Here is a 57671-nt window from a genome sequence, read left to right as displayed (position 1 = left end):
TGCCTTGGTGCCCTTCACGATCCAGTCGGTCTCCAAACCGTTCGTGTATGCCCTGGCGCTGCAGGATCTCGGTTTGGAACAGGTCCTGGCTCGGGTCGGAGTGGAGCCGACCGGCGAGGCCTTCAACGACGTACGGCTGGAACCGGGGACCGGCCGGCCGCTCAATCCGATGGTGAACGCCGGGGCGATCCTGACGACCTCCCTGGTGGCTGCCGAGACGACGTCGCAACGGCACGAACGCATCAGAGCGGCGCTGTCGGCCTTCGCCGGTCGTGAGCTGGTACGTCATGAGTCGACGTACGAGTCCGAATTGGCCACCGGGGACCGCAACCGTGCGCTGGCCTATCTCATGCACAACGCGGGCGCGCTGACCGCCGATGTCACCGAGACGCTGGACTGCTATGTCGCGCAGTGCTCCCTGCTGGTGACCACGGTCGATCTCGCGGTGATGGCGGCGACGCTCGCCAACGGTGGCGTCAACCCGGTCACCGGGGTCCGCGCCGTCGACGAGGAGAGCGCGGGCCACGTCCTGACGGTGATGGCGACGTGCGGGATGTACACCTACGCCGGTGAGTGGCTGCTGCGCGCCGGACTGCCCGCCAAGAGCGGGGTGGCCGGCGGGTTGCTCGCGGCCAGCCCGGCGCAGTTCGGCGTCGGCGCCTACAGTCCGCGACTGGACGCCCAGGGCAACAGTGTCCGCGCCGTGCTTGCGGTGCAGCGGCTCTCGTCACAGTTGGGCCTGGACCTCATGCGCCATCCCGGGCTGACGGCACCGGTGGTCACGCATGACGCCATGGCCGCAGGCGGCTCCGTCGCCGTCATCGGGCTGCAGGGCGACCTCGACTTCGCCGCGATCGAGGCCGCGCTGGGCGTGCTCGCCGCAGTCGGCGGTCCCGACCGGCCCGGCGTCCGCGCGCTCGCACTGGACCTCAGCGCGGTCACCCGGCTGCATCCGGTCGCGAAGGCGGCGCTGGGCGTGGTGCTGTCCGGCCTGCGCAGCGAGGACATCCAGGTCGTGGTCGCCGACGACCGCGGCCGGGGACTGCTGGGGTCGGGCGTTCGCGAGACTCCGTCACTGGCAGAAGCCATCTCAGCCGGCGCGACACTGCGCGGATCAGAGCCGCTGGCTGCGAAGCCGCAGCGCGTTGCCGATCACCGAGACGGACGAGAGGGCCATCGCCGCCGCAGCGATGATCGGTGACAGGAGAACGCCGAACAGCGGGTAGAGCACCCCTGCGGCGACCGGAATGCCGATCATGTTGTAGCCGAAGGCGAATGCCAGGTTGCTCCGGATGTTGCGCATCGTCGCTCTGGACAGCGAGCGGGCGTGCGCGATGCCGTTCAGGTCGCCGCGCAGCAGCGTGACACCGGCGGACTCGATGGCCACATCGGTGCCCGACGACATCGCCAGGCCGACGTCCGCAGCTGCCAGCGCCGGGGAGTCGTTGACGCCGTCGCCGGCGAACGCGACCACCTTGCCCTGGGCGCGTAGCTGCGCGACGAGTTCGCTCTTGCGGTCCGGCATCACCTCGGCCTCGACGTGCTGGATGCCGAGCCTGGCCGCGACCGCCTGGGCAGTCGTGGCGTTGTCGCCGGTCAGCATGACCACGTCGATGCCCTCGTCGCGCAGCCGGCGCAATGCCTGCGGGGTCGTGTCCTTCACCGCGTCCGCGACCGCGATCACGGCAGCCACGACATCGTCGACGGCGACGAACACCGCGGTCGCGCCCTGCCCGCGCAGGTGTTCGGCGGCCGCGTCGAGCGACGCCGGGTCGAGGCCCTCGTCTCGCAGGAACGCGGCGGTCCCGACGCGCACCAGGTGGCCCTCGACCGCACCGACGACGCCCCGGCCGGCCGGGGCGTCGAAGTCGGCCACGCCGGGCAGCCGGGCGTTGCTGCCCTCGGGCCGAGCGGCGGCGACGATCGCCCGCGCCAGCGGGTGCTCGGACGCCTGTTCCACAGCCCCGGCGAACCGCAGAACTGCCGCCCGGTCGTGTCCGGCGGACCTGGAGGCGTCCGCGAGGACGACGTCGGTGACCGTCGGCTTCCCCTCGGTCAGGGTGCCGGTCTTGTCGACCACGACGGTGTCGACCTTCTCCATCAGCTCCAGCGCTTCGGCGTCCTTGATGAGGACGCCGAGCCCGGCGCCACGACCGACGCCGACCATGATCGACATGGGCGTGGCGAGGCCCAGCGCACACGGGCAGGCGATGATGAGGACGGCGACCGCAACGACCAGGGCGTTCGCCAGCTTCGGGTCGGGGCCGAAGAGCGCCCAGCTGACGAACGCCAACGCCGCGACACCGATGACAGCGGGGACGAACACCGCGGATACCCGGTCGACCGTGCGTTGGATGGGTGCGCGGGAGCGCTGCGCGTCGGCCACCAGTTGGACGATGCGCGCGAGCATGGTGTCGCGGCCGACCTTGTCGGCACGAACCACCAGCGAACCGGACTGGTTCACGGTTCCACCGATCACGGTGTCGCCGGCGCGCTTGGTCACCGGCATCGACTCCCCGGTCACCATCGATTCGTCGACGGTGGAGCGACCGTCCGTCACGACGGCGTCGACCGGGACCTTCTCGCCGGGCCGGACCCGGAGCCGGTCGCCGACGGCGAGGTCGTCGAGTGCGACGTCCTCCTCGGTGGCGTGACCGTCCGGGCCGTCGATGAGGCGGTGCGCAGTGGCCGGGGTGAGATCGAGCAGGGCCTTGATGGCACCCGAGGTCTGCTCCCGGGCCCGCAGTTCGAGGACCTGACCGAGGAGCACCAGGGTGGTGATGACCGCGGCCGCCTCGTAGTACACGTCGACGGTGCCGTCCATGCCGCGGAACGAATCCGGAAACACCCCAGGCAGGAACGTCGCCACGACCGAGAACGCCCAGGCGACGCCGGTGCCCATCGCGATCAGGGTGAACATGTTGAGGCTCTTGTTGCCGACCGACTGGACGCCGCGAACGAAGAACGGCCAGCCCGCCCACAGCACGACCGGCGTCGCGAGCGCGAACTGCCAATAGATGGCGGCCTGTTCCCCGCCGACCGCTCCGCGGATGGCGGGGAAGAAGTGCCCGCCCATCTCCAGCAGTACCACCGGGAGGGACAGCGCTACGGCGACCCAGAAGCGGCGGGTCATGTCGCGCAGCTCCGGGCTCGGTCCGTCGTCGACGGTCGCCATCACCGGTTCGAGCGCCATGCCGCAGATGGGGCACGGACCCGGGCCGGGGCGGCGGATCTGCGGGTGCATCGGGCACGTCCACTCCGCGACCGGACCCTCGGCCCTCCCGACGGTGGCAGGCGAGCCGTGGCCCGAATGGTCGTGCCCGGCATGGTCGTGCCCGGCATGGTCGTGCCCGGCATGGTCGTGCCCGGCATGGTCGTGCCCGGCATGGTCGTGCCCGGCATGGGCGTGATCGGTGTGGCCGTCGGCCGGCGCGGCCACGTGGCGGCTGGGGTCGGCCTCGAACGTGGCCCGGCACGAGGCCGAGCAGAAGTACGTCGTATGCCCGTCGTACGTCACGTGCTCGCGCGCGGTGGCCGGGTCGACCTGCATCCCGCACACCGGGTCGGTCACTGACGGCAGTTGCGTACCCATGGCCGCGACCATACCCCCCTGGGGTATACGGGGCAAGAGTACGAAAGGCACTGATCACCAACGAAAGACGGCGACCCGCGGCGTGGTCGCCGCTGGTCGCCGTCGTCCGGTGCCGGCATCGGCGGCAGGTGTGCCGCGATGCGGAGTAGGTGCTACTTGCCGAGCGCCTGCTTGTACGGGCCCATGTCGACCCGCGCGGCGTACGACCAGTTCGGGTCGTTCGCCTGGACGTAGGGGTACGCCGACTGGTTCAAGAAGACGACGTCCTGCGCCCAGGCGGCCTCGGAGATGAAGCCGTCCTCGGGTGCGAAGCCGAACATCTGCTCCTTGATCAGCATCGCCAGCTGATCCTTCGTGTAGCCCTTCCACACGCTGTCTTGCAGCAGGAGGGTCGCCAGCTGGTCGGGGGTGTCGCTCTTCATCTTCTTCAGGCCCTTGTCCATGCCCTTGATGAAGGCGACGAGCTCGGCCTGCTTGTTCTTGAGGTTGTCACGCAGGCCCCAGACCGCCGTGTCGGCGAAGTTCAGCGGCTGCAGCTTGGCCGGCAGCGACGAGACGTTGCGGGGATCGACGATGACCGTCGCCTTGCCCGCGGCGACCGCGGGGTAGATCGTGCCGAATGTCGTGATACCGCAGTCGTTGGTGCCGGCGGCCACGCTGTTGGAAATGGCCGAGGCATCGCCCTGCGGCACGATCTGGTATTTCAGGTCGAGCGCCTTCTGGTAGGCGACCGCCCAGCCGTACGGCGACGTCGCCTGGGGCACAGTAATGATCGTCTTGCAGTCTTCGATCTTGGTGATGCCGGTCTTGCCGATGACGAAGCCGGCCGCCTTGTTGCCCAGACCCCAGTAGACGATCGAGGTCGCCTTCCCCTGGTTCTGCACCGACGCCGGCGCTCCCGCGCCGCCGAAGGCCACGTCCACCTGGCCGGAGGACACCGACGTCACGGTGTTCGGCCCGGGAAGCGAGATCTGGACGTCGAGGCCGAACTCCCTGAAGTAGCCCGCCTGCTGCGCGATGAAGACCTGCGATTGCGAGGGGTCCGGGATGGAGACGGCGACCTTCAAGGTCAGCGGCGCCGCCGATCCGGAGGCGGACGGGCCGGCGTCGCTCCCACAAGCGGCGATCGCTGGCACCAGCACGGCTGCCGCCGCGCCGATCATCGCCAGCCGTGCCGGCCTCATCCGAGGTGTTGACCTATCCACGAGTTCTGTCTCCTCAACGACGTGACGGGGGCATAGCAAACGGAACGGACATGGCAGACGGAGCGCCAGAAGAATCGGTGAGCGACCTCAGGTCGCGGCAGACGCCCCGTTGGTGCCGCATTATAGAGTACGCACAGTAGCCGAGTCAAGATCGTGACATTGTCGCTCAACCACTATCGCCGGCCTGGCACTATCGCCGGTCTGGCCGGAGCGTCGCCGACGCGACCCGAGCCTGCGACTCGGCCGGTTCCAGGACCTGTGACGGCGCCGGCCGGACGCCGGCAGCTCGGCACGACCAGGCAGCCAGCGGGCACGCCGCGCTCGACCGGACGCGTGTGGCGCGCGACGATGAGGTCGGCCTGCAGAGGAGCATCATGACAACCGAGCCCGTATCCCGAACGGGGGCGATGCTGCCGTCGACGGTCCCGGCCGTCGCGGTGCCCGATGCCGACCAGCTCGCGCAGGTTGTCCGGGTCGCCTTCGGCGCGGCGGCAGTGGCCGCCGACCTCGTCGCTCGCTCGCTGTCGGAGTCCTCCGTCGGTCACGCCACCGACGGCCGGTCGGCGCGACCGATCGCGGCCGGGGCGGAGCTCGCCCTCGCCGTGGGCTGGAGCGCGACCGGGCTCGCGGCGCGAGCGCTTCGACGCGGCAGCCAGGTCATGCGACCGGTCGTCGGCTTCGCGCTGGCACCGCCCGGCGTGCCCGAGCGCTTCACTGCCGCCGCCGCGCTGCAACGTCTGGCCAGCCGCTGGGAGCGCGAACGGGACGGGTCGGTCCAGGCGCTGGCAACCTGGACTGCATCGGCCGCTCCCGCCGTGGCGACGACGGCAGTGAGCCTGGTCGGCCCGGAACGAGTGGTCGCCGCCGTTGTCGACCGGGTGGACGTGACCGCTGTCGCCGTCGGCGTTCTGGAACGACTGGACCTGGACCGATTGCTGGCCACCGCGGTGCAGCGGACCGACCTCGACCAGCTCGCTGCGGCGGTGATCGCCCAGCTCGATACCGCGGCACTCGTCGACGCCGTCCTCGCCCGGGTGGACCTGACGCGCGTCGTGGTCGACCACGTCGAGCTGGGTCCGATCGTCACCGATGCCCTGAACACCCTCGACCTCACCGAGGTGGTCCGGCAGCGGGTCGATCTGGTCGGGCTGGCCGACTACCTGGTCGAGGAGATCGACCTCGCCGAGATCATTCGGGTGTCCACCGGCTCGATCGCCTCGGAGGCCGTCCAGGGTGTCCGGCTGCAGGGGATCCAGGCCGACGAGGCACTCGGGCGCGCCGTGGACCGCATCCTCTTCCGTGGCCGGCGCGGCCGGACCGCCGGTAGCACCCCGACAGAGCCGAGCCACCCGACAGAATCTGTTGCGGCAGCCCAGGAGCCACTGCAGTGACCGAACCGCCCGACGTCCGGGTGGTCCGACGTCAACAGCGCCAGATCCCGAAGAATGCTCGTGCCTTTCAGAAGCTGCCCGCCGGTTTCGCCAGCCGGCTGCTCGCCAACGTCGTCGATGCGGGGATCGTCGTGGCGATCGCGGCGGCCGCCTGGTTGGGCTGGGCCGCTGTGCAGTTTCTCTCGCAGCCGGTGTCGTTCTCGTGGCCTTCGGTGAGGTATCCGGTGGCCATCGCCTGTTGCCTGGTGCTGACCGTCGGCTACTTCACGGCGTCGTGGGTGACGACGGGCCGGACGTACGGCGACCATCTGCTGGGTCTGCGGGTCGTCAGCGGCCGCGGCCGCCGACTGGGTTGGGCCACAGCGTTTCTGCGAGCCGCGGTTTGCGTGCTGTTTCCGCTGGGCCTCCTGTGGTGCGTCGTGAGTCCGCGCCGCCGGTCGGTGGCGGACGTCCTGCTGCGGACGCAGGTCCGGTACGACTGGATCGAAGAACCCGGCGCCTAGCGCAGAGTTCCTGTCAGGCCATGGGTTCGGAAGGCGCGGTACACCTATCCTCTCGGCATGGATACCGCAGCGACCCCGGCCGCCGGCACTGGCACGGACTCGATCGATCTCAACCAACTCGGCAACGACCTGCGCATCGTGGTCGGCCGGATCGTGCGCCGGTTCCGGCTCGGCGACCTCGGCGGCGAGGTGACGGCGTCGGACCTGTCCGTGCTGGCCCGCCTCGAACGGCACGGTGCGCTGCCGCCGACGGCGCTGGCCGAGCAGGAGCGGATCAGCCCGCAGGCGATCAGCGCCATCGTCGGCAAGCTGGAGGACCGCGGCCTGATCGCGCGCGGCATGGACGCCGAGGACGGCCGGCGATCGACGCTGTGGGCGACCCCGGCCGGCCGCCGACTCCTGGCGGGCCGACGCTCCCGTAACGCCCAGCACGTCGCCCGCGCGCTCGGCGCGGAGCTCAGCCCCGAGGAGCAGCAGCAACTCTTGGCGGCCTTGCCGCTGCTGGAACGGTTGGCCGACCGGTTGTGACGGTTCAGCGCTCGCGTCGCGATCACCCAGTGGTGCAGGCGCTACGCCGGGTGGAGCACCCGGGGCGGTAGCACAGGTCTGCTCGCGGTATGGTACGTACTACTTCATCGGCCTGAACTACCGTGGAGCTGCCGCGGCCCGCTGTGGCGGAACCCCCGGCGCGGCGCAGATGAGGACGAGCCGACAGAACGAGCCGACGGGGACGAGGAGGACACGATGAGCCAGACGACGGTGCGGACGGAGCTTGAGGTCCGGCCCATGACCAGCTTGATCGGTGCCGAGGTGTTCGGCGTCGACCTGCGTGAGCCGCTGCATGCCGACGTGGTCGCGGAGATCCGCAGCCTGCTGCTCAAGTGGCGAGTGATCTTCTTCCGCGACCAGCACATCACGCCCGAGCAGCAGATCAGCTTCGGCGCGCAGTTCGGCAAGGTCACTCCGGCCCACCCGGCTCGGGAAGGCGTCGCCGGACATCCGGAGCTCTACGCGCTGGACGTCCAGGAGGTCAAGGAGTACCTCGACGGCAGCCACCGGTTGGCGGCCCCGCCGGCCATCGAGTTGCAGGTCCACACGGACAACACCTACGTCGTCAACCCGCCGCTGGGTTCGATCCTGCACGGCATCGTGATCCCGCCGGCCGGCGGAGACACCCTGTGGTTCAACCTCGTTGAGGCCTACCGGACGCTGTCGCAGCCGCTCAAGGACATGATCGATGGGCTGCAGGCGGTCCACAAGGGCGTCGACTACTCCGAGTTCGCCAACGCGAAGGCCGGCGTGCAGACCCCCGTCGCGGTCCACCCGGTGGTGCGGGTGCACCCGGAGACGGGCGAGAAGCTGCTGTTCGTGAACCCGCAGTACACCTCGTACATCTGCGGCATGAGCGCACTGGAGAGCAAGCGGCTGCTGGGCCTGCTGTGCGAGCACCTGTCGCGCGTGGAGTTCTCGGTGCGGTTCCGTTGGCAGGCCGACAGTGTCGCGTTCTGGGACAACCGGTCGACGGCACACCTGGGTCCGGTCGACATCGGCGACGCCGACATGGCCCGCAAGATGCAGCGGATCACCGTTGCCGGCGACGTCCCGGTCGGCGCGGACGGCTTCCGTTCGCAGGCGATCGTCGGCGAGCCGTTCGGCGGCTGACCACCCGGTCGGACACCGTCATACATCGACGTCGGAGCGGAGCGACCATCGGATGGGGACAGCAGACGCGGGCCTGGCGGTCCTGCGAGTCGGGACCGGGTTGACCGTTGCCGCCCATGGCGCGCAGAAGTTGTTCGGCTGGTTCGGTGGCGGGGGCCGTGAAGGCACCACCGGCATGATGGGCCGGCTCGGCTTCGAGCCGGCCGAACGCTCGGCGCTGGCGGCCGGCATCGGGGAGTTCGGCGGCGGCCTGCTGCTGGCGGCCGGGGCCGGCACCCCCATCGGGTCGACGATGGTGACCGGCACCATGATCGTGGCGGCGAGCACCCAGTTGCCGAAGGGCTTCTTCGTCATCAAGGGCGGCATCGAGTATCCGGCGATGCTCGCCTTGGTGGCGGCCTCGCTGGCACTCACCGGCCCCGGCTCAGCGTCGGTCGACAACGCGCTGCGCTGGCGTCCCGGGCTGGGGCTGCGGCTGGCCGGCGTCGGCGCGGCCGTGACGATGGCCTCGGTGGTCATCTCGCGTCGGCGGAGCGTCGTGCGGTCCCGGGAGGCCGCCGCCGCCGCGAGCGCATGAGCCTGGTCGACCCGGCACTCCAGCTGGGTCCGCCGGTCCCCGACCTCGGCGAGCTGTTCCACTTCGGGGTGGTCGTCGACGACGTCGAGGCCGCCGTGGACGTGCTCGGGACGACGCTCAGCGTCCGTTTCAGCGCGCCGCAGACCGTCGACCAACTGCTGTGGACCCCTGCCGACGGCATGCACTACCGACGGCGTCGCGCCGCCTTCAGCTGCGTGCATCCCTTCATCGAGTTGATGGAGGCGATCCCCGGGACCAACTGGGGCGACCCGGGTCCGCACCATGTCGCGTACTGGGTCGACGACATGACCGCGGCGGCCGGTCAGCTGACCGCTGCCGGCTTCGAGCACGTTGCTGGTTCGTACACCGAGGGTGTCGACGGTGGGCAGCCGGTGGCGATCAACGGCCAGTACCGGCGTCCGGGCGAGCAGTCCCGCGTCGAGATCGTCAGTACGGCGATCGAGGGCAACATCGCCGCGATGCTCGGGCTGGGCCCGCCCAACTGAGGTACTAGGGCACCGACCGCCGCGCACGGCTTACGCTGTGCTTGAAAGCGGCATCGCCGCTCGTCCGGAAGACCTCGCGTCCAGCAGGTCGACCACGACGCTTGTCAGGAGGACACATTGTCAGCAAAGGTCACCGGGCTGGGCCACATCGGAATCTTTGTCCAGGACCTGGATGCCATGACGGAGTTCTACCGGGACTTCATCGGCATGACTGTGACGAAGAAGAGCGCGTCAGGGTCGTTCCTGAGCGCCGACCCGGCCGCCGTCGATCATGAGATCGCCCTGGTCAAGGGCCGCCCCTCGGCCGAGGATCCGCACCTGATCCAGCAGATCTCCATGCGGGTCGAAACGCTTGCCGACCTCAAGGACTTCTACGAGCGGGTGAGGAAGGCCGGCTACAAGCTGGACCGGGTCGTCTCGCACGCCAGCGCGATCGGCTGCTACTTCCGCGACCCGGAAGGCAACCCGACCGAGGTCTTCTGGCTCACCGGGTACGAGTCGTGGGGCATCGTGTCGATTCCGATCGACCTCGACCTTCCCGACGACGAGATCCTGGCTCAGGTACGCGGCAACTGGGAGCAGGTGCGCCACCTCAAGATGGGCGAGCAGCCCGACGAGGCGTTGGCCGCCACCATGTTCCGCAAGTAGGAGTTCCGCGCACGCCGGATTCCACCAGGAATCCGCCAAGGGGGAATCAGGACGACGGTGCGCCGCGGCGCCGGTCAGCCATGATCGGCGCCGCGGGACACCGCTTCCCAGCTCTGCCAGGTGCGGAGCCGTTCGGCGTACACCGACTGGACCTCGTCGTACCCGCCGCTGGACAGCACCAGGCGCAGCGGCGGATCGTCCGAGTCGACCAGCGCGAACATGGCCGCGACGGTGGCGGTCGGCTCGGGCCGGTCCGGGATCGCTGCGGTCCGCTCGAGTGCCCGCTTCCGGCGGGCCGGCTCGTGGACGGGGTCCTGCACCGAGCGTCCGGCCTGGGCGCCGTCCATGCCCGTGTTGTAGCCGGCCGGCTCGACCAGCGACACCTTGATCCCCAGGTCCGCGATCTCGCGTGACAACGCCTCGGTCAGACCTTCCAGTGCCCATTTCGAGGCGCAGTACATGCCGATCTCGGCGTACCCGGTGAGTCCGCCCATGCTGGAGATCTGCACCAGATGGCCGTGGCCCTGCGCCCGCAACAGCGGCAATGCTGCCTGCGTCACCCACAGCGCACCGAAGAAGTTGGTGTCCAACTGGGCGCGTGCCTCGGACTCGGTGACTTCCTCCACGAAGCCGTAGTGCACGTAGCCGGCGTTGTTCACCACCACGTCGAGCCGGCCGAACCGGGCGTGAGCCGTCTGCACCGCATCGAAGGCCGCGGTTCGCGACGTGACATCCAGGGTCTGCGGCAGAACGGCGTCGCCGTAGTCGTCGACCAGGGACTGCAGCGACTTGGCGTCGCGCGCCGTGGCGGCCACCTGGTCGCCGCGCTCCAGCGCTGCCCGCGCCCAGGTCGCTCCCAGGCCCCGGGACGCCCCGGTGATGAACCAGACCTTCGTCAAGGCGACCTCCTCGTCGTCGCCGGCGAAGATACCTGCCGCCTGCTGTGCAGCGCCCATCGCGCCGCTACGCTCACGCCGTGATCGACGACGGCGAGCAGGCAGTTGACCTCAATCAGCTCGGCAACGACCTGCGAATCGTGGTCGGGCGGATTGTGCGGCGTTTCCGGTTGGGCGAGCACACCGGCGACGTGACGCTGTCGGAAATGTCCGTGCTGGCCCGCCTGGACCGGGAAGGGCCGCTGCCGGCCTCGACGCTGTCCGACCAGGAACGCATCAGCCCGCAGGCCATCAGCGTCATCGTCGGCATCCTGGAGTCGCGGGCCCTCATCGCCCGCGCGCCCGACGCCGCGGACGCGCGGCGGTTCCTGCTCACCGTGACGGCGGCCGGCCGGCGGCTGCTGGTCGGCCGGCGCTCGCGCAACGCCCGCGGTGTCGCCGTTGCACTGGCGGCCGAGTTCACCCCCGCCGAGCAGGAGCAGTTGGCCAAGGCTCTGCCCCTGCTGGAGCGCCTCGCCGACCGGATCTGACGGAGTCGGCGCCCACTGTCACCGGACCGGCCGCACTGCCAGACGAGGCTGCCACGACGAGGCTGCTGCGGCAATGCTGTTCGGCAGGGTTTAGCATCGCAACGTCGTGTGCTTGTCGATCCGGTTGACCATCGAGCCGGCCGACGTTCGAACGGGCCGACGATCCGACGAATAGACGATTGAGCGGCGCAGCGATCGAATGGGCCGACGGTCGACCAGGTTTGACGATCGAACAGGTTTGACGATCGAACAGGTTTGACGATCGAACGTGATGTCAGCCGGACGGAGGCGCGGCGGTGACCCGGGCAGACACGCCGTGGACGACGCCTCGGCTGCTGCTGTTCGTCGGTGGTCTCACGCTCGGGCCACTCACCTACGCCGTCCTGACGACCTCGGTCATCCCCTTGGTGCCCAAGCTCAGTGCGCACTACGGAGTCTCGCAGGCGTCGGCCAGCCTGATCGTCATCGTGGCCCTGGTCGCCGGGACCGTCGCCACACCGCTGCTGGGCCGCCTCGGCGACCTGTACGGCAAGCGCCGGATGCTGTTGGTGGTGCTGTCGCTGCTGTTCTCCGGCTGCCTGCTCGCCGCGGTCACCGACAGTTTCGCGCTACTGCTGGTGGCTCGGCTGCTGCAGGGTCCCGGCTGTGCCGCCGTCCCGCTCGGGTTCGCGGTGATCGCCGACACGGTGCCGGGCGCGCGGCTGAATTTCAGCCTGGGATTGCTCAGTGCCAGTACGTCGATCGGCGCCGGGCTCGGATTCTTCTTCGGCGGCGCGGTGGGCGCGCTGACCGACAGCACGCAGGTCATGTTCGGCATCCTCGCCGCGGTGGCGGCGCTGGCCCTGCTGGTGACGCGGCGGATCGTGGCCAGCGCCCCGCCCGCCGGGACGGGCCGGATCGACCTGGTGGGCAGTGGCCTGCTCGTGGTGGGCCTGACCGGCTGCCTGGTGGCGCTGTCGGAGGGCGGCAGCTGGGGGTGGAGTTCCGGTACGACGCTGCTGGTCGCCGGAATCGGGCTCGGCAGCCTCGGCGCGTGGGCGATTCACGGCTGGTTCGCGCGGAATCCGCTGGTGGACACCAAGGTCTTCTTCAGTCGCAGCATCTGTGTCGGCAGTGTCCCGATGCTGGCTCTCGGCCTCGGCCAGTACACGGTCCTGCTGGTGGTCGTCGTCATCGGGCAGACCGACCCAGCCGTCGCCGGCTACGGCCTCGGGCTGAGCACCTTCGCCGCGTCGACGTTGCTGTTGCCCTGCATCGTCGTGCAGGCAGCGACGTCGACGTCGATGACGTTGCTGGCCCGGCGTATCGGACTGCTGGCCACCTTGGTGCTCGGCGCGTTGATCGCCACCGGCGGCTTCGTGCTGTTGTCGGTCTGGAACAACGTGGCGCTCGCGTTGGCCATCGGCGCCTCGGTGGTGTCGCTGGGATTCGGACTGCTGGTGTCGGCGTCACCGGCGTACGTCGTGCGCACCGTGGCGCTCTCAGAGCGGGGGGTGGCGGCGGGAATGAACTTCATCTGCCGGACCGCCGGGCAGGCGCTGGGCACCGCGACGGTCGCCGCCGCCGTCACGATGGCGACTCCCGCGGGTACGGCGATTCCGGGCTTGGGCGGTTACGCCGTGGCCTTGCGGATCGCCGCCGGTGCCAGCCTGACCGCCGCCGTGGTGCTGTTGTCCCTGCGGCCGGCGGCCCGGCGGCGGGCCGGGGAATCGCAGCCCGGCCCGGCGACGTCCGCGACGGTGGCCGGCACGCCCGCGTCGTCCGAGACGACGGCTGGCACGCCCGCGTCGCGCGGTCAGGAACTGAACACGCGGGCGTAGATGTCGTCGCCGTGGCTGGTCGGCTGCGGCTGCCCGGGCACCAGGCGATACGTCCGGACTCCGGCGGCGTCGCGTTCGGCCCGTAGCGACAGCGCCGGGGGCCCGTCGGCCAGCAGGTCGCGGGCCAGGCTGTACAGATGGGTCACCAGGACCACCTGGTGACCGGCGTCGCACAACGCCCGGACGATGTCGCTGCCGAGCTGGGCGCCTTCGCGTTCGTCGGTCGTCGCGAACGACTCGTTGCACAACACCACGTCGTGGCGGCCGAGCGTGGCGACGACGTCGCTCATCCGGCGGAGTTCCTCGTCGAGCTTGCCGTGCTGCATCGAGGTGTCCTCCTCCCGGGGGAAGTGGGTGACGACACCGTCGAACACGTCGCACGTGAACGAGTCTGCCGCGACGAACATGCCGGCGTGCATCATCAGGACTGCCGCACCGTAACTGCGCAGGAACGTCGACTTGCCCCCGGAGTTCGCCCCGGTCACGACCACCAGCTGTCTGCCGTCGGCGTCCAGGTCGTTGCCGACGGCAAGGGTGTCCGGTTGCAGGGCGACGGCGATGTCGCGCAGTCCGCGCGCGGTGCAGACCACCGATCCGTTGGGCTGCACCGGGTCCGGCAGACAGGTCGGTGTACCCACCCGGCGCAGGGCGTCGGACAGATTCACGCATCCGACGTAGAAGCCCAACTCGGCGCGCAACGACTGCAGGAAGCCCAGGATGTGCTCGGTCGCAGTGGCGAGCGTCGCGGCGACGTCCCGCAGTGCGTCGCCGCGCAGTTTGGCCAGCTCTCGCAGGCCGACCTCGTCGTAGTTGGCCACCTCGAACGCCGCAGCCCGCCGCGCCGCGCCCAGCCGGGGCAGCCACGGCCGCCGCCGCGACAACGGATCGTGCACCACGTATCCGGTCCCCCGGTTGCCTTCGCCGAGCCGGGCACTGGCCAGTACTCCGTCGCGGAACCGCAGCCGCTGCAGGTGGTCGGTGACCGTGTCGAGGTAGGACTCGTCGAGCCCGGTGGTCAACTCGGTCATCAGGTCGCGCAGGCCGTCGGAGCGGAAGGCGGCGCCGTGATCAGCGGCGAGCGCGCGGAGCCTCCGCAGCGTGGCGACGAACTGGTCGAGCACGCCGGCCGCGGTCCGTACGACGCCTTCCGGGCTGCGGTTGGTGCGGCCGACGACCGCGCGTCGCTCGGCCCGGATCGACTCCGCGGTGACGGCGTAGAACTCACGCAGCACCGTGGGGTTGCGCAGACAGTCGGCCAGCACGTGCTGGCGGTAGCGGATCGCGTCGACCGTGCGCAGGCCGGTCAGCAGGCCGTGGTGGGCGATCTCGCGCAGGACAGGGTCGCGCTGTGCCATCGCGTCGAGAATGACGTCGAGTTCAAGGTCGCGTCGAAGATCGGACTCGTGCGCCGGCAGCGCCAGCTCCGGCAGCAGTGACCGATCCGGTGGTCGCGGCTCGCCGGAGGCCGGTGCCGCCGGCGGGTGAAGCAACGCCACTCTCATCGGGCCAGCCGTTCGGTGAGCTGCGAGTAGGTGAGACCGTGTCGGGCGGCGAGCGCTGTCGCGTACGCCCGAGGGTCCGGGGTGGCACGCACGATCCGGTAGGTACGGTCGGCGGGTCGGTCCGGGACGAGTTCGCTGACCATGGTCACCGTGGTGGGCGAACCGGCTCCCAGGTCGGGAATGAAACTCACGCAGATGCACAGTGCGCCGGACCCCACGACACGATCGAGTACCCGCTGGGCGAGCAGCGCGGCGTCCTCGGTCGTGGTGGAGCTGAACGGTTCGTTCAGCACCAGGACACTGTCGGACGTCGCGTCACGCAGCGTGTCGGCCAATCGGACCAACTCGTCCTCGAGCCGCCCGCCGGCACGGCGGAGGTCCTCTGCCTGCTCGAAATGGGTGAAGATCCGGTCCGGCAGCCGAAGCGTGGCTGAGCGCCCCGGTACCGGCAGGCCGAGGCCGGCGAGGAGGAACACCTGACCGACCGCGCGAGCGAAGGTCGTCTTGCCGCCCTGATTGGGTCCGGTGACGACGATGACGCGTTCGGCACCGGCCAGCTGGACGTCGTTGCACACCACCGTGTTTCCGGCCAGCACCTGCCGGCGGGCGAGGGCGAGATCGAACGACGAGGTGACGGCGAGCGTGGCCGCGGAGTCCACCAAGGCGGGCAGGCAGAACGGCAGGCCGGCATCGCGCATCGGGGCGAGGTAGTCCAGGTAGCGCAGGAAGAAGCGGACCTGCCGGTCCAACTCGACCACGGCGGCTGCCGGGAACTGCTCGGACTGCCCGGCGTAGAACTGCTCGAGCTGACCGAACGCCGCCGGGTGCAGGTCGGCGACCCGGTCGAGGATCTCGGTCTCCACACCGTTGATCGCGACCCGGGCGGTCTCGGTGGTGACCAACGGCGGGCGGTCGCCCGGGTCGAATCGCGCGAACGTGGCCGCCAGTTCGGCGGTGTAGTCCGGTTGCCCGTCGTAGCCGGAGACCGTGACTCTGTTGCCGTCGAGCTGGACGCAGTACTCGACGCCCGACAACAGCTGCCGCAGCTCTGCCGCCGCGGCCGACAACCGGCCAAACTCGGCCGACTCGGTGTAGTCGACGAGGTAGTCGCGGTAGCCGATCAGGCCGGCCGAGCCGACCGGTGCCGCGCGCAGCCCCGCGACGAGTTCCAGGACGCTGCCGCAGTAGGTCTCAGCTGCTTCCAGACACCAGGCGGGGGTCTGGTGCCGGGTGTACGGCGAATGCAGCAGCCGCAGCTGGTCGCGCAGCCGCGACATGCGGGCGACGAAGGTGCGCAGCACGGCCTGGTTGGCAGGCTGGGCCAGGTCGGTCAGCACGGCGTGACGGTGTTCGACGGTGGCACGGTCGGCCGGTCCGGCGGCGTACAGGGAGACCAGGTCCTCGTCGTCGCCGGTGGTGAGGTCGGCGACGATCTGGTCGACGTTGAGGTCCCGGCGTTGCACGGCTGGGTCTGCCGGGGCCGAGGCTGCGGTCGGATCGCCGAACAGCAGACTCGGTGGCATCAGGTCACCCACGATCCCCCCTCCGGCGGAGTGCCACGGTACCCAGCCGCACCGGATCAGCTCGGGTGGCCGGCGCCGTAGGGTTCGATCACGGTACGCGCGTACCGCTCGATGAACCGCTGGTAGTCGTCCGCGCCCGGCCGGCTGCCGTGCGCCACCGGCGGGCGACTGGCGATCCGCGTGACGCCGATCTCGGCGTGGGCCTGGACTGCGGCCGGGTCGAACGACGCCGGCATCCGGCTGGTGATCTCGAACGGGCCACCGCGCCCGGCCGCCGCGCGATGCCCCAGCACGATGTCGATCCGGCCGGCCAGGTCGGTCAGGTCCTTGCTGCCGCTTTCCAGCCAGCCGTCGCCCACGGTTCCCGCACGCCGCATCGCTGCCGCGGACATCCCGCCGATCTCGATCGGAATCCCCTCGGGCCGAGCCGGTTTGGGCTCGAACCGCATGGGTGGCCACGAGAACGAGTCACCGGAGTGGGCCACGACGTCCTCGGCGAACAGCCGGCGCAGCACCGCGATCATCTCGTCGGTGCGTCGGCCACGACTGCCGAAGGACGCCCCCAGCGCCGCGAACTCGTCTTCCAGCCAGCCGACGCCGACGCCGAGCGTCACTCGGCCGCCGGACAGTGCGTCGACGGTGACCAGCATGCGGGCGACGTGCAGCGGATGCCGCAGCGGCAGCAGGTAGACACCGGTGCCCAGCCGGATCGAGGTGGTGGCGGTGGCGACCGCACCCAGGACCACCAGCGGGTCGAACAGCGGCACGGTCGGCAGGACGGGCGGCACACCGTCGGCGGTGTGCGGATACGTCGCCGGCAGTTGCGGCGGGAACACGACGTGGTCGGCGACGAAGACGGATTCGAACCCGGCGTCCTCGGCCAGTGCGGCGATCCCGGCGTACTGGTCCGGCGGCGGCCCGCCGAGCATCAGGGCGAACTTCACCGCGCGCGCCGACCTGTCGCGCTCACCAGGCGAAGTCCTCCGGCGACGGTCCGGGACCCGGGAAGATCTCGTCGATGCGCTGCAGGGTCGCCGCGTCGAGGGTGACGTCGAGCGCGGCGGCCATGCCGGCCAGTTGCTCGGAAGTCCGCGGCCCGACGATGGGTGCGGTCACCGCCGGCCGGGTCAGCAACCAGGCGATAGCGACGTGGCTCGGTTCGTGTCCGAGCTCGTCGCACAGCGCCTCCCACTGGACCAGTTGCGCCCGGTGCGGCTCGAGATCACGCTCGGCCCGTCCTTCGTAGCGGCGGCGCCCTTCGGCCTGCTTGCGCAGGATTCCGCCGAGCAGGCCGCTGTCCAGCGGCGACCACGGGATGACGCCGATCCCGTACGCCTCGCACGCCGGGAGGACCTCGCGCTCGGCCGAGCGGTTGATCAGGTTGTAGATGCACTGCTCGCTGGACAGGCCCAGGGTGTCCAGGCGGGTCGCGGTCTCCTGGCCCTGCGCGATGTGCCAGCCCGCGAAGTTCGAGGTGCCGACGTACGTCACCTTGCCCTGCGTCCGCAGGATGTCCATCGCGGTCCAGATCTCTTCCCATGGAGTCTGCCGGTCCACGTGGTGCATCTGATACAGGTCGATGTGGTCGGTCTGCAGCCGCCGCAGCGACTCGTCGCAGGCGCGGCGGATATGCGTCGCCGACAGCCTCGACTCGTTGGGCCAGTCACCCATCTTGTTGAAGACCTTGGTCGCCAGCACGGTTCGCTCGCGCCGGCCGTTGCCCTGGGCGAGCCAGTTTCCGACGATGGTCTCCGTCGCGCCGCGGCCGAGCTCGCCGCCGTACACGTTGGCGGTGTCGAACACGTTGAGGCCCAGCTCATGAGCCTCGTCCATGATCCGGAACGAGTCGGGTTCTGTCGTAGCGGGGCCGAAATTCATGGTGCCGAGGACGAGTCTGCTGACAGTGAGTCCGGTGCGGCCGAGTTGGGTGTACTCCATGGCGCGATCATGCCACGGGCCCCGCCGACGTCAGCGGGTCCGGTACCGGTGCATCGACAGCGGCCCGAAACTCGCGACGATCGCCGCCGCGACGACCAGCACGACGGTGAGGTCCGATCCCGGCAGCTGTCCGGCCATGAGGTCGCGAACCGCAGTGACCAGGTAGCTGATCGGGTTGTACTCGACCACCGTCTGCAGCCACCCGGGCATCGTGGCGGGATCCACGAAGATGTTGCTGGCGAAGGTCAGCGGGAACAGGATCATCATGCTGATCCCCATGACCGAGTTCGGGCTCCGGACATACAGCCCCACCAGGATCCAGATCCAGGACACCGCCCAGCAGAACACCAGGACGAGCGCGATGGCCAGCAGAACACCGGTCGGACCGCCCACCGGACGGAAGCCGAGGATCAGTCCCAGCACGATGACCATTGCGCAGGCTGTGGCGAACCGGGCGAGATCTCCGAGCATCGCTCCGACGACCGGTGCCGGTTGCCAGATCGGCAGCGACCGGAATCGGTCGAACATGCCCTTGTCGATGTCGGTGGCCATGTTCAGGCCCGTGTACATCGTGATGAAGACCGTGGTCTGCACGAGGATCCCGGGAAGCAGGAACTGCACGTACTCCGACGGGGAGCCGGCCAGCGCGCCACCGAACAGGAACGTGAACATGAGCGTGAACATGATCGGAAACAGCGTGACGTCGATGAGTTGTTCGGGCACGTGTTTGATCCGGAGCAGGGCACGCCAGCCGTAGGTGAGCGAGTTCGTGACCGCCCCGGGTGCCGGCGGGCGGCTGCCGGTCGCCAGGACGCCCCGCAGCCCGTCGCCGGCCACAGCGGTGTCCGGTGCGGCCTGGGCCGTCGGCGTACTCATGCCACCTCCTCGTCCGTCGTTTCGGCGTGGTGGCCGGTGAGCGCCAGGAACACTTCGTCGAGGCTCGGCTGCCCGACCGCGTAGCCGACGATGTCGACCCCGTCGTCGGCGAGCCGGGCCAGCACGGCGGCGACCCGCCCGGGATCGGCGACCTGCGCGGTCAGCACCGCCGGGTCGCCGTCGGCGACCACCGGAAGTCCGAGCAGTGCAGCGAGGCGGTCCTTCACCTGGTCGCGCAGCGCGGGCTGCGCGAGTCGAAGCTGCAGTGAGCCGGCACCGGCGCGGGACTTCAGCTCACTGCTGGTGCCCTCGGCGATGACGCGGCCGTGATCGATCACGGCGATCCGGTCGGCGAGCTGGTCGGCCTCGTCGAGGTACTGCGTGGTGAGCAGGACGGTCGTCCCGCAGTCGACCATCAGCCGGACGACGTCCCACACCTGGTTGCGGCTACGAGGGTCCAGCCCGGTCGTCGGCTCGTCGAGGAACAGCAGCTGCGGAGTGACCACGATGCTGGCGGCGATGTCGATGCGCCGCCGCATCCCGCCGGAGTACGACTTGACCTGCCGGCCCGCGGCGTCGGCGATGCCGAACGCAGCCAGCAGTTCCGCCGCGCGCCGGCGAGCCGCCCCCCTGCGGTAGCCGTACAGGCGGGCGAGCAGGACGAGGTTCTCGGTACCGGTCAGTTCCTCGTCGACAGACGCGAACTGGCCGGTGAGACTGACCGCCTTGCGGACCTGCCGAGCCTCGGAGACCACGTCGTGACCCATGACCCGGGCGGTCCCGCCGTCCGGCTGCAGCAAGGTGGCGAGCATCCGGATGGTGGTCGTCTTGCCGGCACCGTTGGGTCCGAGGACGCCGTAGACCGTGCCACCGGGGACGGCGAGATCGACGCCGTCCACGGCCCGGTTGTCGCCGAAGATCTTGACGAGCCCGGTGGCTTCGATCGCCAGGTCCGTCATCGTCGTCTCCCTCCGCCGACCGTGCCGCGATCCACGCGAGGCTACCGGCCGGGAGCGCGATCCCGGCCGGGCATTCCGGGCGGACTGGGTGGCGGATGGGGGTCGACCGCGCGCCGGGATCCCGTCGGGTCTACCGTGCGGGTGCGGTAGTACACCGCGATTGACATCCGGCTTCGGCGCACGACAGAGGGGTGAGCGCGTACGACCTCGAGCAGGACCTGGCGCGATCGAGCGCTCGTCCCGACGTTGGTGGCCTTGGCGGTCAACGTCTCGGTGGTGTCCAGTCTCGGTGCTCCGCTGATCCCCACGATCGCCCGCGACAACGGTGTCCCGCTGGGTACCGCGCAGTGGATCCTCACCGCAGCCCTGCTGTCCGGCGCGGTCGCCTCGCCGATCCTGGGCCGCCTCGCCGACGGCCCCCGGCAGCGGCTGATCGCCATCGTGGGGTTGTGCGTGGTGCTGGGTGGCTGCGTCGTGGCAGCACTGCCCGTGAGCTTCCCGGTCCTCATCGCCGCCCGGACCGCGCAGGGAGTCGGCCTCGGCCTGGTGCCGGTCGCCATCGCCATCGCGCGGATCCGGTTGCCCCGCAAGCGGTTGGCCCAGACTGTCGCCACGCTGTCGATCACGTCCACGGTGGGCGCCGCGGTGGGATTCCCGTTGACCGGCCTGGTGGTGCAGTTCGCGGACTACCGCGCCGCCTTCTGGCTGGGCGCGATCACCACCGGTATCGGCCTGGTGCTGGCGTGCACGGTGCTGCCCGGCCGGGTCCCGCTCGTCGCCCGACGATTCGACCTGCTCGGCGCGGTGACCCTCAGCGTGGGGGTCGTCGCCGCCTCGATCTGGTTGAGCGAGAGCGGCAGCTGGGGCTGGACGTCCGCACGCAGCGTCGGCGTTGCTGCCGGCAGCGTCGTGTTCCTGGCCGTCTGGGTATGGCACCAGCTGCGTTGTGAGGATCCGCTGGTCGACCTCCGACAGGTACGGCACCGTCTCGTGCTCACCGCCGACGTCGCGGTGTTCCTGATCTGCGTCGCCTCGTACCTCTACATGCCGATCATCGTCGAACTGATGCAGGTGCCGACCTCGACCGGTTTCGGTTTCGGCGCCTCGGTGGCGCTATCCGGGCTCATTCTCGTCCCGGTGTCCATCGGGACGGTGATCGTCAGCCGGCTCCTGGGCGTGTACGAACGCCGATTCGGTACCCGGTCGATGATCCCCGTCGGCGCCCTGCTGTTCGCGGTCGCGAGCGTCTTCTTCGCGCTGGAGCACAGGTCGTTGTGGGTGACGTTCGGTGTCGTCTTCATCTCCGGCGTCGGTGTCGGCTTCACCTTCGCCGCGATGCCCGGCCTGATCGTGCGGGCGGTCCCACCGGAGGAGACCGGAAGCGCCACCGGGTTCTACCAGGTGCTGCGGAATCTGGGTCAGACCGCGGGCAGTGCGCTGGGAGCCCTTGTGCTGTACGCGTTTACCGCCCCGGGTGACACCTATCCGGCTGAGGGTGGCTTCACTGTCAGCCTCCTGCTCGCCGGGTGCTTCAGTGTCCTGACCGCGATCACCGCCTACCTGCTCGCCGGCCCGAACCGGCGTGGCAGCGCCAGCGCACCGACGGTGGTGCCGGTGAACGCCGGCGATGCAGCAGCACCGAGTGATGCAGCGTCACCGTCGGCTCCCCGACGTGCTTGACCTTCCGTCCCTAGCCTTTTCAGGATCCGAGCCGGCGCGCTACGGTCCCGGCCATGACGAACTCCGAGGCCGAACCGAGCGCCGCGGGCGCTGCCGACGTCCACCCGTTCGCGCCGTTCACCGACTTCCGCTCGGGTGATCCGTTGGCGCAGTACAACGCCGATGTGCTGATCGAGGGTGTCTGGCAGCGCCCCGGTCTGAGCCGGCGTGACCGGCGCCTGATCACGCTGGCGATCCTCGCCACCCGCGGCGCGATCGCGGAGGCCGGGGTGCACATCGATGCCGCGCTCTACCAAGGGGAGATGACCGTCGAACAGCTGCAGGAGATGGCGGTCCAGGTCGCCTTCTACGCGGGCTGGCCGATGGGCAACCGACTGCAGCGAGAGATCACGGACAGGGCGGCGGCGCGCGACCTCTAGGGCATCGGCGCCCGGCTCCTGCAGGGCGCTTGGTATGGACACGGGGCGAGCTTCGACAAGCGTTCTTGACATCCGCAGAACGCCGTTCCACTGCTGCGTCAGGCGACGACCGGCCCGCTCAGGGTTGACGGGAATCGAGGGGACGTCGCCTCGCCTATTGTTCCTGTCGGTTGATTCATGTCGGGGGCTTCCTTGCCGTCGAGCTGTCAGCCGCTGATGATGCGAGGAAGTGTGATGGTGGATCGACGTAGGACCACTCCGTCAGCTCGACCGCTCGTCCGGCGCCGCCGGGCCGTTGCACTCGCGGCGGGGTTGGCCGGCGGGGCGATGCTGTTCGCGGCGTGCGGCAGCAGCTCACCGGACGCGAGCAGCTCGGGCTCCGGCCCGCTGCCGAAGCTACGGGTCGTCGTGGCGACAACCGACCCGTCGTCGACACCGGTCTTCGTCGCCAAGCAGGCGGGGCTGTTCGCCGCCGAGGGCGTCGACGTCGACCTCACGGTAGCGGGTGCCAACACGGTGACGTCGGTGACGTCCGGCCAGGCCGACATCGCGCAAGGCGGTGCGCTCGCGCCGATCACGGTGGCCAAGCAGGGCAAGGACACCGCGATCCTGTTCTGGGCGCTGGGCAACAAGGCGGCCGGCTTCGTGGTGGGCAAGCCCGGTATCACCTCGCTCGACCAGTGCAAGACCGTGATCACCTCGACGGAGGCAACCTCGCCCTTCGGGTGGGTCACGGCCTACAAGCGGGCGCTGGGTCTGGACTACCGGATCATCGCGTCGCAGGACGTGCCGGCCATTTCGGCCACCGTCGCGGCCGGGACCAACGACTGCGGCGGCAGCACCTACGGACAGTTCACCAGCGGTATCGCTGCGGGGAAGATGTCGCTGATCATCGACCCGCGGGACCCGAGCAAGTTGCCGGCAGCGGTGCGCGATCTGAACTTCATCGACAGCGGATTCTGGGGGATGAAGGCCAACCTCCCGCCGCTGAAGGACCAGCTGGTCCGTTTCGTGCGCGGCATGGAGAAGGCGATGACGTACATCAAGGACCACACGGGCACGCAGCTCGCCGAGCTGCTGTACCAGCGCGAGGACTGGAAGGCGATCCCCAAGGCCGACCTGGCGCAGCTCATCGACAGCCAGCGTTTCGCCTGGCTGCCGGACGGCGGCCGGATCACCGAGCAGGCGTGGGCCGGGGTCACCACGTTCGTGCAGAACATGGGTCTGACCTACGTCACGACGTCGGACCCGACCTGGTCGTACGCGAGCCGGGTCGACATGTCCTACCTGGACGCGGCCACGCGCTGAACCTGATCAGGCAGGCGGGGAGCCGGTTCGTCCGAACCGGCTCCCCGCGCCGGGATCGGAACGGGGACGTTCGCTCACAGCCGGGTATGTGCTGGTACGGCACGGATCGCCGGCACCAGATCCTGCCCCAGCCGGTCGATGACCTCGATCGTCTCGTCGGCACTCATGCCGGGCCATTGCGGCCGGACGATGAGCGGGTCGATGGGTAGTTGTTCGACCAGGGCGACCAGCCGCGGTACGACGGTGTCCGCCGTCCCGAGCACGGCGTGGGACTGGACGGACCGGATGAACTCCTCGCCGGAAGGCCGGCCGCCCAACGGATCCGCCCCCCGGGACGCGTAGTTGGCGTACGTCGCCTCGGCCACCCGCCGGTATTCGGCGTTCGCCTGCTCCTGGCTGTCGGCGATCACGACGTTGCGCCGGAACGGTTGCGGGCCGAACTGTTTGCCCCGCGCCTCGAGCCCGGCCCGCAAGACCTTCCAGCGGTCGATGGCCAGTTCCGGGGTCGTCTCCTGCGGGGCCACCCACGCATCCGCACAGCGGGCTGCCCGTTGGATCGCCGCGTCGCTCGTGCCGCCCACCCAGATCGGCACGTGCGGCTGCTGCACCGGGCGCAGGTGGGTACGCACGTGCTGCAGTCGCAGGTGGCGGCCGGTGAAGTCGACGACGTCGCGGGTCCACAGCAGCGGGAGGACTTCGAGGATGTCGTCGAACCGGGCGGCGCGTTCGGCGAACGGGACGCCCAGGCTCGCGAACTCGTCGGGCCGGTAGCCCAGGCCGGCACCGAAGATCAGCCGGCCGTCGGTGACGATGTCGAGCGTCGCCAACTCCTCGGCGAGCAACACCGGGGGATACAAGGGCGCGATGGCGATGTGTGTCAGCAGGCGGACACTCGGACCGACCTCGGCTGCCAACCGGGCCAGCAGCGGGATCGGCTGCAGCCACCGGCTGTCGCCTTCGACGAAATGCTGACCGACCGCGATATAGCTGAATCCGTTGCGGTCGGCGGCCCGCGCGATGCGGACGAGGTCCTGGAACTGCTGGGCCGCCGGAACTGTCAGTGGGACATCGCTGAGCAGGACTCCCATGGCAACCATGTGCTGGTCCCTTCGTCGTTGCCCACCCGGACAGCCCGCCGGGCGGCCAGCCAGACAGCAGACTCGCCGGACCGCCAGCCAGACAGCAGAACGGGTAGCCGGCACCCTAGTAGCCACCGGCGATGGGGCGAGTGACGCGGTCGAGTTCATCGTCCGCGCATCGGTACTCTGTGGCGTCCCGCAGGCGAACCCATCGGAGGACCGGCCCATGAAACACCTCACCACCGAGGCCGATATTCGCGCCGCAGCCGGGACGCACCTCGGCGTCAGCGACTGGCTGGACATCACGCAGGAGATGGTCGACACGTTCGCCGAGGTCACCGGTGACCGGCAGTGGATTCACGTCGATGTCGCTCGCGCCGCCCAGGGACCTTTCGGCGGCACGATCGCCCACGGCTTCCTGACCCTCTCGCTGCTGCCGGCGCTCACCGCTGGTGCGTTCGTGTACGACGGCACCCGGATGAATATCAACTACGGGCTCAACAAGGTCCGGTTCATCACCCCGGTCGTCGTCGGCTCGCGGGTCAGGTCCAGCACCGACCTGCTCGAGGTGACCGAGGTCGACGGCGGCCTGCAGGTCGTCATGCGCACCACGATCGAGATCGAGGGCGGTTCGCGCCCGGCAGCAGTCGCCGAACACGTGCAGCGCGCGTACTTCTGAGCCGCCGCGCGACACCGATGGTTCGCCGGCGTCGCGACACGGTGTCGCGCTAGCTCTCGCCGGCGGCCAGGACCGCCAGGCCACCGTGGACCAGCTCGGGAACGACGCCGGCCGCGGCGGCGAACTGCTCGCCCACCGTCAGGCCCTGGTCGTGGCGCGCGGCGATCGTCTGGGCGATCGCGGCGAGCTTGAAATGGCCGAAGGCGACGTACGGTGAGATCGGCCCCAGGGACCGGCCGCAGGCGTCCTCGTACATGCGCAGCAACGTCGCGGTGTCGGGGAACCCGGGGTTGGCGTCCATGGCGTGGCCACCGCCGGTGAGCGGCTCGGTGACCGGATCCCAGTACGTCGCGAAGACGCCCAGGTCGGCCAGCGGATCGCCCAGCGTGGCCATCTCCCAGTCGATCACCGCGGCCACCCGGCCGGGGTCGTCAGCGGCCAGGATGGTGTTGTCGAGCCGGTAGTCGCCGTGCACCAGACCGGTCGAGGCGGTGGGCGGCAACGACTCGAGCACCCCGGCCCCCAGCCGTTCCATCGGCAGCCCGGTCTCGACGCCACCGGAGGCACGCCACTGCTCCAGCCAGCGCTTCACCTGCCGCGCCATGAAACCGGCGGGCCGGCCGAGGTCGGCCAGGCCGATCGCGTCGAGGTCGACGGTGTGGATCGCGACGAGTTGCTCGACCAGGCTCACCGAGGCGCGCCTGGCCTGATCCGGGGTGAGTTCCCGGGCAGCCGCGGCGTTGCTGACCACGCTGCCGGCGACCCGCGCCATCACGAAGTACGGCCACCCCAACGGGTTGTCCGCCCCGGCCGCAGCGATCGGTTCCGGGACCCGGACCGCCGTGCCGTACAGCGCGGAAATGACCCGGTACTCCCGGCCCATGTCATGAGCGGACGGCAGGACGTGGCCCAGCGGCGGCCGCCGCAACACCAGGTCCCGCCCGCCGGCTGACATCAGGTAGGTGAGGTTCGACCGCCCGCCGGCGATCAGCGAGAAACTGATACTCGACGGATCGCAGCCCAGCACCGCGCCGAAATGGGCCTGCGCGGCAGGAAGGTCGATCCCCGGAACCGCCGTCACCGTCGTACGCCCGCAGTCGCCGGAGCCCCCGTCGCCGCAGTGCCGGAACGGATGGGGAAACTCATCCGGCTGACTCCTGCTGCCGGGTGGCGCGGCGTACCGCCCGGCGGGCCAGCGCCCACCGGTGGGTCTCGGAGGACCCGTCGTAGATGCGGAAGGCCCGGGCGTCCCGCAGGTACCGGGCGACCAGGATGTCCTCCGAGGCGCCCAGCGCACCGCACAACTGCAACGACCGGTCCACGACCCGGTTCACCGCCTCGGACACGAATACCTTCGCAATCGACGACAGCCGTGCCGATTCCGCGCTGTTGGAGTCCTGGTCGAGCTCCCAGGCGCACCGCATGACCATGGCGCGCGAGGTCTCCAGGTCGATCTCGTTGTCGGCCAGGTGCTGTTGCGCCATACCGAGATCCGCCAGTCGCGAACCGAACGCGCGACGGTTGGTCGCGTGCCGCATGGCCAGGTCGTGCGCGTGGCTGGCCGCACCGAGCCACCGCATGCAGTGGGTGAGCCGGGCAGGGGCCAGCCGGACCTGGGCGTACTCGAATCCCTTGTCCACCTCGCCGAGGATGCAGTCGTCCGGAACGAAGGCGCCGTCGAACCTCAGTTCGCTGTGTCCGGCGAAGATCCCCTGGTCCATCGTGTCGATGTCGCGGACGTAGGTCACGCCGGGCGTGTCCATGTCCAGCAGGAACATCGTGGCGCCGCCGGCATCGCCCGGGGAACCGGAGGTACGGGCCATGCAGATGCTGAACGCCGCGCCGCGCGCGCCACTGATGAACCACTTGTGCCCGGTGATGCTCCACCCGCCCGGGACCTTGGTCGCGGTGGTGGCCAGGGCCCGGGGGTCCGAACCCGCGCCCGGCGCGGGCTCGGTCATCGCGAAGCACGACCGGACCCGGCCCTCGGCCAGCGGGCGCAGGAAGCGCTCGCGCTGCATGTCGTCGGCCACGACCTCGAGCAGGTGCATGTTGCCCTCGTCCGGGGCCGCGCAGTTCATCGCCAGCGGTCCGAGCAGCGCGTAGCCGGCCTGCTCGAAGACGAGCGCCTGACCCCGGGCGTCCAGCCCGTGCCCGCCGTAGCTGGGCGACACCTGCGGGCTGAGCAGGCCCGCCTCACGGGCGGCGTCCTGCAGCTCCTGGCGGACCGGCCCGCCGGAATGGACGATTCCCCCGACCCGCTGTTCGACGGGCAACACCACCGTCCTGACGAACTCAGCGGTGCGGGCGGCCAGTTCAGCGACCGCAGGATCGGGAGTCAGGTCAACAGTCACACGGTGCTCCGGCAGCAGCAGTCCTGCCCACTGTCGACGACGCGACGGTGAGCTGTGGGGTGGGTGGGCATTGGCGATGCCTAACGGCCGGTCGTTGCCGCTGTCAAGTTCAGCGAGATTGATCCCACGGCGGTGACGACCGGCCGGCGTCGGCGGCCGGCGGGGCGGCGCTGGTCGCTGCCGACTCGTCTCGCCGGCGGCGCAGGAATCGCTGTTCCACGGCATTGTCCGTGCGGCGCAGGGCGTCGTCGTACGCCGACACCGCCTCGTCGTGACGGCCCAGCCGGGCGAGCGCATCGGCACGTGCGGCGTGCCACAGGTAGTAGCCGGTCAGGTCGAGGCGGTCCAGGCTCGCCAGCGCCGCGGCCGGACCGTCGAGTTCGGCGATCGCGACGGCCCGGTTCGTGGCGACCACGCCGCTGCCGGTCAGCGCCAGCAGGTGGTCGTACAGCAGCACGATCTGTGCCCAGTCGGTGTCGGCTGCGGTCGCCGCGTCGGCGTGGACCGCGGCGATCGCCGCCTGTAGCTGGTACGGCCCAGGCGTATTGCGCCGCAGGCAGGCCCGGACCAGCTCGTGGCCCTCGGCTATCGCGACGGCGTCCCAGTCGCGGCGGTCCTGCTCGGCGAGCCGGACCAGGCCGCCGTCGGCGGCGGCGCGGGCGCCGCGACGGGCATGGGTCAGCAGCAGCAGCGCCAGCAGGCCGGTGACCTCCGGTTCGTCCGGCATGAGGTCGTGCACGAGCCGCGCGAGCCGGATCGCCTCCTCGCACAGCGATTCGCGGACCAGCCGGTCACCGGCGCTGGCGACGTAGCCCTCGTTGAAGACCAGGTAGATCACCTGCAGTACCGGGGGCAGCCGGTCGGGAAGCTCCGCGTCGCCGGGCACGCGGTACGGGATCCGCGCGGCCTTGATCTTCGCCTTCGCCCGGACCAGCCGCTGCGCCATGGTCGGCTCCGGGACGAGGAACGCCCGGGCGATCTCGGCGGTCTGCAGTCCCGCCACCAGCCGCAGCGTCAAGGCGACCTGGGTCGCCCGCGCCAGCGACGGGTGGCAGCAGGTGAAGACCAGCCGCAGCCGGTCGTCGGCCACCCCGCTCACCTCCTGGTCGGCGCCGTCGGCGCTACCGGCTGCGTCGGGGTCGCGCATCAGCTCGGCTTGGGCGTGCTTGTCGTGGCGCAGCGAGTCACGGCGGAACCGGTCGATCGCGCGACGGCGCGCGGTGGTGAGGATCCAGCCGGCCGGGTTCGGCGGTACGCCGGTGCGCGGCCAGTGGTGCAGTGCCGCGACGTACGCCTCCTGGACGCACTCCTCGGCCACGCCGAGGTCACCGACCAGCCGGGTCAGCGTCGCCACCGCCCGGCCGGAGTCCCGGCGGAAGACGCGTTCGACCGTCGCGTCGACCGCCGGGACCTGCGGTTCGATGGGCAAGGCCGGCCTACATGTCCTGGAACGGCCGGACCTCGACCTTGCCCTGGCAGGCGAAACTGCCGTCGCGGGCCCACGCCAACGCCGCGTCGAGGTCGGCGGCCTCGATGATCCAGAAGCCGCCGAGTTGCTCCTTGGCCTCCGCGAACGGGCCGTCGGTCGTGATCAGATCACCGGCCGTGCCGTCCACGACCGTGGCGGTGTGGGCCGGGTGCAGACCGCCCCCGAAAACCCAGGCGCCGGCTTCCTTCACGCGCTGGTTGAACGAATCCACGTCGGCGTACATCTGGGCGATCTGCTCGGCGGTGGGCTCCACGTCGCCTTCGGCGGACCAGACGGACAGCAGGTACTGGGTCATCGTCGTACTCCTTGTGACCGGGCGGCCGGCGGTTCCGGCGCCTCATCCCTTGTACGAGCCGACCGTGCCCGGATCGACAGGTCGGGCGCGACATCTTTCGCCGACTTTGCCGGCTCGACGGGGCGCCGGGAACCGTCCGGCGGACTGCAGCGTCGATCCGACGGGTTCTGGCGGCTACCGGCGGCAATGGTCGCCGGTATCGTCCGAGGGCCCACCCATCGAATCGGGGAGACTGCTCCGTGCCCGAAGCGCCGCCGCCTGACTCCGACGCGACCGCGCAGCCTGCCGCGGACGGTGCCACGAGCCGGTACGCCGATCCGCCGGGCGGGGCCGACCAGGCGGCGCCGGTCGCCGCTGGTGGACCTGGCGGCCGGAGCCGGGTGCAGCGGGTGGGCAGAGCGGTCGTCGCGGTGTTCGCTCTGCTGGTGCTGGTGGGCAGCAGCGCCGGCTGGGCGGTGTCGCAACGGCTGGACAGCGAGATCAAGCGGGTGGCCATCACCGACCCGGACGCCTCGTCGGGCGACCCGGCCGACCAGCAACCCGCGGTGACCGCCGCGGGCATGGGATCGATCAACATCCTGCTCGTCGGCTCGGACAACCGTGACGGGCTGTCCAACGCCGAGGCGACCCGGTTGCACGTCGGGGTCGACGACTACGGCGAACACACCGACACCATCATGCTGATCCATATCGGCAAGGACGCCGGCCACGTCACCGTCGTCGGTTTCCCGCGCGACTCGCTGGTCGACATCCCGCAATGCCGTGACACCAAGGGCAATCGGACGGCGCCGGTCCGGACGCGGATCAACGTGGCGTTCTCCATCGGCGGTCCCAACTGCATCGTCAAGACCGTGGCCAAGGCAACGGGAGTCCACATCGACCACTACGTCGAGGTGAACTTCCAGGGCTTCCTCGACATGGTCGATGCCGTGAACGGCGTCGAGGTCTGTTTGACCAAGCCATTGCAGGACAAGGACTCGGGCCTCAACCTCAAGGCCGGGAAGCAGACCATCTCGGGGATTCAGGCGTTGGCGTACGTCCGGGCCAGGCACATCTACGCGACGTCGGACTTCGGCCGGATCAACGCCCAGCAGCGGTTCATTACCTCGATGCTGCAGAAGGCGACCAGCGGCGACATGCTCCGCAACCCGGTCGCGCTCAGTTCCTTCATCGACGCCGCGCTGCGCAGCCTCACCGTCGACGACGGGCTGGGCCGCGATCAGCTCGTCGACCTGGCCGGCCGGCTGTCGACGATCGACATGAAGAAGGTCGACTTCACGACGGTCGCGGTGGACACCGCCAGCTACGTCTACAACGGCCAGACGAGTCTGATCCTGTGGAACAAGGCGCGTTCACAGGCGCTGTTCGACGCGATCCGCAACGACACCGCGCTGGTCAACACCGACCCCTCCGCGCCGACCCAGGTCGCGGTGGATCCCGCGACGATCGCCGTACAGGTGTTCAACGGCACCACCGATCCCGCGGTCGGACCGGCGGTGCAGTCGGATTTCAAGGCCGCCGGTTTCGCCTCGGCCGGGACGGTCAAGACGGCCAAGAACACCGATCAGACGGTGTCGACCATTCGGTACGACCCGGCGTACAGCCAGTCCCTGAAGACGGTGCAGGCGGCGCTGCCGGACGCGGCACTGCAGCCGGTGACCGGCCTCGGCAAGACCTTCCAGGTCATCGTGGGATCGGCGTACACGAACCTGTCGCCGATCCAGTTCAAGGCGGCAGCTCCCACCGGGATCTCCAACCCCGCGGTCACCACGGCCGCCGACAGCGTCTGCGCCTGAGCCCGCCCGGCCATGCGGTACGCGGTCCTGCTGCGGGCGGTGAACGTCGGAGGGACCGGCAAGCTGCCGATGAGCGACCTGCGCGAGGTCCTCACGGGCCTCGGGTACGACGAGGTGTCGACGTACCTGCAGAGCGGCAACGCGTTGCTGAGCGCCGATGCCACGACACCGGCGGCGATCCGTGCCCGGGTCGAGCAGGCGCTGGCGGCCCGGTCGGCGCGGGTCGACGTCCTGGTTCGTACGCATGCGGACCTGGCGCGGATCGTCGAGGACAACCCCTACCCGGATGCGGCCGCGACGCCGACGCGACTGTGGGTCGGGTTCCTGGCGAGCACGCCGAGCGCGCAGGCCGTCGAGACCGTGCAGACGACGGATTGGGGCGAGGACCGCATCACGGTGACCGCCGACGGCGCCTACCTGACACTGCCGGGCGGCGGCGGGCGCAGCAAGCTCGCCGCGGTCGCCCTCGCGCGGCTCGGCGTGCTCGGCACGATGCGCAACTGGAACACGGTGCTGGCGCTGCGCGACCGTACGGCGACGCCATGACGGCCGCGTCGGGCGGCACTGCGCGGCCCGACGCCTGACCGGCCGGTTGCTAGGTTCTGCCGGGCGCACGTTTCGTTCCCGCGAGGACAGGAGGCGACATGCCTGTCACCACGCGACGTCAGGACGCGGTGCTGATCGTGGGATTGGACCGGGAAGCCAAACGGAACGCGATCGACGGCGAGATGGCGCTGGGCATCGACGCCGCGCTGGCCGAGCTGGAAGCCGATGCGGCACTGCGGGTCGGCGTCATCACCGGCACGCCGCGGGTGTTCTCCGCAGGCACCGACCTGACTGCTACGGCCAGTCCGGCAACCGAGGACGGCGGGGAGTACGGCGTGATCCGCCGGCCCCGCACCAAACCGTTGATCGCTGCGGTCGAGGGCCCCGCGCTCGGCGGCGGTTTCGAGATCGCGCTGGCCTGCGACCTGGTGGTGGCGTCGCAGACCGCGACGTTCGGGCTGCCCGAGGCCCGCCGCGGCGTCATCCCCACTTCCGGCGCGTTGTTTCGCGCGCTGCGCGCGTTGCCGCCCAACGTCGCCCGGTGGCTCATGCTCACTGGCGGCACTATCGACGCGACGCAGGCGTACGAGTTCGGCTTCGTCAATCAGGTGGTCGCTCCGGGCCGCGCGGTAGCCGCGGCGCTGGACGCGGCGGCGCTCGTCATGGCGTCCGCGCCGACGTCGGTCGCGCAGATCCTGGTGGCCCTGCGCGAGATCGCCGAGCCGGACGACGCGCGAGGGTGGGCCGCGACCGAGCGGGCGGCTGAGGTGATCCGGCAGTCCGAGGACTTCCGGGAAGGTGTCCGTGCCTTCTTCGAGCGCCGCGAGCCGACCTGGCCCGGCGGCGGCGCCATGCAGCGTCCAGCTGACCGAACTGCCTTGGAGGACAACAGATGACCGAGCCGGCCCAGCAGCGACGCGGTCGCCGTATCGCGATGACCGCGGACGAACTCGACGAGTTCCTGGACGCGTCGTGGGTATGCCGGCTCGCCAGCGTCGGGGGCGACGGCGCGCCCCACAATTCGCCGCTGTGGTACGTCTGGTTCGGCGGTGCCATCTGGCTGTCGTCGCTGTCGGCCAGCCAGCGCTGGGCCAATCTGCAGCGTGATCCGCGCGTCAGCATCCTGGTGGACGGCGGGGCGTCGTACTCGCAGTTGCACGGGGTCGAACTGCTGGGCCGGGTCGAGATCGTGGGCGAGGTGCCGCGGACCGGCGAGGACGTCCCGGAACTGGACCCGGTGGAGGAGCGCTACGCCCGCAAGTACAACGACGGTGTGATGAGCCACGACGGACGCCATGCGTGGCTGCGGATGGTCCCGGACAAGATCGTGAGCTGGGACTTCCGCAAGATGTGAGTCCCGGGCCGGCGGGGACTAGGTAGTCCTGCTCACCTGCGCTGGGTACCTCGCAGCGCCGAGTCGAGTCCGCGGACCGATTCGGGCCGTCGCCGGCGACGGCAGCGTCGGCGGCATGACGATCACCCCTGGTGTGTCCTCCTCGAACCCCCGCTGGTCCGCGCGTGGCCGGGTCCTGGTCAGCGCGACCGGGGCGCTGCTGCTGGCCGTGGGAGCGCTCGCGTTCGCCGCCGTCGCCTGGTCCGGTATCGGCCCGGCCGGGCGCTTCCTGCTGGTGTCCGTCGCGACGGTGTTGACCGCGGCGTTGGCCGCGCTGGCCCGCCGCCGTACCCGGTTGACTGCCGAGGCGCTGCTGGCCGCCACCGCCGGACTGGTGGTGGCCGACTGGCGGCTGCTGGGCCAGGTGCTGGCCGCGCCATACTCGACGATCGGCTGGGCCGCAACGGGTCTCGCACTCGTCGCCGTGTCTGCCGGGCTGGCGTCCCGGCCGCTGCGGTCGCCAGCGCTGCACTGCTGCGCTGCGGTCGGCGCCAGTTCGGCGGCTGTCCTCGTGGTGGCGGCGGTGACACCCGGTGGCCCGTGGCAGCCGGTGGTCGCGGCCACGCTTGCCGTGCTGGGTGCCGCCGGTACCGGGTGGGCGCGCCGGGTGCGGCCTGCCTGGGTGAGCCGTCGGGCCCACCGGGCGGCCACCGGGGTGCTCGCCGCCGGCGTCGCGCTGCTGATCGGCCAGGCGCTCGCCGTGGTCGGCTTCCAGACGGCGGCGGCTGCCCTGTCACCGACCTGGCAGCCGCCGTGGCTCGGGCTGACCTGCGGTGGACTGGCGGCGGCCGCGCCGCTGGTCGCCCGCGGCTGGCGAGACCCACGGCGGTCGTACGACGTGACACTCGGTCTCGTCGTCGGCGCAGCGGTCTCGATCGAGCTCCTGCTGCTCGCCGTCACGCTGAGCAGCCCGCCCGGGCCCGGCGGAACCGCGACGCTCGTCGGGCCGTTGCTCAGCGCGCTCGTCGCGGCGCTGCTGGTCGCGGCGCCCGCCGGCCGGCCGGTCGCGCGCTGGCGTGACGCGGCCGCCGGCGTGGTCGCCGCCATCGCGGCGCTGCAGTTCCTGGCGATCGTCGCCGTCGCGGCAGCCGACCTGACTGCGGTGGCCACGCTGCCGCGGGCGGCCGGGTGGCTCGTCGTGGTGGCGGCAGGCCCGGCCGTGGGAGCGGTGGTGACGGGTCGCCGTGGCTGGCGGCCGGCATCGATCGGGCTGGGTGGCGTGGCCGCGGCCACGGTGTTCGCCGCAGTGTTCGCCGTCGTGGCCGACTTCGTGGTGCGGCACCCGGTCGCACAGGGCCCGGGCCTGCTGGTGCTGGCGTTCACCGCCGGGCTGGGCGCCGGTTTCGGTCACCGGATCTGCGGGTCCGGCGACTCGGCGCCGGTGCGTTGCGCGCTGGGATGCGCTGCCGTGGTGCTGCTCGCGGCGGCGGCCGCCCGCGAGGCCGTCCTGCTGGGAGCCGGCCCTGGCGCGACGGGCCTGGCCGTCGTCGGATCGGCCGCGGCGGTCGTCGCGGGCGTGGGCTGGTGGCGGCGCGACGCCGCGCCGCTGGTGTTGCTCGCCGCCTGCCTGGTGGCCAGTGCCGGTGTGCTGCAGACGATGTCGGAGCCTGCGCCGGGCGCCTGGCCGGCGGCCGGCCTCGCCGTACTCTCCGGTGCGCTCGCCGTGGGAGCGGTCGCGCCGCGCGCGCGGGGGGCGGGCTGGGGTGCGCTCGCGACCGCCGTGCTCGCCAGCTGGGCCTGGCTGGGCGCTGCGAGGATCGACTGTGTCGAAGCGGCGACCTGGCCGCTGGCGGCCGTGATGCTCGCGGCCGGCGTACTCACGCTGCGCGACCAGCAGCGGCGCGGCCCGGTATCGACCGTTGCGGTGGCATCCGCTGCCACGTCGGTCGTTGCCCCGTCGTCCGCCGCCGCGTCGACCACCGCTGCGTCGACCACCGCGGCGATGCCGCCGCGAAGGCCGTCGTGGCCGGCGGTGGGGCCGGGTCTGGTGCTGGGATTCGCTCCGACGGCGGCCCTGGTCCTCGCCGGCGACGGACTGCCGTGGCGGCTGCCGCTGCTGGTCGTGCTCGGCACGCTCGCCCTACTGGCCGGGCACCGGTGGGGACTGCAGGCAGCGACCGTGGTCGGGATGGCCGCACTCGGGGTGGCCGTGGCACGGACGCTGACCGGCATCGTCAGCCAGACGCCGGTCTGGGTGGTGCTCGTCGGCTGCGGGATCGCCTTGCTGTGGACCGGCTTCACGTGGGAGCGGCGTTGGGAAGCCGCGTCGCGTGTGGCGGGCGGGCTGCGGCGGCAGCGATGACGGCCAGCCCGGCAGCCGTCGGCTCCGTATCCTCGATCGCCATGGCCGTCGAGGGGGACCTGTGGCGGGCGTTGACCGCGTTCCGGGTCCTCGCCGTCGGGTACGCCGTCGTCCTGTACGCCGTCCGCAACGAGTCCGCGGTACGGCCCGCGCTCGGCTGGATCGTGCTGGCGGCCATGGTCGGTTGGACCGTGGTGACCACGGTCTGGTACGCCCGGCCGTCCCGCCGCCGCGGCCCGGCGCTGCTGGTCGACCTGGCCGTCGGCTGGGCGGCGCTGGCCGGGATGGGACTGGCTGTCGGCGACCGGGGCCTCGCCGACCAGACGATCCCGGTGCTGTGGGCCGCGGCTGCGGTCGTCGCGTGCGGTCTGGGCCGCGGCCCGCTGGCGGGGCTGCTGGCCGGCCTGGCCACCGGCGCGGTGGTCGTCGCCGTGCGGGGCGGGCTGGACGACACCGCGGCCAACAACGTCGTGCTGCTGGTCCTGGCCGGGTCGCTCATCGGCTGGATCGCCCAGTTGTCACAGCGGGCAGCCGCGGCACTGGCGGCCGCGTCGGCGGCCCGCGCCCAGGAGGAGGAACGTGATCGGCTCGGCCGGGCCGTGCACGACGGCGTCCTGCAGGTCCTCGATCTGGTGCACCTGCGCGCACCTGGCCTCGGACCGGAGGGCGCCGAACTCGCCCGGCTGGCCGCCGAACAGGAGGCCGCGCTGCGTGCCCTCATCGCCACCGGGCGAACCGCTGGCCGCGACCTGCCGGGGACGGGGGTGGGCAACGCCGTCGACGTCGCCGCCGCGCTGGCGGCGCTGGGGTCGGTCCGGGTGTCGGTCGCGGTCCCCGCTGATGCCGTGCCGGTGTCGGCATGGGTCGCCGGGGAACTGGTCGCGGCGGTACGGGCGGCCCTGGACAACGTCGTACGGCATGCCGGAACCGACGCCCGAGCCTGGGTCCTGCTGGAGGACGAGGACGGCGACCTGCTGCTGAGCGTGCGCGACGACGGCCCCGGCGTCAGTCCGCAGCGGCTCCGGCAGGCCCACGACGAAGGCCGGCTCGGCGTCAGCGGTTCGATCGTGGGCCGGGTCGTGGACCTCGGGGGCGCCGTCGTGGTGGGGTCGGGTCACGGCACCGGCACCGAGGTCGAGATCCGGCTACCGCGGACGATGCGAGATCAGGGAGGGGCGGGGTGAGCGGCAGCGGCGAGGCGGTCCGGGTCGTCGTGGTCGACGACCATCCGATGTGGCGGGACGCGGTCGCGCGGGGGCTGGCCGAGTCCGGGCTCCAGGTCGTGGCCGTCCTCGGCGAAGGCTCGCGGGCCCTCGACGTCGTCCGAGCGACCCGGCCCGACGTCGCCGTGGTCGACCTGCAACTGCCCGACATCACCGGGGTGCAGGTCGTGCTGGCCCTGCAGGAACTCGACGCACCGCCGCGGGTGCTGATGCTGTCGGCCAGCGGGGAACGCGCCGATGTCCTGGAGGCCGTCAAGGCCGGCGCCACGGGTTATCTCACCAAGTCCGCGACGAACGAGGAACTCGCCGACGCGGTGCTGCGGACGGCGCGCGGTGAGGCCGTGTTCAGCGCCGGATTGGCCGGTCTCGTGCTGGGCGAGTTCCGCCGGATGTCGACGGCCATGCAGAACGAGGGCACCGACGGGCCGCGGCTGACCGAACGCGAGACCGAGGTGCTTCGTCTGGTGGCGAAGGGCTTGACCTACAAGGACATCGCCGACCGGCTCGTGCTGTCGCATCGCACGGTCCAGAACCACGTGCAGAACGTCCTGGTCAAACTCCAGCTGCACAACCGGGTCCAGCTGACTCGGTACGCCATCGAGCATGGTCTCGACGGAACCTGACCGACGGAACCTGGCGGACGGAAACTGCCGACGGGACCTGACCGACGGAACCTGGCTGATGGCAACGGACGGAAACTGGCCGACGGGAACTGCTGACAGGAACGGATCGGCCGCGGCCCTGCTACGGCGCGTCGTCGGCGACGCCGAGCTGCCAGTAGCCCTTCACCGAGACTTCCGCGGCCGGGCCACACCGCTGTGCCAGCAGCGTGCGGGCCGGGCGTACCAGGCTGGATTCGCCTGCGGCCCAAGCCAGCACGTGGCCGGCGGGCAGGTCGACCGCAGCCAGGGCCGCCAGCAGCGCGGCGGCCGGCGCGGCGGTACCGCGATGAACCCAGGTCAGGTCGACGTCCGCGGCGGACGGCAGGTCGATCTGTTCGGCGGCGTCGGGCACCTCGACGACGACGGCGGCCCGCGCGCCGGGCGGCAGTTCCTCCAGTCGCCGGCCGATCGCCGGCAGCGCGGTCTGGTCCCCCGCCAGCACGAACGCGTCGTAGTCCACCCCGACCACGCGGGAGCCGCGCGGGCCGGCCACGCCGAGTAGGGAGCCGGGTACCGCCGCCGCGGCCCAGGCCGAGGCCGGTCCCTCGTCGCCGTGCACGACCAGTTCGAGCTCCAGTTCCCGCCGCACCGGGTCGTAGCGGCGGGGGGTGTAGTCGCGCATCGCCGGGCGGATGCCGTCCGGCCATTGCACGCCGCCGGACGGTGACGGTTCCGGCAGCAGCAACTGGCCGTCCGCACCGGGAAAGCAGAGCTTCACGTGGTCGTCGGCAGCGAGGCTGGTGAAGCCGGCGAGGTCGTCGCCGGCCACGGTGATCCGGCGCAGCTGCGCGGTGAGGTCCTCGACGCGGCTGACCCGGGTCCGTCGTACGCCGGTGACCTCGTGCCGGACCACCTGCGTTCGTACCGCGACCACGGCGCCCAGTCTGCCGGACCTACAGCTGCCGCAGCGCGGGCGGCAGCTCGCGGGCGTGCACCAGCACTAGCCGCTGGGTGGGTCGGGTCAGCGCCACGTAGAGGTCGTGCGCGCCGAACTCCGACTGCCCGAGCAGGTCCGCGGGTTCGACCAGGACCACCGTGTCGAACTCCAGGCCCTTGACCTCCTCGACGCCGAGGACGGCGACCGGCCGGTCGAGCGCGGCCGCGGCGCTCCCCGCGGTCCCCGGCGGCAGGCCGGCGATGATCGCCTGCCGGAGTTCGGCGTACCCGCGGCGGGGCAGGACCACCGCGATCCGGCCCTCGCCGGTCGCGCGCGCGGCGGCCGCGACCGCGCCGGTGACCGCGGCCCAGTCGCCCGCGGCGACCCGGACGGCCACCGGGTCGTCCTCGCCGTCGCGGACCGAACTCGGTGGCTGCGTGGTGATGCCGGCGTCGGCGAGCACGCGTGCCGCGGCGGCCATGATCCGGGCCGGCGTGCGGTAGTTGACGGTCAGTTCCTCGACTCGCCAGCGCCCGGCGAACGAGGCGTCCAGCGCCGCCGCCCAGGACGTCGAGCCGGCCGGCGAGCCGGTCTGGGCCACGTCGCCCACCACGGTCATCGACTTCATCGGACACCGCCGGGCCAGCAGCCGCCAGGCCATCGCCGACAACTCCTGCGCCTCGTCCACCACGACGTGGCCGTAGGCCCAGCTGCGGTCGGCCGCCGCCCGTTCGGCGACGTCGAGGACGGGCCCGTGGTCGGCGAACCGGTCGACGAGGGTCTCGGCGGACACCATCCCGCCGCCCGACCCGCCCAGCACCTGCCGGGCATACGCCAGGTCGGCCGCGCGCTCGTTGGCCCGCAGCCGTGCCTGCGCCCGTTCGGCCTCGTCGTCCTCGCCGAGCAGTTCGGCCGCCTCGTCCAGCAACGGGACGTCCGACCGGGTCCACGGGCTACCCGGATCCCGTTGCAGCAGAGCACATTCGGCGGCACTCAGCTGCGGCGCGGCGGCTTGCCGCCGCTGCGGGTTGGCGTACAGGTCGCTCAGCAGTTGCTCCGGCGTCAGCGGCATCCAGGCGAGGTTGACCGCTCGGCGGACGTCGCGGCTGCCGCGCAGCGTCTCGACGAAGTCCGCGTGGTCGCCGGCGTCCGGCGACGACACACCGGCGTCGCGGGCCAGCAGGTCGGCGAGGTGATTCAGCAGGTCGCGGACGAACCCGACGCGGGCGAGATTGTGCGGCTTGCCCGACCGGCGGGCGCGGTCGCGGGCACCGGCGACGACCGCAGGCCGCAGCAGGATCGTGTGACCCTCGACGTCCAGCGGCACCGGCGCCTCCGGGACGCGCTGCCGGGCCCGTACCGCGTTGGCCAGGACCTCGGCCATCCGCAGGTCGCCCTTCAGCGCGGCGACCGCCGGGACGTCGTCGATGTCGGCGACCACGCCGGGATAGAGCCCGCCGGCCGTCGTGGTCACCACGCCGGTCTCGCCGAGCGAGGGCAGCACCTGCTCGATGTAGCGCAGGAACACCGGGCTGGGCCCGACCAGCAGCACTCCGCTGCGGCCCAGCCGTTCCCGGTGCGTGTACAGCAGGTACGCCGCGCGGTGCAGCGCCACCGCCGTCTTGCCGGTGCCGGGTCCGCCCTGCACGACCAGGACGCCGGGGAGGTCGGCGCGGATGATGCGGTCCTGTTCGGCCTGGATCGTGGCGACGATGTCGCCCATGCGGCCGGTGCGGTGGGCGCTCAGCGCGGCCAGCAGCGCCGGCTCGCCGCGCAACTGGGACCGCTCGGCGTCCGGCAGCGCGTCGAGGTCGAGGACCTCGTCGGTGAGACCGGTGACCGTACGGCCGCGGGTGCTCAGGTGCCGTCGGCGTACGACGTCGCCGGGCGCCGCCGCCGTCGCCTGGTAGAACAGCCGCGCCGCCGGTGCCCGCCAGTCCACCAGCAGCTGGCGCTGGTCGTCGTCGGAGAGCCCCAGCCGCCCGATGTGCCGGTCGCTGCCGTCGCTCAGGTCGAGCCGGCCGAAACACAACCGGTCCTCCACCGACCACAGTTGCGCCAGCCGGTCCTCGTGCAGCGCGGCGAACGAGTCGCGCTCGGACAGGTTCTGCGGGCTGCCGCCGGCGCGCGAGCGCCGGACCGCCGCCAACCGTTGCGCGGTCAGCGCCCGCAGGCCGTCGAGCCTGGCGTAGAGGTCCGCGACGTAGCGCTGCTCGTCGGCGAGGTCGGCATGGTCGGCGTCGAATTCCGTTGTCACGCCGCGGTTCCGTCCCGCCGGATGGTGCCGAGCGTGACGCCGGCCAGCTGCTCGGCGATGGCCAGGGCCGAGGTCGCCGCCGGCGACGGCGCGTTGCGGACGGTGACCACGGGCCCGGTACCCCCGATCCGGAAGTCGTCGACGAGGGTGCCGGCCGCGTCCACCGCCTGTGCCCGCACCCCCGACGGTCCGGGGGCGAGGTCGTCCGCGCGCAGGTCGGGCAGGAACGCCCGCGCCCCGTCAAGGAAGGACCGGGAACCGAGTGAGCCGCGCAGTTCGCGGATGCCGGTTCGCCAGTGCCGTCGCGCCAGCGCCGCGGCGCCCGGAGTCCGCAGCAGCGTGCGCAGGTCGGCCAGGTCGACGTCCCGCCGGCGGTACCCCTCGCGGGCCGTCGCGAGCACCGCGTTGGGCCCCACGTCGACCGTGCCGTCCACCCGGGGGGTCAGGTGGACGCCGAGGAACGGGTAGCGGGGGTCCGGGACCGGATAGACCAGGCCACGCACCAGCGCGGCGGCGCGGGGGGTCAGCCGGCGGTACTCCCCCCGGAACGGAATGATCGCCGGCCCGCCGCTGTCCCCGGCCAGCGCCGCGACCCGGTCGGCCTGCAGCCCGGCGCACACGATCAGGCGGTCGACCACCACCTCGCGGTCCCCGTCGCTGACCGCGATCGCGTCGCCGCGGCGGTCGACCCGGCGTACGGCGAACCCCAGTTGTAGCTGGCCGCCCGCGGCCTGCACGTCGGCCGCCAGCGCCCGGGCGACCGCGGCGTAGTCCACGATCGCGGTCCGCGGCGAGTGCAGTCCGGCGGTGGCGGCCACGTTCGGCTCGACGTCGGCGATCCCCGCCGGCCCGAGCCAGGCCAGCCCGGGTACGCCGTTCTCCCGCGCCCGGCGCTCGATCTCGCGCAGCGCGGCGACCTGGGCCGGCCCGTGGGCGACGACGAGCTTGCCGCACTCGACGTACGGCAGCCCCCGCTCGGCGCAGTACGCCGCGAGCAGCGTCGCGCCCCGGCGGCACAACCGCGCCTTGAGCGACCCGGGTTGGTAGTACAGCCCGGCGTGCACCACGCCGCTGTTGTGACCGGTCTGGTGGGCCGCGACCCGGTCTTCCTTCTCCAGGACGGTCACCGTGGCACCCGGCAGCCGGGAGCCGAGTTCCCGTGCCACGGCCAGCCCGATGATCCCGGCGCCGACGACGCCGACCCGCCCGACGCCGGTGGTCACGGCCGACCATCGTAGGCGGGCGACCCTCAAGTGGTGACCGCTGCTGACGATGACTGTTCTGCACGTCGGCACGCAGCCGAGGTCGTATCGACTCGAGTCGGACCGCTCGCGAGGATTGGGGGCACGGTGCCCGGGACCGCCCTATGGCGACTGGTGAGCCGGTGGCTGCTGTGCACCGCGATCATGGTGCTGGCCTCGGCCGTGGCGGTCGCCGCCCGGCCAGCCGGTACCGAGGTTCCGGTCTTCCGGACCGCGTCCGGCCTCGCGATCGGCCTGCTGGTCAGCGGAGTCGTGGGCTTCCGGTTCGCCGTCAGCGCGGTGGTCGCGGCCGGCCTGGTCGCCGCCATCCCCTCCTACAGCCCGGGTGCCTCGGCGGCGTGGCAGGCGGTGCTCAGCGGTGTCGCGGTGGCGGTGACGGGGCTGGTCTTCCGGCGGCTGGTGCGCTGGCGACCGGTCCGCCGGGCGGCAGGCAGGGAACCGGGACTCGGCCGCCGGTTGGCCGAGCCGCGCGACCTGGCCGCCCTGATCGCCGCCGGCCTTGCCGGAGCGGTGGTGCTGGCCATCTGCAGTCTGGTCGTGGTCCGGTCGGGGGACGGCGGCGTCGCCTGGACCACGTTCGGCCTGACCGCCGCATCCTTCGTCGCGACGGTCGTGGTCGGGTCGACGACGGTCCTGCTGGTGGTGAGCCGGCGAGGCTCGTTGCGCGACGAGTGGCGCCCGGAGCTCGGCGTCCAGCTGGCCGCGACGGCCGCCTCGGTCGCGCTGGTCTTCTGGTCGCAGCAGGACCTGCCGCTGTCGTACCTCCCGCTGCCGTTCCTCGTGTGGGCGGCGTTGCGGTTCCGGCCCGTGGTGGTGGCCGTGGAGCTGGTGGCGGTCGCGATCGTGGTGAGCTTCCTGACCTTGCGCGGGTCCGGGCCGATCGCGGTCAACGCGGGAGCCGACAGTGCCCTGGCCGTTGGGCTCACCCAACTGTGGATCATCTGTATCGGCTCGACCGTGTTGTTCGTCGCGGTCCTGGTCGAGCAGCGGCGGACCACCATGGTGTCGCTCGGCACCCAGCAGCGGCTGCTCGAACGTGTCTTCGACAGTTCCTCGCTCGGCATCGTCATCCTCGACGTGGTGGCCGAGCCGACGCGGCTGGTGCGCGCGAACCGGGCGGCCACCCAACTGCTTGGCGGCGCCGACCTGCCGAGTTGGGGCAGCCGCATCCCGGCACCCCAGCGCCGCGCGCTACGCGCGGCCATCGCGGACCTGGTCGCGGGCGAGACGACGGAGTGCCGGCTCGACGTGACGTACGCCGGACCCGATCAGACCCGGGTACTCGAGGTGTATCTCGCCCCGGTCGTGCTGGAACACGCCGAGGTCGAGCAGATCGTCTGCCAGGTCGAGGACGTCACGGTCCGGACCGCTGAGGCGATGCGACTGCGGACGCTCGCCGACCACGACTACCTGACCGGTGCGGTGACGCGGGCCCGATTGCTGGCCGAGCTCGGCGCTGCGCTGGCCACCTGCCGGGCCGACGGGCGACAGCTGGGACTGGCGTTCGCCGATCTCGACGATTTCAAGGCGGTCAACGATGCCGCCGGCCATGCCGCCGGGGACGCCGTGCTGGTGGCAGTGGGCCAGCGGCTTGCGGCGACGGTTCGGCCGGAGGACGTCGTTGCCCGCCTCGGCGGCGACGAGTTCGTCGTGCTGTGCCCGGGGGTGCAGGACGGCGACAGCATGCTGGCGGTGGGCCGCCGGCTGCTGGCGGCGGTGAGCGCGCCGGTCGCCTACGGCGAGGCGGCGTTCGAGCCGAGCGTCAGCATCGGCGTGATCGTGTCCGGTGGGGACGTCAGCCCGCAGGACCTGCTCGCGCTGGCCGACCGGGCGATGTACCGCGCCAAGCGGGACGGCAAGGCCCAGGTCCACCTGCTGCCGACGACGGACAACGTCGGCGCCGGTCGTACGCCGAGCTGACCGACGGGCGGGTCCGCCCTCCCCGGTGGTCCACCGTGCTGTCGACGGTTCCGGGTGGTTGACGGTCCCGGGTGGTTGACACCGCGCCCGCCGACGGTTCCGGGTGGTTGACACCGCGCCCGCCGGCGGCCACCGTCGCGGACTGTGCCCACCGATCACGCCCCTGTGGCCGTCGAGCCTGTCGCCGTCGCCCCTGTCGAGCCGCAGCTACCGGTCATCGATGCGCATCACCACCTGTTCCCGGACGACGCCGGCCCGCTGCGGTGGGGGCGTTACGGCCTGACCGAACTGGCCGCGGACTTCGACGCCGGGCATCAGGTGGTCGGTTCGGTGTTCCTCGAGTGCGGCGCGGCGTACCGCACCGACGGCCCCCCGCTGCTGCGCCCGGTCGGCGAATCGGAGTGGCTGGCGAGCCTGCACACGCCGCCGGAGATGATCTGCGGGGTTGTCGCGTTCGCCGACGTCCGGGCCGGCGCCGGGATCGTGCCGGTCCTGGACGGGCACGCCGCGGCGCTGGGCGATCGGTTCAAGGGCATCCGATTCGTCGTCGGCCACGACGACAGTCCGGAGCTCATCAGCACCCGCTGGCCGTTGCCACCGCGCACCCTGGTCTCGCCCGAGGTCCTCGCCGCCGTGGCCGCCGTCGCCGAACGTCAGCTGACGTTCGAGACCTGGGTGTACTTCCATCAGCTCGACCAGGTCGCCGAACTCGCCGCGGCAGTGCCGCAGGCGACGATCGTGCTGGACCATCTCGGCGGCCCTGCTGCCGCCGGCCCGTACGCGTCGCGTCGTACCGAGGTTCTCGCGCAGTGGCGCGACGGCCTGGCGGCCGTGGCGGCGTACGACAACGTCGTGCTCAAGGTGAGTGGGTTGGGTTTCGACCCGTATCTGCCGCCGGGCGCCGCGAGCCCGCGAACCGACGTGCAGCTGGCCGACTACTGGGCCGAACCGGTCCACTACGCCCTCGAGGTGTTCGGAACCCGGCGATGCATCGCCGGCAGCAACTTCCCGGTGGACGGCCTGCAGATCGACTACGTGACGACGTGGAACGCCCTGAAACTGCTGACCGCGACGTTGCCGGCCGACGGCCGCGACGAGGTGCTGTGCGGTACGGCGAGGAGCGTCTACGGACTCGTGACGAGCGGAACCGGTGCGGGGCAGGCGGTACCGTAGCCCGGCCGGCTCGACGACGGGTCGTGATGACTGGTCGGGGCAGCAGTTCGAGGAGGACGTCGTGCAGTTCCTGATGGTGATGACGAACGCGGTCGAGGGGACCGACGAGGAGTTCAACGCCTGGTACGACGGCCGCCACGTGGCCGACGTCCTGGCGCTGGACGGCTTCGTGGCCGCACAGCGTTTCGTCTTCACGCCGACCGAGGGGAATCCGACCGCGCCCTACAAGTACCTCGCGATGTACATCGTCGCCGACGGCGACATCGAACGCGCGGAGCGGGCGCTGCGAGCTTCACGGGAGGCAGCGCGACGGGCCGCCGCGGAGGGCACCGAATCGCCGATGCCGATCTCTGCGACGCTGTCCGGGGAGCGGGCCACCTGGTGGTTCACCAGTCTGGGTGAGCAGGTGACCGCCGAGTCGCTGCAGGCCGCCGCCAACGGCGCCTGAACCCGGCGGCGCCGGCCGGCTGGAACCTCCGGCCCGCGCCGACCGGGACTGAGCCGGTCCGGATACCCCGGCCGGGCCGGAATCGGCGGCCGTGTCAGGCGGGGCCGGACTTGCCCCGCAGCTTGCGCGACAGAGCCCGCAGCGGGTCGTACTTGACGTCGACCACGCGTTCCTTCATGGGGATGATGGCGTTGTCGGTGATCTTGATGTGTTCTGGGCAGACCTCGGTGCAGCACTTGGTGATGTTGCACAGGCCGAGCCCGTGCTGGCCCTGGGCCTCACGCTTGCGGTCGACGGTGTCCAGCGGATGCATGTCCAGTTCGGCGAGCCGGATGAAGAACCGGGGGCCGGAGAACGCCGGCTTGTTCTCGTCGTGGTCACGCACAACATGGCAGGTGTTCTGGCACAGGTAGCACTCGATGCACTTGCGGAATTCCTGACTGCGCGCCACGTCGACCTGCTGCATCCGGTATTCGCCGGGACCCAGGTCGGCGGGACCGGCAAACGACGGCACCTCCCGCGCCTTCGCGTAGTTGAAGGAGACATCGGTGACCAGGTCCCGCACGACCGGGAACGCCCGCAACGGGGTGACGGTCACCGTCTCGGTTTCGGTGAAGGTGTTCATACGGGTCATGCACATCAGCCGGGGCCGGCCGTTGACCTCGGCGCTGCAGGAGCCGCACTTGCCGGCCTTGCAGTTCCACCGCACCGCGAGATCCGGAGCGGTGGTCGCCTGCAGCCGATGGATCACGTCGAGGACCACCTCGCCCTCGTTGACCTCGACGTCGAAGTCCTGCAGCGCACCGGCATCGTTGTCACCGCGCCATACCCGGAAACTCGCCTGATAGCTCATGTCGTCGCCTCTCCGGGCAGCCTGGCCAGTTCGTCGTCAGTGAGGTACTTGGACAGTTCGGAGACCTCGAAGAGACCGAGCAGCTCGTCGGGCATCACCGGCAGCGGCTGCTGCTGCACCGAGATGGTCTGCTCGCCGGTCAACGAGCAGACCAGATTGACCAGCCGCCACTGCGAACTCATCCCGGGGAAGTCGTCCCGGGTGTGTCCGCCGCGCGACTCCTCGCGCAGCAGCGCGGCTCTGGCGATGCACTCGGACACCAGCAGCATGTTGTGCAGGTCGAGGGCGAGGTGCCAGCCGGGGTTGAACTGGCGATGCCCTTCGACGCTGACGCGGGCGGCCCGGTCGCGCAGGGTCGCCAGCCGGTCCAGCGCGGACTGCATTTCCGCGGCGGTCCGGATGATGCCGACCAGATCGTTCATGATCTGTTGCAGGTCCTGATGCAGCGTGTACGGATTCTCTCCGCCCTCGTTGCCGAACGGCGCGAGCGCCGCGGTCGCCGCCGCGTCGACCGCGGCGTCGTCGACGGCGGGACGGGGCCCGTGCAAGGCCCCGACGTACGCCGCTGCGCCGGCACCGGCTCGCCGTCCGAACACCAGCAGGTCGGACAAGGAGTTGCCTCCCAGCCGGTTCGAGCCGTGCATGCCGCCGGCGACCTCACCGACGGCGAACAGACCCGGTACGCGAGCGGCTGCCGCGGTCTCCGGGTCGACCTCGATCCCGCCCATCACGTAGTGGCAGGTCGGGCCGACCTCCATGGGCTCGGCGGTGATGTCGACGTCGGCGAGTTCTTTGAACTGGTGGTGCATCGACGGCAGCTTCGCCCGGATCGTGTCGGCCGGCAGCCGGGACGAGACGTCGAGGAAGACGCCGCCGTGCGGCGAGCCGCGCCCGGCCTTCACCTCGGCATTGATGGCGCGGGCGACCTCGTCGCGTGGCAGCAGTTCGGGTGGCCGCAGATTGTTGTCCGGATCGGTGTACCAGCGGTCGCCCTCCGCCTCGGACTTCGCGTACTTGTCCTTGAAGACGTCCGGGACGTAGTCGAACATGAAGCGCTTGCCGTCGGAGTTGGTGAGCACGCCGCCGTCGCCGCGCACCGACTCGGTGACCAGGATGCCCTTCACGCTCGGCGGCCAGACCATGCCGGTCGGATGGAACTGGATGAACTCCATGTTCAGCAGCGTGCTGCCGGCGCGCAGCGCCAGCGCGTGCCCGTCGCCGGTGTACTCCCAGGAGTTGCTGGTGACCTTGAACGACTTTCCGATGCCACCGGTCGCCAGGATCACCGCGGGAGCGGTGAACAGGACGAATCGGCCGCTCTCCCGCCAGTAGCCGAAAGCACCGGCGACACGGTCGCCGTCGCGCATGACGTCGGTAATGGTGCACTCGGCGAAGACCCGCAGATTCGCCTCGTAGTCGCCGGTCGCGGCGAAGTCTTCCTGTTGCAGCGCAACGATCCGCTGCTGCAGCGTCCGGATGAGTTCCAGCCCGGTGCGGTCGCCGACGTGCGCCAGCCGCGGGTACTCGTGTCCGCCGAAGTTGCGCTGGCTGATGCGGCCGTCGGCGGTCCGGTCGAACAGTGCACCCCAGGTCTCCAGCTCCCAGACCCGGTCCGGTGCCTCCTTGGCGTGCAGCTCGGCCATCCGCCAGTGGTTGAGGAACTTGCCACCGCGCATCGTGTCGCGGAAGTGGACCTGCCAGCCGTCGTGGGAGTTGACGTTGCCCATCGAGGCAGCGATGCCGCCCTCGGCCATGACGGTATGGGCCTTGCCGAACAAGGACTTGCAGATGATCGCCGTACGCATTCCCTGGGCCCTGGCCTCGATCGCCGCTCGCAGGCCGGCGCCGCCCGCCCCGACCACCACCACGTCGTAGGCGTGCCGTTCGATTTCCACCATCGTGTGCGCGGCCTCCCGCCGTCCGGTCGTACTAGAAGAACGTGATGTCCGTGATCGTGCCCGCGGCCAGCAGCCGGACGTACAGGTCGGTCAGCGCGACACCGAACAGCGAGATCCACGCGAAGATCGCGTGCCGGGCGTTGAGACCGGAGATCCAGGTCCAGGCCTTGTAGCGCAACGGATGCCGGGAGAAGTGGGTCAGGCGGCCACCGATGGTGTGCCGGCAGGTGTGGCAGGACGCCGAGTACAGCCACAGCAACGTCGCGTTGGTGAGCAGGATGAGCGTCCCGAGTCCCATGTGTCCCCACTGCCCCGCCGGATTCCGGAAGGCGACGATGGCGTCGTACGTGAGGATCACGTTGAAGATCAACCCGACGTAGAAGAACCACCGGTGGGCGTTCTGCACGATCAGCGGGAACCGGGTCTCGCCGCTGTAACCGCGGTGCGGCTCGGCAACCGCGCAGGCCGGTGGCGACAGCCAGAACGAGCGGTAGTACGCCTTGCGGTAGTAGTAGCAGGTCAGCCGGAATCCCAACGGGAAGACCAGGATGAGCAACGCCGGCGACAGGGTCCACCAGCCGCCCACCGGCGTCCACCACCCGTGCGAGGCCTCACCGCAGGAGGTGGCCAGGCAGGGGGAGTAGAAGGGCGAGATGTAGGGCGCGGCGTAGTAGTAGGCGTTCTCGAAGGCTCGCCAGGTCGAATAGATGACGAAGGCGATCAGCACCGCCGCCGTGATCGCCGGCTGCACCCACCAGGCGTCTGTCCGCAGGGTACGGGCGGAAATCTCCGCGCGGCCCGCGGTCCGGACGCCGCTCAACGTCGCCCGATACCTTCGTCGTGGGCGTCGGAGAACAGTTCCGGTGGATAGTCCCCGTCGGGGACGAGGATGACCTCGCGGGATTCCGCTGCGCGCTGCAGGGCGTCGTCGCCGACGATCAGCCGAAGGTCGTCGGACAGCCGCGAGACATCCACTGCCAGGCGGTGCACGTCGATCGAATCGCCGTGCTCGGCGGTCAGTGCCCGGACGACCCGCTGCAGCTCACCGACTGCTGCGCGGGCCGACGCCAGATCGTGGTGCTCGGTCATCGACGGGACCTCCACTGGGCTCATCACCATCGCAAGACGGCCGGGGCCAGTGTGTCTCAGGTCACCGTCTCGCGCTAGATCGCGACCGCGGCGATTCCGTGCCACAGGGATGTGGGCTGGCGACGCGCCAGCGGGGTTTTCCCGGCGGGGCGGTCGGGCACAGTAGGGCTGTGCCGCAGATCGCGCAGATCGTGGGCGCGGCGGGCCGTCGCGTCACCACGCTGGTGTCGACCGTGGTCGGCAGAGTGGACACCCTGCAACGCAACCATGCGGTCTTCGGGTTTCCGTACGCCGTGGTGAAGAAGTACGGCGACGACGAGGCCGGCAAGCAGGCGGCACTGGTCACCTACTACGGCTTCCTCAGCGTCTTCCCGATCCTGCTGCTGGTCGTCACGGTGGCGACTCGGGTGCTGGTCGACAACGTGGAGCTTCGCCAGCAGGTGATCGACGCGGTGGTGCCGGCCGATCTGCGGGATGCGGTGAACTCGGCGGTGCTGACGTTGCCGACCTCGGGACTGCCGCTGATCATCGGCATCGTCGGCCTGTTGCTGACCGGGACCGGAGTGGTCTTCTCCGCCTACGACGCGTTGAACCACCTGGCCGGGGTGCCCCACCGGGATCGGTTCAGCTTCGTTCCCCGCTACCTGCGAGCGCTCGCGATGCTCGTGGTCACGCTGATCGGGGCGTTCGGCGTCGGCGTGCTGAGCGTGCTGGCCGGTTCGCTGCCCGACATCGCCGGGGCGGGCCGCATCGCCGGCCTGGTCGGCGCAGCCCTTGTCGTGTTCGTCGTTCTCGTGCTGGCCGCGAAGCTATTGGTGGCCCGGCCGGTCGCGCTGAGCGCGGTGTGGCCTGCCGCGGCACTCGGGTCGGTGACCGTCGCGCTCATGCTCGTGCTCGGTGGCCAGCTGCTCACCTACCTGGTGTCACGCTCCGGTCCGCTGTACGGCAGTTTCGCCACGGTCGTCGGGCTCTTCTCGTTGATCTACCTGGTCAGCCAGGCCCTCATGTACTCGGCCGAGGTCGCCTTGGTACGCCGGCGCCGGGCGTGGCCGCGGGCGCTGGACGCCAGTCGGCCCACGGCAGCGGACCTGCGCGCCTACACCGCGTTGGCCCGTGAGCAGGAACGTACTCCCGGCGCTCGGGTGTCCTGGCGGTACTCACCGGCCGCCACCGCTGCCGGTGACGACTCCGACACCGGGGCGAAGACCGGATCCGCGGGTGGATCCACGGGGCAATCGGGCGCGTAGCGGGTGCCGGCGGGGAATCGGGCGAGAACCGCGGGAACCAGAAAGTGCCTGGGCGAGAGGCCCTCGACGTCCACAACTCGGTAGATCGGCGGACCGCCTCCACAGGTCGGCTGCTGCACCGGTCCGATCCAGCGTGCTGGCCGCAAGGTCACCTCGCGGCCCGACGCGGGTCGTCGCCCCGGCCGTCGCCGGGAACGAGGAGGACCCGTGCGCCACACCCTCGCGCGACTGCGCCATCGGGATGCGCGCCCGCGCCGTCGAGACGACGGTATGACGACTGCCGAGTACGCCGTCGGCACCGTCGCGGTCGCCGGTCTCGGCGGCCTGCTGCTGAAGCTGCTCACCAGCGACTGGTTCTGGTCGATCCTGCAGCGGATCTTCACCTGGGCGTTCCAGGCATTCCTGGGGTGAACGCTGCGTCAGCGCGCCGCGGGGACGGGCCGAACCCGGTCCGTCCCCGTCTCGCCGCAACCAAAGCCCGGACCGCTGTGGCCAGTTCGGCCGCTGCGCGACGCGGTCCTGTTCGTACGGCGTCCGCCCGCGCTACCGCCCGTGCAGTGCCGGGTCCCGGTACTGCCCGTACGGCGTCCGCCCGCGGTGACCTCTGTGCGGTGCCGGGTCACGGTGCTGCCCGCTCGGCGTCCGCCCGCGGCGACGTCCGGGTCCGGCAGGCCGGCATGGTCACGCTGGAAACCGCCCTGGCGATCCCGGTGCTGCTGGTCGTGGCGCTGAGCCTGCTGTGGCTCTCGGCCGTGGGCGTCGCCCAGCTGCGGGTCGGCGATGCGGCCCGGGCTGCTGCCCGGGTCGCGGCCCGGGGCGATGGCACCGTGGAGGCCCGGTCCGGTGTCCGGCAGGCCTATCCCGGTGCGGACTCCGAGATCGACGTGGACCGGCTGGCGGGCACGGTCAGCGTCACGGTGCGCCACCACGTCGTGATCCCGCTGCCCTGGTTCGACCACTGGGGCGTCACGGTCTCCAGCCGGGCGGTCGCCGACCTCGAAGAGGCCGGCGTCGCATGACCGGACGTGACGGCATGACCAGGCGTGACGGCATGACCAGGCGCGACACTGCCGGCGTCGACCGTGTGGGCCCGACTTCCGCCGGGACTGCTCGTGGCGGGACTCGGCCGCGACGGGCACGCGCCGGGAACTCGTCACGGCCCGGGCGCCGCCGCCGACGCCGGTCACCGTGGCGCAGCGACCGTGGTGCGGCGACGGTGTGGGCACTCTGCCTGGTCGCCCTGCTGGCCGTCGGCGGAACTGTCGCGCTGAGCGCCGCGCAGTTCGTCCTGGCGCGGCAGCGCGCCGACAATTCGGCCGACCTCGCCGCGGTGGCAGCGGCGGCGGGACTTCTCGCCGGCATCGCCGGGCCAGCGGCCGCCGACCCGTGCGCGAGGGCGGCCGTCGTCGCCGCCGAGAACGGGGCACGGCTCGAATCGTGCGTGCTGGATCGCCCCGGGGTCACCGCCGGTGTCGCCGTCTCGGTGCCGTTGCCGGATCTCGTCGGCCGAGTCGTTCGCGGGGCGCGAGCGCTCAGCGACGGCGGGTCTGACGCTTCACCGCGGCTTGCCGGCGTCGCTCGAGCAGCCGTTCGCGCCGGGCCGCCGCCTCGCCCGGGTTGACGGGACGGGCGGCGGGGCCGGCCGCAGCCAGCCGATGCGACCAGCGCAGGATCAGCATCCCGAGCGCCGCGCCCAGCACCGCCCCGAGGTAGCCGGCCAGCACGTTGTCCAGGTCGAGCGCGCGGGAGCCGGACGCCAGGGCCCGCAGCGCCTCCAGCGCGGTACCGAGCGCGGCGAGGACGAGGACGGCGCGCACCGGGTGTCCCCGCCAGAGCACGACGAGCAGGCAGGCCAGGGGGAGGAAGAGCAGGGCGCGGCCGGCGACCTGCGCGGCAGCGTTGCGCGGGTCCAGCGTGAACGACGACCCGACCTGCAACGCGACCGCTGCGGACGAGACATCACTGACCCCCGGTACGTCGTTGTCCGGCCGCAGCACGAGGACGGCGGCCACGATCACCGAGAGCGCGCCAACGCCCCACAGCACGGCTCTGGTCACCCAGGACAGCCGCACCCGGAACGCCTGGACGATCAGACCGGCCGTGATGGTCGCTCCGAGTAGCGCCAGCGGCGCCCAGGGCCCTACGCCCTGCAGCCAGGTCCAGAGCGTCCCGTCGAGGTCCACCAGCAGCAACCGTTCTCCCCGCGGCCGCCTCCCGGCCGCCCTGAGCGCTCACCCGTTCGGCGCATCGGCGTCAGCATGCCGCACCAGCTCCGCCAGCAGTCGGGAAGCCCCGCTCTTGTCCAGCGGCTCGTTGCCGTTGCCGCACTTGGGCGACTGCACGCACGACGGGCAGCCGGCGGGGCAGGCGCACCCGGCGACCGCGTCGCGGGTGGCGGTCAGCCACGCCCGGGCGGCCAGGAAACCGCGCTCGGCGAACCCGGCGCCGCCCGGGTGACCGTCGTACACGAAGACCGTGCACGCCCCGGTGTCCGGGTGCAGGGCCGTGGAGACGCCCCCGATGTCCCATCGGTCGCAGGTGGCGACCAGCGGCAGCAGTCCGATGCTGGCGTGTTCGGCGGCATGCGCAGCGCCGGCGACGTCCGCCTCGGTCAGGCCGGCCGCATCGAGTTGGGCTGCGGTGACGGTCCACCAGACGGCCCGGGTGTGCAGGTGGCGGGGCGGCAACTGCAGTGCTTCCTCGCCGAGCACCTCGCCGGTCAGCAGGCGGCGTCGCAGGTACGACACGACCGCGGACGTCACCTGCACCTCGCCGAAGCAGACCACCGCGTCCCCCCAGCTGCGTTCCTCCTCGCATCGAAGGATGCGGATGTCGCTGACCTGCCGCGCGTGAGTGCTGTGGTCCACCACGGCCGGGGCCACCAGCGCGACACCCGCGTCGAGGTCCAGCTGCTCGACCAGATACGTCCGGCCCTGGTGAACGTAGACCGCCCCGGCGTGCACGGTGGTGTGCGCCGCGGCCTGATCCACGGTGCCGAGCAGCCCGCCGGTCGCCGCCTCGACCACCTGGATCGCGGCGCCGCCGGTGCCGCGGAGGTCGGCCAGCGCGCTCGCGCGCTCTCGGTGCGTCCAGAACAGGCCGGCAGGCCGCCGTCGCAGCACGCCCCGCTCGACCAGGTCGTCGGCGACTCCCGCGGCGGCCGGGCCGAACCACCGGGGCAGGTCGTCGCCGGTCAGTGGCTGCTCGGCCGCCGCCGCAGCCAGGTGTGGGCCCAGGACGTAGGGGTTGTCCGGGTCCAGCACGGTGGCTTCCACCGGGGCGCCGAAGATCGCCGCCGGGTTGCCCACGAGGTAGCTGTCCAGCGGGTCGTCGCCCGCCACGAAGATCACCAGCGCGGCGGAGCCGTCGCGCCCCGCCCGCCCGGCCCGCTGCCACAGCGACGCCCGGGTCCCGGGCCAACCGGCCAGCAGGACGGCGTCGAGGCCGTGCACGTCGACGCCCAACTCCAGTGCGCTGGTGGTGGCCAGTCCGAGCAGCTGCCCGCTGCGGAGTCGGTGTTCCAGAGCCCGGCGTTCCTCCGGTAGGAACCCGGCCCGGTACGCCGCCACCCGGTCCGCCAACGCGGCGTCCACCGCGCCCAGCTTGTCCCGGGTCGCCACGGCGACCGTTTCGGCGCCGCGCCGCGACCGGACGAAGGCCAGCGTCCGGACACCCCCGGAGACCAGATCGGCCAGCAGCTCGGCCGTCTCGGCGGTGGCGCTGCGGCGTACCGGCGCACCGTGCTCCCCGACGAACGGGGTCATCGGCGGCTCCCACAGGGCGAACTGCACCGGCCCCCGCGGTGCTGTGTCGGTGTCCACGGCCGTCATGGGCAGGCCGGTCAGCCGGGTGGCGGTGGCAGCCGCGTCGGCGACGGTCGCCGACGCGCAGATGACGACCGGATCCGCGCCGTAGTGCGCCGCCACCCGGCGCAGCCGTCGCAGCACCGCCGCGACGTGCGAGCCGAAGACCCCGCGGTAGACGTGGCACTCGTCCACCACCACGTAGCGCAGCGCACGCAGGAAGCCGGCCCACGCCGGGTGGCCGGGCAGCAGCGCGTGGTGCACCAGGTCGGGATTGGTCAGCACGACCCCGGCGTGTGCCCGGATCCAGCTGCGGTCCTCGGTGGCGGTGTCACCGTCGTACGCCGCGACCCGCAGGCCCGGCAACCCGAGGTCGGCGATCGACCGCAGCTGGTCGTGCGCCAGCGCCTTCGTGGGCGCCAGGTACAAGGCGGTGGCACCGCGGCCGTCGGGGGCCCGCGCGCCGGCGAGCACCGCGGTCAGCACCGGCAGCTGGTAGGCCAGCGACTTGCCGGAGGCCGTGCCGGTCGCGATCACCACCGAGCGGCCGTCGTGGGCGAGGCCGGCAGCGCTCGCCTGGTGCGCCCAGGGCGCCTCGATGCCCCTGGCCTGCCAGGCCGCGACCAGGTCCGGGTCGGCCCACTGCGGCCAGCGGGCGGTGCGGCCTGCGGCAGCCGGGACGTGCTCGACATGCCGGAGCCGGTCGCGGCGACCGGCCGCGGCGAGCAGGCCGGCGAGCAGATCCGGGGGGCTGACGACCGTCACCGGTCGATCCTCCCTCGGCTGTGCGACAGTGAGGGCCCGCGCCGACGAGGACATCACGCCAGCTTGGGAGGTACCGGTGGAGCTCGACCTGTCGACTCGTGTCGAAGACGGCGTCACGATCGTGGGAGTGGCCGGTGAGGTCGACATCGCGACGGCCCCGGAGCTCGACGCCGTGCTGGCGGCCCTACCGGCCGGACCGGCCGCCGTCGTGGTCGATCTCGTCGATGTCGGTTTCCTGGATTCGACCGGTCTGGGTGTCCTGGTGAAGGCGTCGGCCAGAGCACGTGAGCACGGCGGCAGCTTCGGGCTGGTCGTCGCGAATCCGTCGGTGGACAAGGTGTTCCGGCTGACGGGCCTGGACGCGGTGATCCCGCTGCACGCGTCGGTCGCTGAGGCGGTCGGCGCGGTGGGCGGTCCGGCGTGACGGTCGCGACGCTGACCCTGACGGCCGCCGCGGATCTCGCGCGGACCGCGAGAGTCGTCAGTACGTCGGTTGCCCGCGCCGGGGGGCTGGACGAGGACACCGTCGCGGAGGTTCGCCAGGCCGTCGGTGAGGCGGTGGCTCGGGCGTTGGTCCGGCAGCGGCTCGCCGGGTACGACGGCGACCTGCGGCTGGTGCTGCACGACGACGCCGACGTGTTCGTCGTGGAGGTCCATGACGGCGCCCCGGCGGACGTCGAGGACGACACGACGCGGCGCGCGCTGGCACTGGCCGAGGCGTTGGCCGCCCGTACCGAGGTGTTGTCCGGCCCGCAGGGCTCGGTGCTGCGGCTGGCCTGGCCGCGGCTGGATCTGCCCTCGAACTCCAACGGGTTGTTGCCTGCGTCGTCGTAACTCCGGCCGCGCTCGGCGTGAGGTGAGCCGGCGGTGATGTGACCTGCGCCACTGGACGGCGATGTCGTCGTGCGTAGACTCCGCGCGCACCACGGGGTGACCCACGCCACACACGTCGTCGAAGGAGCCGGATGTCCGTGCAGACCCTGGCCGCCACGGTTGGAGAGGTCACCTTGTCGGCGGGCAACACCGCCGTCGTCGTGATCGTGGCCCTGATCGCCCTGGCAGCTCTGGTGGTCGCCGCGTTGTTCTCCCGCGAGGTGCTGCGGGCCAGCGAGGGCACCCCGAAGATGCGCCAGATCGCCGCGGCCGTGCAGGAGGGGGCGTCGGCGTACCTGAGCCGGCAGTTCCGCACGCTGGCGATCTTCGCCGCGATCGTCTTCTTCGTGCTGTTCCTGCTGCCGGCTGACAGCACCTCCGAGCGGATCGGGCGCAGCCTGTTCTTCGTCGTGGGTGCGGTCTTCTCCGCGGTCACCGGGTACACCGGCATGTGGCTGGCCGTGCGCGGCAACGTCCGCGTGGCGGCAGCGGCCAACGAGTCCGGCGAGCAGCGCGCGATGCGGCTGGCGTTCCGGACCGGCGGCGTCGCCGGGATGTTCACCGTGGGTCTCGGCCTCTTCGGTGCCGCGCTGGTCGTCCTGGTGTACCGCGGCGACGCGCCGAAAGTGTTGGAGGGCTTCGGTTTCGGCGCGGCCTTGCTGGCCATGTTCATGCGGGTCGGCGGCGGCATCTTCACGAAGGCGGCCGACGTGGGCGCCGACCTGGTCGGCAAGGTCGAGCAGGGCATCCCGGAGGACGACCCGCGCAACGCGGCCACCATCGCCGACAACGTCGGGGACAACGTCGGGGACTGCGCCGGCATGGCAGCGGACCTGTTCGAGTCCTACGCGGTGACCCTGGTCGCTGCGCTGATCCTCGGCAAGGCCGCCTTCGGCGACATCGGGCTGGTGTTCCCGCTGGTGGTCCCGGCGATCGGCGTCATCACCGCCGTCATCGGCATCTTCGCCGTCGCCCCCCGGGCGACCGACCGTTCCGGGATGTCGGCGATCAACCGCGGCTTCTTCCTCTCGGCGGTCATCTCCGCTGTGCTGGTTATCATCGCGTCGTTCGTGTTCCTCCCCTCGACGATGGTCGAGCTCAAGGGGATCGTGGGCGAGAACATCGGCCTGGTCGGGTTCCAGACGTTCAACCCGCGCTGGCTGGCCATCGGCGCCGTCCTCATCGGCATCGTGCTGGCAGCGGCGATCCAGGTGCTGACCGCGTACTTCACCGAGACCAACCGGCGACCGGTGGACGACGTCGCCAAGACCTCACTGACCGGGCCGGCCACGGTCATTCTCGCCGGCATCTCCCTCGGCCTGGAGTCCGCGGTCTACTCCGCCTTGCTCATCGGGGCCGCGGTGTACGGCGCGTTCCTGTTGGGAACCGGTTCGGTGCTGCTGTCGCTGTTCGCGGTGGCACTGGCCGGTACCGGACTGCTGACCACCGTCGGCGTCATCGTGTCGATGGACACCTTCGGTCCGGTCTCGGACAACGCCCAGGGCATCGCGGAGATGTCCGGTGAGGTCCACGGCGAGGGTGCCGCGGTGCTCACCCGGCTCGACGCGGTCGGCAACTCGACGAAGGCCATCACCAAGGGCATCGCGATCGCCACGGCGGTGCTCGCGGCGACCGCGCTGTTCGGCTCGTTCCGCGATGCCGTGGTCACCGCGACCTCCGATGTCGGTACGGCGGTCACCCAGGCACTCAACCCTGCGGACAAGTTGCAGTACGCCGGTGTCCTGGACGTGGCCAGCCCGGCGAACCTGGTGGGCCTGCTCATCGGGGCGGCCGTGGTGTTCCTGTTCTCCGGCCTGGCCATCAACGCGGTCTCTCGCGCGGCCGGCGCGGTG

Annotated in this window: 54 protein-coding genes (2 of these 54 cut by a window edge); 31 read left to right on the top strand and 23 right to left on the bottom strand. The window is 71.4% G+C overall.

Going from position 1 to position 57671, the window contains the following annotated elements; genetic code table 11:
* On the top strand, positions 1-1201 hold the 3' portion of the coding sequence (gene glsA, locus EPO13_11975; protein ID TAK68262.1) for a glutaminase A. It extends 224 nt beyond the left edge of the window; only the last 1201 of its 1425 coding nucleotides appear in the window; the start codon falls outside the window, past its left edge; it ends in the stop codon at positions 1199-1201.
* Here the strand turns inward: glsA and EPO13_11970 are convergent.
* Complete coding sequence (locus EPO13_11970; GenBank protein TAK68261.1) at positions 1115-3592, bottom strand: heavy metal translocating P-type ATPase; 2478 nt, start codon at positions 3590-3592, stop codon at positions 1115-1117. The two genes, glsA and EPO13_11970, sit on opposite strands and share 87 nt — an antisense overlap.
* A 152-nt stretch (positions 3593-3744) precedes the next feature.
* A complete protein-coding gene (locus EPO13_11965) occupies positions 3745-4776 on the bottom strand; it encodes an ABC transporter substrate-binding protein (protein ID TAK68260.1) in 1032 nt (343 codons plus the stop codon).
* A gap of 395 nt (positions 4777-5171) precedes the next feature.
* Between EPO13_11965 and EPO13_11960 the strand changes: the two genes are divergently transcribed.
* The 7 genes from EPO13_11960 (at position 5172) to EPO13_11930 (ending at position 10084) form a co-directional block, all read left to right on the top strand.
* A complete protein-coding gene (locus EPO13_11960) occupies positions 5172-6188 on the top strand; it encodes a hypothetical protein (protein TAK68259.1) in 1017 nt (338 codons plus the stop codon).
* Positions 6155-6691, top strand: a complete 537-nt coding sequence (locus EPO13_11955; protein ID TAK68258.1) for an RDD family protein — start codon at positions 6155-6157, stop codon at positions 6689-6691. Before EPO13_11960 ends, EPO13_11955 begins: the two co-directional genes overlap by 34 nt.
* Positions 6692-6748: 57 nt before the next feature.
* A complete protein-coding gene (locus EPO13_11950) occupies positions 6749-7219 on the top strand; it encodes a MarR family transcriptional regulator (GenBank protein TAK68257.1) in 471 nt (156 codons plus the stop codon).
* 216 nt (positions 7220-7435) lie between these two features.
* On the top strand, positions 7436-8353 hold the full coding sequence (locus EPO13_11945) for a TauD/TfdA family dioxygenase (GenBank protein ID TAK68256.1): 918 nt from the start codon (positions 7436-7438) through the stop codon (positions 8351-8353).
* Between the two features lie 52 nt (positions 8354-8405).
* Positions 8406-8930 (top strand): DoxX family protein, encoded by a 525-nt coding sequence (locus tag EPO13_11940; GenBank protein TAK68255.1) that lies wholly within the window; start codon positions 8406-8408, stop codon positions 8928-8930.
* Complete coding sequence (locus EPO13_11935; protein TAK68254.1) at positions 8927-9436, top strand: hypothetical protein; 510 nt, start codon at positions 8927-8929, stop codon at positions 9434-9436. Before EPO13_11940 ends, EPO13_11935 begins: the two co-directional genes overlap by 4 nt.
* A 117-nt stretch (positions 9437-9553) precedes the next feature.
* The gene (locus tag EPO13_11930) at positions 9554-10084 is read left to right on the top strand and encodes a hypothetical protein (protein TAK68253.1); all 531 of its coding nucleotides are present in this window, start codon (positions 9554-9556) and stop codon (positions 10082-10084) included.
* A gap of 74 nt (positions 10085-10158) precedes the next feature.
* Here the strand turns inward: EPO13_11930 and EPO13_11925 are convergent, their stop codons facing one another.
* Positions 10159-11040 carry an SDR family NAD(P)-dependent oxidoreductase gene (locus EPO13_11925; protein ID TAK68252.1) on the bottom strand — a complete coding sequence of 294 codons (882 nt, stop codon included), beginning with the start codon at positions 11038-11040 and terminating at the stop codon, positions 10159-10161.
* 20 nt (positions 11041-11060) lie between these two features.
* On the opposite strand from EPO13_11925, the gene EPO13_11920 reads away from it, so the two are divergent.
* Positions 11061-11510 (top strand): MarR family transcriptional regulator, encoded by a 450-nt coding sequence (locus EPO13_11920; protein ID TAK68251.1) that lies wholly within the window; start codon positions 11061-11063, stop codon positions 11508-11510.
* A 296-nt stretch (positions 11511-11806) separates the two neighbouring features.
* Positions 11807-13330 (top strand): MFS transporter, encoded by a 1524-nt coding sequence (locus EPO13_11915; GenBank protein ID TAK68250.1) that lies wholly within the window; start codon positions 11807-11809, stop codon positions 13328-13330.
* Here EPO13_11915 and EPO13_11910 read toward each other — a convergent pair.
* The 6 genes from EPO13_11910 to EPO13_11885 are packed head-to-tail and all read right to left on the bottom strand — an operon-like array spanning position 13306 to position 20128.
* Positions 13306-14832: a DNA mismatch repair protein MutS gene (locus EPO13_11910; GenBank protein TAK68249.1), complete on the bottom strand. Its 1527-nt coding sequence runs from the start codon at positions 14830-14832 to the stop codon at positions 13306-13308. The genes EPO13_11915 and EPO13_11910 overlap by 25 nt on opposite strands.
* The gene (locus EPO13_11905; GenBank protein ID TAK68248.1) at positions 14829-16367 is read right to left on the bottom strand and encodes a DNA mismatch repair protein MutS; all 1539 of its coding nucleotides are present in this window, start codon (positions 16365-16367) and stop codon (positions 14829-14831) included. Before EPO13_11905 ends, EPO13_11910 begins: the two co-directional genes overlap by 4 nt.
* 44 nt (positions 16368-16411) lie before the next feature.
* Positions 16412-17299, bottom strand: a complete 888-nt coding sequence (locus EPO13_11900; GenBank protein TAK68247.1) for a TIGR03619 family F420-dependent LLM class oxidoreductase — start codon at positions 17297-17299, stop codon at positions 16412-16414.
* 22 nt (positions 17300-17321) lie between these two features.
* Positions 17322-18293: an aldo/keto reductase gene (locus tag EPO13_11895; protein ID TAK68246.1), complete on the bottom strand. Its 972-nt coding sequence runs from the start codon at positions 18291-18293 to the stop codon at positions 17322-17324.
* 30 nt (positions 18294-18323) lie between these two features.
* The gene (locus EPO13_11890) at positions 18324-19169 is read right to left on the bottom strand and encodes an ABC transporter permease (GenBank protein TAK68245.1); all 846 of its coding nucleotides are present in this window, start codon (positions 19167-19169) and stop codon (positions 18324-18326) included.
* Complete coding sequence (locus EPO13_11885) at positions 19166-20128, bottom strand: ATP-binding cassette domain-containing protein (GenBank protein ID TAK68244.1); 963 nt, start codon at positions 20126-20128, stop codon at positions 19166-19168. The genes EPO13_11890 and EPO13_11885 overlap by 4 nt, the downstream gene beginning before the upstream one ends.
* A gap of 246 nt (positions 20129-20374) precedes the next feature.
* On the opposite strand from EPO13_11885, the gene EPO13_11880 reads away from it, so the two are divergent.
* The 3 genes from EPO13_11880 to EPO13_11870 all read left to right on the top strand — a co-directional run bounded on the left by EPO13_11880 (position 20375) and on the right by EPO13_11870 (position 23535).
* On the top strand, positions 20375-21808 hold the full coding sequence (locus tag EPO13_11880; protein ID TAK68243.1) for an MFS transporter: 1434 nt from the start codon (positions 20375-20377) through the stop codon (positions 21806-21808).
* Between the two features lie 53 nt (positions 21809-21861).
* A complete protein-coding gene (locus EPO13_11875; protein ID TAK68242.1) occupies positions 21862-22227 on the top strand; it encodes a carboxymuconolactone decarboxylase family protein in 366 nt (121 codons plus the stop codon).
* Positions 22228-22404: 177 nt separating this feature from the next.
* Positions 22405-23535, top strand: a complete 1131-nt coding sequence (locus EPO13_11870) for an ABC transporter substrate-binding protein (protein TAK68241.1) — start codon at positions 22405-22407, stop codon at positions 23533-23535.
* A gap of 74 nt (positions 23536-23609) precedes the next feature.
* Here the strand turns inward: EPO13_11870 and EPO13_11865 are convergent, their stop codons facing one another.
* The gene (locus EPO13_11865) at positions 23610-24632 is read right to left on the bottom strand and encodes a TIGR03619 family F420-dependent LLM class oxidoreductase (protein ID TAK68240.1); all 1023 of its coding nucleotides are present in this window, start codon (positions 24630-24632) and stop codon (positions 23610-23612) included.
* Between the two features lie 208 nt (positions 24633-24840).
* Between EPO13_11865 and EPO13_11860 the strand changes: the two genes are divergently transcribed.
* Entirely contained in the window at positions 24841-25293 is a 453-nt protein-coding gene (locus EPO13_11860; protein ID TAK68239.1) for a MaoC family dehydratase, read from the top strand.
* 49 nt (positions 25294-25342) lie between these two features.
* Here EPO13_11860 and EPO13_11855 read toward each other — a convergent pair whose 3' ends face one another.
* From EPO13_11855 to EPO13_11840, 4 genes are all read right to left on the bottom strand, one after another.
* Positions 25343-26374: a phosphotransferase family protein gene (locus EPO13_11855; protein TAK68238.1), complete on the bottom strand. Its 1032-nt coding sequence runs from the start codon at positions 26372-26374 to the stop codon at positions 25343-25345.
* Positions 26375-26435: 61 nt separating this feature from the next.
* The gene (locus EPO13_11850; GenBank protein ID TAK68237.1) at positions 26436-27872 is read right to left on the bottom strand and encodes an acyl-CoA dehydrogenase; all 1437 of its coding nucleotides are present in this window, start codon (positions 27870-27872) and stop codon (positions 26436-26438) included.
* The gene (locus EPO13_11845; protein TAK68313.1) at positions 27757-29070 is read right to left on the bottom strand and encodes an RNA polymerase sigma factor; all 1314 of its coding nucleotides are present in this window, start codon (positions 29068-29070) and stop codon (positions 27757-27759) included. The genes EPO13_11850 and EPO13_11845 overlap by 116 nt, the downstream gene beginning before the upstream one ends.
* A 13-nt stretch (positions 29071-29083) precedes the next feature.
* Complete coding sequence (locus EPO13_11840) at positions 29084-29431, bottom strand: hypothetical protein (GenBank protein ID TAK68236.1); 348 nt, start codon at positions 29429-29431, stop codon at positions 29084-29086.
* 239 nt (positions 29432-29670) lie between these two features.
* Here EPO13_11840 and EPO13_11835 point away from each other — a divergent pair, with 239 nt between their 5' ends.
* The 7 genes from EPO13_11835 (at position 29671) to EPO13_11805 (ending at position 37314) form a co-directional block, all read left to right on the top strand.
* On the top strand, positions 29671-31227 hold the full coding sequence (locus EPO13_11835; GenBank protein ID TAK68235.1) for a hypothetical protein: 1557 nt from the start codon (positions 29671-29673) through the stop codon (positions 31225-31227).
* 12 nt (positions 31228-31239) lie between these two features.
* Complete coding sequence (locus EPO13_11830) at positions 31240-31773, top strand: DUF1697 domain-containing protein (GenBank protein ID TAK68234.1); 534 nt, start codon at positions 31240-31242, stop codon at positions 31771-31773.
* A 98-nt stretch (positions 31774-31871) separates the two neighbouring features.
* Complete coding sequence (locus EPO13_11825; protein ID TAK68233.1) at positions 31872-32669, top strand: enoyl-CoA hydratase; 798 nt, start codon at positions 31872-31874, stop codon at positions 32667-32669.
* Positions 32666-33127, top strand: a complete 462-nt coding sequence (locus EPO13_11820) for a pyridoxamine 5'-phosphate oxidase family protein (GenBank protein ID TAK68232.1) — start codon at positions 32666-32668, stop codon at positions 33125-33127. The genes EPO13_11825 and EPO13_11820 overlap by 4 nt, the downstream gene beginning before the upstream one ends.
* Positions 33128-33242: 115 nt before the next feature.
* Entirely contained in the window at positions 33243-35468 is a 2226-nt protein-coding gene (locus tag EPO13_11815; GenBank protein TAK68231.1) for a DUF2157 domain-containing protein, read from the top strand.
* Positions 35469-35509: 41 nt separating this feature from the next.
* On the top strand, positions 35510-36652 hold the full coding sequence (locus tag EPO13_11810) for a sensor histidine kinase (protein TAK68230.1): 1143 nt from the start codon (positions 35510-35512) through the stop codon (positions 36650-36652).
* A 47-nt stretch (positions 36653-36699) separates the two neighbouring features.
* Complete coding sequence (locus EPO13_11805) at positions 36700-37314, top strand: response regulator transcription factor (GenBank protein TAK68312.1); 615 nt, start codon at positions 36700-36702, stop codon at positions 37312-37314.
* Positions 37315-37435: 121 nt separating this feature from the next.
* Here EPO13_11805 and EPO13_11800 read toward each other — a convergent pair whose 3' ends face one another.
* Genes EPO13_11800 through EPO13_11790 form a run of 3 tightly spaced genes read right to left on the bottom strand, consistent with a single transcriptional unit; the run spans position 37436 to position 41710 of the window.
* The gene (locus EPO13_11800; protein TAK68229.1) at positions 37436-38236 is read right to left on the bottom strand and encodes a siderophore-interacting protein; all 801 of its coding nucleotides are present in this window, start codon (positions 38234-38236) and stop codon (positions 37436-37438) included.
* A 10-nt stretch (positions 38237-38246) separates the two neighbouring features.
* Entirely contained in the window at positions 38247-40487 is a 2241-nt protein-coding gene (locus EPO13_11795; protein TAK68228.1) for an AAA family ATPase, read from the bottom strand.
* Complete coding sequence (locus EPO13_11790) at positions 40484-41710, bottom strand: L-2-hydroxyglutarate oxidase (protein TAK68227.1); 1227 nt, start codon at positions 41708-41710, stop codon at positions 40484-40486. Before EPO13_11790 ends, EPO13_11795 begins: the two co-directional genes overlap by 4 nt.
* Positions 41711-41836: 126 nt before the next feature.
* Here EPO13_11790 and EPO13_11785 point away from each other — a divergent pair, with 126 nt between their 5' ends.
* The 3 genes from EPO13_11785 to EPO13_11775 all read left to right on the top strand — a co-directional run bounded on the left by EPO13_11785 (position 41837) and on the right by EPO13_11775 (position 45290).
* Positions 41837-43669, top strand: coding sequence for a diguanylate cyclase (locus tag EPO13_11785; protein ID TAK68226.1), 1833 nt, complete (start codon positions 41837-41839; stop codon positions 43667-43669).
* Positions 43670-43813: 144 nt separating this feature from the next.
* Complete coding sequence (locus EPO13_11780) at positions 43814-44842, top strand: amidohydrolase (GenBank protein ID TAK68225.1); 1029 nt, start codon at positions 43814-43816, stop codon at positions 44840-44842.
* Positions 44843-44903: 61 nt separating this feature from the next.
* Positions 44904-45290, top strand: coding sequence for a hypothetical protein (locus EPO13_11775; GenBank protein ID TAK68224.1), 387 nt, complete (start codon positions 44904-44906; stop codon positions 45288-45290).
* A gap of 94 nt (positions 45291-45384) precedes the next feature.
* Here EPO13_11775 and EPO13_11770 read toward each other — a convergent pair whose 3' ends face one another.
* The 4 genes from EPO13_11770 to EPO13_11755 are packed head-to-tail and all read right to left on the bottom strand — an operon-like array spanning position 45385 to position 49130.
* The gene (locus tag EPO13_11770; GenBank protein TAK68223.1) at positions 45385-46143 is read right to left on the bottom strand and encodes a succinate dehydrogenase/fumarate reductase iron-sulfur subunit; all 759 of its coding nucleotides are present in this window, start codon (positions 46141-46143) and stop codon (positions 45385-45387) included.
* Positions 46140-48041: a fumarate reductase/succinate dehydrogenase flavoprotein subunit gene (locus tag EPO13_11765; protein ID TAK68222.1), complete on the bottom strand. Its 1902-nt coding sequence runs from the start codon at positions 48039-48041 to the stop codon at positions 46140-46142. The genes EPO13_11770 and EPO13_11765 overlap by 4 nt, the downstream gene beginning before the upstream one ends.
* Positions 48042-48072: 31 nt before the next feature.
* Positions 48073-48861, bottom strand: a complete 789-nt coding sequence (locus EPO13_11760) for a hypothetical protein (GenBank protein ID TAK68221.1) — start codon at positions 48859-48861, stop codon at positions 48073-48075.
* Complete coding sequence (locus tag EPO13_11755; protein ID TAK68220.1) at positions 48858-49130, bottom strand: hypothetical protein; 273 nt, start codon at positions 49128-49130, stop codon at positions 48858-48860. The genes EPO13_11760 and EPO13_11755 overlap by 4 nt, the downstream gene beginning before the upstream one ends.
* 233 nt (positions 49131-49363) lie before the next feature.
* Here EPO13_11755 and EPO13_11750 point away from each other — a divergent pair, with 233 nt between their 5' ends.
* From EPO13_11750 to EPO13_11735, 4 genes are all read left to right on the top strand, one after another.
* On the top strand, positions 49364-50377 hold the full coding sequence (locus tag EPO13_11750; GenBank protein TAK68311.1) for a ribonuclease BN: 1014 nt from the start codon (positions 49364-49366) through the stop codon (positions 50375-50377).
* 270 nt (positions 50378-50647) lie between these two features.
* The gene (locus tag EPO13_11745; protein ID TAK68310.1) at positions 50648-50788 is read left to right on the top strand and encodes a DUF4244 domain-containing protein; all 141 of its coding nucleotides are present in this window, start codon (positions 50648-50650) and stop codon (positions 50786-50788) included.
* Between the two features lie 146 nt (positions 50789-50934).
* Positions 50935-51396, top strand: a complete 462-nt coding sequence (locus EPO13_11740) for a pilus assembly protein (GenBank protein TAK68219.1) — start codon at positions 50935-50937, stop codon at positions 51394-51396.
* Positions 51393-51998 carry a hypothetical protein gene (locus tag EPO13_11735; GenBank protein TAK68218.1) on the top strand — a complete coding sequence of 202 codons (606 nt, stop codon included), beginning with the start codon at positions 51393-51395 and terminating at the stop codon, positions 51996-51998. The genes EPO13_11740 and EPO13_11735 overlap by 4 nt, the downstream gene beginning before the upstream one ends.
* On the opposite strand, the gene EPO13_11730 is transcribed toward EPO13_11735, so the two are convergent.
* The gene (locus EPO13_11730) at positions 51910-52569 is read right to left on the bottom strand and encodes a hypothetical protein (protein TAK68217.1); all 660 of its coding nucleotides are present in this window, start codon (positions 52567-52569) and stop codon (positions 51910-51912) included. The two genes, EPO13_11735 and EPO13_11730, sit on opposite strands and share 89 nt — an antisense overlap.
* Before the next feature lie 39 nt (positions 52570-52608).
* Positions 52609-54999, bottom strand: coding sequence for a DEAD/DEAH box helicase (locus EPO13_11725; protein ID TAK68216.1), 2391 nt, complete (start codon positions 54997-54999; stop codon positions 52609-52611).
* A 22-nt stretch (positions 55000-55021) separates the two neighbouring features.
* Here EPO13_11725 and EPO13_11720 point away from each other — a divergent pair, with 22 nt between their 5' ends.
* The 3 genes from EPO13_11720 to EPO13_11710 all read left to right on the top strand — a co-directional run.
* Positions 55022-55369 (top strand): STAS domain-containing protein, encoded by a 348-nt coding sequence (locus EPO13_11720; protein ID TAK68215.1) that lies wholly within the window; start codon positions 55022-55024, stop codon positions 55367-55369.
* Positions 55366-55779: an ATP-binding protein gene (locus EPO13_11715; protein ID TAK68214.1), complete on the top strand. Its 414-nt coding sequence runs from the start codon at positions 55366-55368 to the stop codon at positions 55777-55779. Before EPO13_11720 ends, EPO13_11715 begins: the two co-directional genes overlap by 4 nt.
* 131 nt (positions 55780-55910) lie before the next feature.
* Positions 55911-57671, top strand: the 5' portion of a protein-coding gene (locus EPO13_11710) for a sodium-translocating pyrophosphatase (GenBank protein TAK68213.1). Its footprint extends 570 nt past the window's final position; 1761 of the gene's 2331 nt are visible here — the first part of the coding sequence; its start codon is at positions 55911-55913; its stop codon lies beyond the right edge, outside the window.

The organism is Actinomycetota bacterium (assembly GCA_004297305.1).
Taxonomy (GTDB): Bacteria; Actinomycetota; Actinomycetes; order S36-B12; family FW305-bin1; genus FW305-bin1.
This window is presented reverse-complemented; position numbering and strand designations above follow the sequence as displayed.

What these genes read in the sequence shown, in the direction of transcription:
- EPO13_11735 (TAK68218.1), top strand. Translation starts at nt 51,393, where the DNA reads ATGACCGGACGTGACGGCATGACCAGGCGTGACGGCATGACCAGGCGC.
- EPO13_11895 (TAK68246.1), bottom strand. Translation starts at nt 18,293, where the DNA reads ATGGAGTACACCCAACTCGGCCGCACCGGACTCACTGTCAGCAGACTC.
- EPO13_11870 (TAK68241.1), top strand. Translation starts at nt 22,405, where the DNA reads ATGTCGGGGGCTTCCTTGCCGTCGAGCTGTCAGCCGCTGATGATGCGA.
- EPO13_11925 (TAK68252.1), bottom strand. Translation starts at nt 11,040, where the DNA reads ATGGGCGCTGCACAGCAGGCGGCAGGTATCTTCGCCGGCGACGACGAG.
- EPO13_11960 (TAK68259.1), top strand. Translation starts at nt 5,172, where the DNA reads ATGACAACCGAGCCCGTATCCCGAACGGGGGCGATGCTGCCGTCGACG.
- EPO13_11860 (TAK68239.1), top strand. Translation starts at nt 24,841, where the DNA reads ATGAAACACCTCACCACCGAGGCCGATATTCGCGCCGCAGCCGGGACG.
- EPO13_11810 (TAK68230.1), top strand. Translation starts at nt 35,510, where the DNA reads ATGGCCGTCGAGGGGGACCTGTGGCGGGCGTTGACCGCGTTCCGGGTC.
- EPO13_11965 (TAK68260.1), bottom strand. Translation starts at nt 4,776, where the DNA reads ATGAGGCCGGCACGGCTGGCGATGATCGGCGCGGCGGCAGCCGTGCTG.
- EPO13_11765 (TAK68222.1), bottom strand. Translation starts at nt 48,041, where the DNA reads ATGGTGGAAATCGAACGGCACGCCTACGACGTGGTGGTGGTCGGGGCG.
- EPO13_11805 (TAK68312.1), top strand. Translation starts at nt 36,700, where the DNA reads ATGTGGCGGGACGCGGTCGCGCGGGGGCTGGCCGAGTCCGGGCTCCAG.
- EPO13_11950 (TAK68257.1), top strand. Translation starts at nt 6,749, where the DNA reads ATGGATACCGCAGCGACCCCGGCCGCCGGCACTGGCACGGACTCGATC.
- EPO13_11815 (TAK68231.1), top strand. Translation starts at nt 33,243, where the DNA reads ATGACGATCACCCCTGGTGTGTCCTCCTCGAACCCCCGCTGGTCCGCG.
- EPO13_11755 (TAK68220.1), bottom strand. Translation starts at nt 49,130, where the DNA reads ATGACCGAGCACCACGATCTGGCGTCGGCCCGCGCAGCAGTCGGTGAG.
- EPO13_11890 (TAK68245.1), bottom strand. Translation starts at nt 19,169, where the DNA reads ATGAGTACGCCGACGGCCCAGGCCGCACCGGACACCGCTGTGGCCGGC.
- EPO13_11850 (TAK68237.1), bottom strand. Translation starts at nt 27,872, where the DNA reads ATGCCGTGGAACAGCGATTCCTGCGCCGCCGGCGAGACGAGTCGGCAG.
- EPO13_11825 (TAK68233.1), top strand. Translation starts at nt 31,872, where the DNA reads ATGCCTGTCACCACGCGACGTCAGGACGCGGTGCTGATCGTGGGATTG.
- EPO13_11875 (TAK68242.1), top strand. Translation starts at nt 21,862, where the DNA reads ATGACGAACTCCGAGGCCGAACCGAGCGCCGCGGGCGCTGCCGACGTC.
- EPO13_11910 (TAK68249.1), bottom strand. Translation starts at nt 14,832, where the DNA reads ATGAGAGTGGCGTTGCTTCACCCGCCGGCGGCACCGGCCTCCGGCGAG.
- EPO13_11770 (TAK68223.1), bottom strand. Translation starts at nt 46,143, where the DNA reads ATGAGCTATCAGGCGAGTTTCCGGGTATGGCGCGGTGACAACGATGCC.
- EPO13_11885 (TAK68244.1), bottom strand. Translation starts at nt 20,128, where the DNA reads ATGACGGACCTGGCGATCGAAGCCACCGGGCTCGTCAAGATCTTCGGC.
- EPO13_11745 (TAK68310.1), top strand. Translation starts at nt 50,648, where the DNA reads ATGACGACTGCCGAGTACGCCGTCGGCACCGTCGCGGTCGCCGGTCTC.
- EPO13_11945 (TAK68256.1), top strand. Translation starts at nt 7,436, where the DNA reads ATGAGCCAGACGACGGTGCGGACGGAGCTTGAGGTCCGGCCCATGACC.
- EPO13_11830 (TAK68234.1), top strand. Translation starts at nt 31,240, where the DNA reads ATGCGGTACGCGGTCCTGCTGCGGGCGGTGAACGTCGGAGGGACCGGC.
- EPO13_11940 (TAK68255.1), top strand. Translation starts at nt 8,406, where the DNA reads ATGGGGACAGCAGACGCGGGCCTGGCGGTCCTGCGAGTCGGGACCGGG.
- EPO13_11820 (TAK68232.1), top strand. Translation starts at nt 32,666, where the DNA reads ATGACCGAGCCGGCCCAGCAGCGACGCGGTCGCCGTATCGCGATGACC.
- EPO13_11865 (TAK68240.1), bottom strand. Translation starts at nt 24,632, where the DNA reads ATGGTTGCCATGGGAGTCCTGCTCAGCGATGTCCCACTGACAGTTCCG.
- EPO13_11935 (TAK68254.1), top strand. Translation starts at nt 8,927, where the DNA reads ATGAGCCTGGTCGACCCGGCACTCCAGCTGGGTCCGCCGGTCCCCGAC.
- EPO13_11970 (TAK68261.1), bottom strand. Translation starts at nt 3,592, where the DNA reads ATGGGTACGCAACTGCCGTCAGTGACCGACCCGGTGTGCGGGATGCAG.
- EPO13_11840 (TAK68236.1), bottom strand. Translation starts at nt 29,431, where the DNA reads ATGACCCAGTACCTGCTGTCCGTCTGGTCCGCCGAAGGCGACGTGGAG.
- EPO13_11725 (TAK68216.1), bottom strand. Translation starts at nt 54,999, where the DNA reads ATGTCCTCGTCGGCGCGGGCCCTCACTGTCGCACAGCCGAGGGAGGAT.